63 protein-coding genes (1 of these 63 cut by a window edge) are annotated in these 56245 nt (G+C 39.6%); 27 read left to right on the top strand and 36 right to left on the bottom strand.

Annotated elements, in window-relative coordinates; all coding sequences use genetic code 11:
• Positions 1 to 253, top strand: the 3' end of a protein-coding gene (locus LS74_RS06495) for a thiamine phosphate synthase (protein ID WP_034586620.1). The gene continues 317 nt to the left of window position 1, outside the view; 253 of the gene's 570 nt are visible here — the last part of the coding sequence; its start codon lies off the left edge, out of view; it ends in the stop codon at positions 251 to 253.
• Positions 254 to 262: 9 nt separating this feature from the next.
• Here LS74_RS06495 and LS74_RS06490 read toward each other — a convergent pair whose 3' ends face one another.
• Positions 263 to 1732 carry an LTA synthase family protein gene (locus LS74_RS06490; RefSeq protein ID WP_236096845.1) on the bottom strand — a complete coding sequence of 490 codons (1470 nt, stop codon included), beginning with the start codon at positions 1730 to 1732 and terminating at the stop codon, positions 263 to 265.
• Between the two features lie 73 nt (positions 1733 to 1805).
• The gene (locus LS74_RS11350) at positions 1806 to 2408 is read right to left on the bottom strand and encodes a hypothetical protein (RefSeq protein ID WP_236096844.1); all 603 of its coding nucleotides are present in this window, start codon (positions 2406 to 2408) and stop codon (positions 1806 to 1808) included.
• A gap of 105 nt (positions 2409 to 2513) precedes the next feature.
• Here LS74_RS11350 and LS74_RS06480 point away from each other — a divergent pair, with 105 nt between their 5' ends.
• Both LS74_RS06480 and LS74_RS06475 read left to right on the top strand, forming a co-directional pair.
• Positions 2514 to 3659: a DMT family transporter gene (locus LS74_RS06480; RefSeq protein ID WP_034586618.1), complete on the top strand. Its 1146-nt coding sequence runs from the start codon at positions 2514 to 2516 to the stop codon at positions 3657 to 3659.
• 77 nt (positions 3660 to 3736) lie between these two features.
• Positions 3737 to 4051 (top strand): TRL-like family protein, encoded by a 315-nt coding sequence (locus tag LS74_RS06475; RefSeq protein WP_034589142.1) that lies wholly within the window; start codon positions 3737 to 3739, stop codon positions 4049 to 4051.
• A gap of 68 nt (positions 4052 to 4119) precedes the next feature.
• On the opposite strand, the gene LS74_RS06470 is transcribed toward LS74_RS06475, so the two are convergent.
• The 3 genes from LS74_RS06470 to LS74_RS06460 all read right to left on the bottom strand — a co-directional run bounded on the left by LS74_RS06470 (position 4120) and on the right by LS74_RS06460 (position 7708).
• Positions 4120 to 4923: a polysaccharide deacetylase family protein gene (locus tag LS74_RS06470; RefSeq protein WP_034589140.1), complete on the bottom strand. Its 804-nt coding sequence runs from the start codon at positions 4921 to 4923 to the stop codon at positions 4120 to 4122.
• 3 nt (positions 4924 to 4926) lie between these two features.
• Positions 4927 to 6720, bottom strand: coding sequence for a Na/Pi cotransporter family protein (locus LS74_RS06465; RefSeq protein ID WP_034589138.1), 1794 nt, complete (start codon positions 6718 to 6720; stop codon positions 4927 to 4929).
• 82 nt (positions 6721 to 6802) lie between these two features.
• Positions 6803 to 7708: an AEC family transporter gene (locus LS74_RS06460; protein WP_034589144.1), complete on the bottom strand. Its 906-nt coding sequence runs from the start codon at positions 7706 to 7708 to the stop codon at positions 6803 to 6805.
• A gap of 192 nt (positions 7709 to 7900) precedes the next feature.
• On the opposite strand from LS74_RS06460, the gene LS74_RS06455 reads away from it, so the two are divergent.
• Together LS74_RS06455 and LS74_RS06450 are read left to right on the top strand one after the other, a co-directional pair.
• Positions 7901 to 9001 carry an Mrp/NBP35 family ATP-binding protein gene (locus LS74_RS06455; protein WP_034589211.1) on the top strand — a complete coding sequence of 367 codons (1101 nt, stop codon included), beginning with the start codon at positions 7901 to 7903 and terminating at the stop codon, positions 8999 to 9001.
• Positions 9002 to 9173: 172 nt separating this feature from the next.
• The gene (locus tag LS74_RS06450) at positions 9174 to 9782 is read left to right on the top strand and encodes a tetratricopeptide repeat protein (protein WP_167480469.1); all 609 of its coding nucleotides are present in this window, start codon (positions 9174 to 9176) and stop codon (positions 9780 to 9782) included.
• 36 nt (positions 9783 to 9818) lie between these two features.
• On the opposite strand, the gene LS74_RS06445 is transcribed toward LS74_RS06450, so the two are convergent.
• Both LS74_RS06445 and LS74_RS06440 read right to left on the bottom strand, forming a co-directional pair.
• Entirely contained in the window at positions 9819 to 11150 is a 1332-nt protein-coding gene (locus LS74_RS06445) for a hypothetical protein (protein WP_034589210.1), read from the bottom strand.
• A gap of 29 nt (positions 11151 to 11179) precedes the next feature.
• The gene (locus LS74_RS06440; protein WP_104744034.1) at positions 11180 to 11590 is read right to left on the bottom strand and encodes a hypothetical protein; all 411 of its coding nucleotides are present in this window, start codon (positions 11588 to 11590) and stop codon (positions 11180 to 11182) included.
• 126 nt (positions 11591 to 11716) lie between these two features.
• Here LS74_RS06440 and lysA point away from each other — a divergent pair, with 126 nt between their 5' ends.
• From lysA to LS74_RS06400, 8 genes are all read left to right on the top strand, one after another.
• Positions 11717 to 13003, top strand: coding sequence for a diaminopimelate decarboxylase (gene lysA / locus LS74_RS06435; RefSeq protein ID WP_034586471.1), 1287 nt, complete (start codon positions 11717 to 11719; stop codon positions 13001 to 13003).
• 16 nt (positions 13004 to 13019) lie between these two features.
• Positions 13020 to 14099 carry a chorismate mutase gene (gene pheA, locus LS74_RS06430; RefSeq protein ID WP_034586474.1) on the top strand — a complete coding sequence of 360 codons (1080 nt, stop codon included), beginning with the start codon at positions 13020 to 13022 and terminating at the stop codon, positions 14097 to 14099.
• 12 nt (positions 14100 to 14111) lie between these two features.
• Entirely contained in the window at positions 14112 to 15032 is a 921-nt protein-coding gene (locus tag LS74_RS06425; RefSeq protein WP_034586477.1) for a DUF2156 domain-containing protein, read from the top strand.
• Position 15033: 1 nt separating this feature from the next.
• Positions 15034 to 15849 (top strand): glycoside hydrolase family 25 protein, encoded by an 816-nt coding sequence (locus LS74_RS06420; protein WP_034586480.1) that lies wholly within the window; start codon positions 15034 to 15036, stop codon positions 15847 to 15849.
• A gap of 21 nt (positions 15850 to 15870) precedes the next feature.
• On the top strand, positions 15871 to 16821 hold the full coding sequence (locus LS74_RS06415; protein WP_034586483.1) for an alpha/beta fold hydrolase: 951 nt from the start codon (positions 15871 to 15873) through the stop codon (positions 16819 to 16821).
• Between the two features lie 158 nt (positions 16822 to 16979).
• Positions 16980 to 18167 carry a ribonucleotide reductasen gene (locus tag LS74_RS06410; protein WP_034586486.1) on the top strand — a complete coding sequence of 396 codons (1188 nt, stop codon included), beginning with the start codon at positions 16980 to 16982 and terminating at the stop codon, positions 18165 to 18167.
• A 10-nt stretch (positions 18168 to 18177) separates the two neighbouring features.
• Positions 18178 to 19311, top strand: a complete 1134-nt coding sequence (locus tag LS74_RS06405) for an acyl-CoA dehydrogenase family protein (RefSeq protein ID WP_034586490.1) — start codon at positions 18178 to 18180, stop codon at positions 19309 to 19311.
• A 3-nt stretch (positions 19312 to 19314) separates the two neighbouring features.
• On the top strand, positions 19315 to 20172 hold the full coding sequence (locus LS74_RS06400; RefSeq protein WP_034586493.1) for a phosphate/phosphite/phosphonate ABC transporter substrate-binding protein: 858 nt from the start codon (positions 19315 to 19317) through the stop codon (positions 20170 to 20172).
• Positions 20173 to 20220: 48 nt separating this feature from the next.
• Here LS74_RS06400 and truD read toward each other — a convergent pair whose 3' ends face one another.
• From truD to recR, 4 genes are all read right to left on the bottom strand, one after another.
• Positions 20221 to 21348, bottom strand: a complete 1128-nt coding sequence (truD, locus tag LS74_RS06395; RefSeq protein WP_084584234.1) for a tRNA pseudouridine(13) synthase TruD — start codon at positions 21346 to 21348, stop codon at positions 20221 to 20223.
• Positions 21349 to 21351: 3 nt separating this feature from the next.
• On the bottom strand, positions 21352 to 22398 hold the full coding sequence (locus tag LS74_RS06390) for an alanine racemase (RefSeq protein ID WP_034586499.1): 1047 nt from the start codon (positions 22396 to 22398) through the stop codon (positions 21352 to 21354).
• Between the two features lie 42 nt (positions 22399 to 22440).
• Positions 22441 to 22746, bottom strand: a complete 306-nt coding sequence (locus LS74_RS06385; protein WP_034586502.1) for a c-type cytochrome — start codon at positions 22744 to 22746, stop codon at positions 22441 to 22443.
• Positions 22747 to 22828: 82 nt separating this feature from the next.
• Positions 22829 to 23428, bottom strand: a complete 600-nt coding sequence (gene recR, locus LS74_RS06380; protein ID WP_034586505.1) for a recombination mediator RecR — start codon at positions 23426 to 23428, stop codon at positions 22829 to 22831.
• Between the two features lie 139 nt (positions 23429 to 23567).
• On the opposite strand from recR, the gene dnaJ reads away from it, so the two are divergent.
• Positions 23568 to 24725: a molecular chaperone DnaJ gene (dnaJ, locus tag LS74_RS06375; RefSeq protein ID WP_034586509.1), complete on the top strand. Its 1158-nt coding sequence runs from the start codon at positions 23568 to 23570 to the stop codon at positions 24723 to 24725.
• A gap of 180 nt (positions 24726 to 24905) precedes the next feature.
• Here the strand turns inward: dnaJ and LS74_RS06370 are convergent, their stop codons facing one another.
• The 6 genes from LS74_RS06370 to LS74_RS06345 are packed head-to-tail and all read right to left on the bottom strand — an operon-like array spanning position 24906 to position 29630.
• Positions 24906 to 25337, bottom strand: coding sequence for a hypothetical protein (locus LS74_RS06370; protein ID WP_034586512.1), 432 nt, complete (start codon positions 25335 to 25337; stop codon positions 24906 to 24908).
• A 46-nt stretch (positions 25338 to 25383) separates the two neighbouring features.
• Positions 25384 to 26037, bottom strand: coding sequence for a hypothetical protein (locus tag LS74_RS06365; protein WP_034586515.1), 654 nt, complete (start codon positions 26035 to 26037; stop codon positions 25384 to 25386).
• A 10-nt stretch (positions 26038 to 26047) separates the two neighbouring features.
• On the bottom strand, positions 26048 to 26623 hold the full coding sequence (gmhA, locus tag LS74_RS06360) for a D-sedoheptulose 7-phosphate isomerase (protein WP_034586518.1): 576 nt from the start codon (positions 26621 to 26623) through the stop codon (positions 26048 to 26050).
• The gene (gene rfaE1 / locus LS74_RS06355; protein WP_138128930.1) at positions 26620 to 28053 is read right to left on the bottom strand and encodes a D-glycero-beta-D-manno-heptose-7-phosphate kinase; all 1434 of its coding nucleotides are present in this window, start codon (positions 28051 to 28053) and stop codon (positions 26620 to 26622) included. Before rfaE1 ends, gmhA begins: the two co-directional genes overlap by 4 nt.
• Before the next feature lie 9 nt (positions 28054 to 28062).
• Complete coding sequence (gene rfaD / locus LS74_RS06350) at positions 28063 to 29058, bottom strand: ADP-glyceromanno-heptose 6-epimerase (protein ID WP_034586304.1); 996 nt, start codon at positions 29056 to 29058, stop codon at positions 28063 to 28065.
• Between the two features lie 26 nt (positions 29059 to 29084).
• Positions 29085 to 29630, bottom strand: coding sequence for a D-glycero-alpha-D-manno-heptose-1,7-bisphosphate 7-phosphatase (locus LS74_RS06345; RefSeq protein WP_034586307.1), 546 nt, complete (start codon positions 29628 to 29630; stop codon positions 29085 to 29087).
• Between the two features lie 221 nt (positions 29631 to 29851).
• Here LS74_RS06345 and LS74_RS06340 point away from each other — a divergent pair, with 221 nt between their 5' ends.
• The 4 genes from LS74_RS06340 (at position 29852) to LS74_RS06325 (ending at position 35045) form a co-directional block, all read left to right on the top strand.
• Positions 29852 to 31921, top strand: coding sequence for a TonB-dependent receptor domain-containing protein (locus LS74_RS06340; RefSeq protein WP_236096843.1), 2070 nt, complete (start codon positions 29852 to 29854; stop codon positions 31919 to 31921).
• Between the two features lie 173 nt (positions 31922 to 32094).
• Positions 32095 to 32691 carry a peroxiredoxin gene (locus tag LS74_RS06335; RefSeq protein WP_034586309.1) on the top strand — a complete coding sequence of 199 codons (597 nt, stop codon included), beginning with the start codon at positions 32095 to 32097 and terminating at the stop codon, positions 32689 to 32691.
• A gap of 309 nt (positions 32692 to 33000) precedes the next feature.
• Positions 33001 to 33390 carry a DUF485 domain-containing protein gene (locus LS74_RS06330; RefSeq protein WP_034586311.1) on the top strand — a complete coding sequence of 130 codons (390 nt, stop codon included), beginning with the start codon at positions 33001 to 33003 and terminating at the stop codon, positions 33388 to 33390.
• Complete coding sequence (locus LS74_RS06325; protein ID WP_034586314.1) at positions 33387 to 35045, top strand: cation acetate symporter; 1659 nt, start codon at positions 33387 to 33389, stop codon at positions 35043 to 35045. The genes LS74_RS06330 and LS74_RS06325 overlap by 4 nt, the downstream gene beginning before the upstream one ends.
• Positions 35046 to 35112: 67 nt before the next feature.
• On the opposite strand, the gene LS74_RS06320 is transcribed toward LS74_RS06325, so the two are convergent.
• Both LS74_RS06320 and uvrB read right to left on the bottom strand, forming a co-directional pair.
• Positions 35113 to 35367, bottom strand: a complete 255-nt coding sequence (locus LS74_RS06320) for a hypothetical protein (RefSeq protein WP_034586318.1) — start codon at positions 35365 to 35367, stop codon at positions 35113 to 35115.
• A 177-nt stretch (positions 35368 to 35544) separates the two neighbouring features.
• Positions 35545 to 37530, bottom strand: a complete 1986-nt coding sequence (uvrB, locus tag LS74_RS06315) for an excinuclease ABC subunit UvrB (RefSeq protein WP_034586321.1) — start codon at positions 37528 to 37530, stop codon at positions 35545 to 35547.
• Between the two features lie 67 nt (positions 37531 to 37597).
• Here uvrB and LS74_RS06310 point away from each other — a divergent pair, with 67 nt between their 5' ends.
• Genes LS74_RS06310 through acpS form a run of 6 tightly spaced genes read left to right on the top strand, consistent with a single transcriptional unit; the run spans position 37598 to position 41758 of the window.
• Positions 37598 to 37900: a hypothetical protein gene (locus LS74_RS06310; RefSeq protein WP_034586324.1), complete on the top strand. Its 303-nt coding sequence runs from the start codon at positions 37598 to 37600 to the stop codon at positions 37898 to 37900.
• Positions 37900 to 38166, top strand: a complete 267-nt coding sequence (locus tag LS74_RS06305; protein ID WP_034586325.1) for a hypothetical protein — start codon at positions 37900 to 37902, stop codon at positions 38164 to 38166. The genes LS74_RS06310 and LS74_RS06305 overlap by 1 nt, the downstream gene beginning before the upstream one ends.
• Positions 38167 to 38195: 29 nt before the next feature.
• Positions 38196 to 40112 carry a primosomal protein N' gene (locus LS74_RS06300; protein ID WP_034586327.1) on the top strand — a complete coding sequence of 639 codons (1917 nt, stop codon included), beginning with the start codon at positions 38196 to 38198 and terminating at the stop codon, positions 40110 to 40112.
• Between the two features lie 10 nt (positions 40113 to 40122).
• Positions 40123 to 40782 (top strand): 16S rRNA (guanine(966)-N(2))-methyltransferase RsmD, encoded by a 660-nt coding sequence (gene rsmD, locus LS74_RS06295; protein ID WP_034586331.1) that lies wholly within the window; start codon positions 40123 to 40125, stop codon positions 40780 to 40782.
• A gap of 1 nt (position 40783) precedes the next feature.
• Positions 40784 to 41374, top strand: a complete 591-nt coding sequence (gene fliL, locus LS74_RS06290) for a flagellar basal body-associated protein FliL (RefSeq protein WP_034586332.1) — start codon at positions 40784 to 40786, stop codon at positions 41372 to 41374.
• A gap of 3 nt (positions 41375 to 41377) precedes the next feature.
• Entirely contained in the window at positions 41378 to 41758 is a 381-nt protein-coding gene (gene acpS, locus LS74_RS06285) for a holo-ACP synthase (protein WP_034586335.1), read from the top strand.
• A 36-nt stretch (positions 41759 to 41794) separates the two neighbouring features.
• On the opposite strand, the gene LS74_RS06280 is transcribed toward acpS, so the two are convergent.
• From LS74_RS06280 to nikR, 4 genes are read right to left on the bottom strand one after another with little or no spacing between them, the layout of a single operon-like run.
• On the bottom strand, positions 41795 to 42385 hold the full coding sequence (locus LS74_RS06280) for a hypothetical protein (RefSeq protein ID WP_034586338.1): 591 nt from the start codon (positions 42383 to 42385) through the stop codon (positions 41795 to 41797).
• Entirely contained in the window at positions 42382 to 42765 is a 384-nt protein-coding gene (gene rsfS, locus LS74_RS06275) for a ribosome silencing factor (protein WP_034586340.1), read from the bottom strand. Before rsfS ends, LS74_RS06280 begins: the two co-directional genes overlap by 4 nt.
• 34 nt (positions 42766 to 42799) lie before the next feature.
• Positions 42800 to 43468, bottom strand: coding sequence for a nicotinate (nicotinamide) nucleotide adenylyltransferase (gene nadD / locus LS74_RS06270; protein ID WP_034586343.1), 669 nt, complete (start codon positions 43466 to 43468; stop codon positions 42800 to 42802).
• Between the two features lie 32 nt (positions 43469 to 43500).
• The gene (gene nikR, locus LS74_RS06265) at positions 43501 to 43932 is read right to left on the bottom strand and encodes a nickel-responsive transcriptional regulator NikR (RefSeq protein WP_034586346.1); all 432 of its coding nucleotides are present in this window, start codon (positions 43930 to 43932) and stop codon (positions 43501 to 43503) included.
• 222 nt (positions 43933 to 44154) lie between these two features.
• On the opposite strand from nikR, the gene exbB reads away from it, so the two are divergent.
• The 3 genes from exbB to LS74_RS06250 are packed head-to-tail and all read left to right on the top strand — an operon-like array spanning position 44155 to position 45628.
• Positions 44155 to 44583: a TonB-system energizer ExbB gene (gene exbB / locus LS74_RS06260; protein ID WP_034586348.1), complete on the top strand. Its 429-nt coding sequence runs from the start codon at positions 44155 to 44157 to the stop codon at positions 44581 to 44583.
• A 3-nt stretch (positions 44584 to 44586) separates the two neighbouring features.
• Positions 44587 to 44967: a TonB system transport protein ExbD gene (gene exbD, locus LS74_RS06255; protein WP_014666457.1), complete on the top strand. Its 381-nt coding sequence runs from the start codon at positions 44587 to 44589 to the stop codon at positions 44965 to 44967.
• The gene (locus tag LS74_RS06250; protein WP_138128928.1) at positions 44933 to 45628 is read left to right on the top strand and encodes an energy transducer TonB; all 696 of its coding nucleotides are present in this window, start codon (positions 44933 to 44935) and stop codon (positions 45626 to 45628) included. The genes exbD and LS74_RS06250 overlap by 35 nt, the downstream gene beginning before the upstream one ends.
• 202 nt (positions 45629 to 45830) lie before the next feature.
• Here LS74_RS06250 and LS74_RS06245 read toward each other — a convergent pair whose 3' ends face one another.
• The 13 genes from LS74_RS06245 to panD all read right to left on the bottom strand — a co-directional run bounded on the left by LS74_RS06245 (position 45831) and on the right by panD (position 55873).
• Positions 45831 to 46571 carry an amino acid ABC transporter ATP-binding protein gene (locus tag LS74_RS06245; RefSeq protein ID WP_034587542.1) on the bottom strand — a complete coding sequence of 247 codons (741 nt, stop codon included), beginning with the start codon at positions 46569 to 46571 and terminating at the stop codon, positions 45831 to 45833.
• A complete protein-coding gene (locus LS74_RS06240; RefSeq protein WP_034587539.1) occupies positions 46568 to 47224 on the bottom strand; it encodes an amino acid ABC transporter permease in 657 nt (218 codons plus the stop codon). Before LS74_RS06240 ends, LS74_RS06245 begins: the two co-directional genes overlap by 4 nt.
• Positions 47224 to 47883 (bottom strand): amino acid ABC transporter permease, encoded by a 660-nt coding sequence (locus LS74_RS06235; RefSeq protein WP_034587536.1) that lies wholly within the window; start codon positions 47881 to 47883, stop codon positions 47224 to 47226. The genes LS74_RS06240 and LS74_RS06235 overlap by 1 nt, the downstream gene beginning before the upstream one ends.
• A gap of 89 nt (positions 47884 to 47972) precedes the next feature.
• Positions 47973 to 49979 (bottom strand): Lnb N-terminal periplasmic domain-containing protein, encoded by a 2007-nt coding sequence (locus LS74_RS06230; protein WP_052086431.1) that lies wholly within the window; start codon positions 49977 to 49979, stop codon positions 47973 to 47975.
• A 227-nt stretch (positions 49980 to 50206) separates the two neighbouring features.
• Positions 50207 to 50644: a DUF3015 family protein gene (locus LS74_RS06225; protein ID WP_034587534.1), complete on the bottom strand. Its 438-nt coding sequence runs from the start codon at positions 50642 to 50644 to the stop codon at positions 50207 to 50209.
• Between the two features lie 86 nt (positions 50645 to 50730).
• Positions 50731 to 51618 (bottom strand): carbon-nitrogen hydrolase, encoded by an 888-nt coding sequence (locus tag LS74_RS06220; RefSeq protein ID WP_034587532.1) that lies wholly within the window; start codon positions 51616 to 51618, stop codon positions 50731 to 50733.
• A 6-nt stretch (positions 51619 to 51624) separates the two neighbouring features.
• A complete protein-coding gene (locus LS74_RS06215) occupies positions 51625 to 51768 on the bottom strand; it encodes a hypothetical protein (protein WP_201274715.1) in 144 nt (47 codons plus the stop codon).
• On the bottom strand, positions 51761 to 52444 hold the full coding sequence (locus tag LS74_RS06210) for a ThiF family adenylyltransferase (protein ID WP_034587528.1): 684 nt from the start codon (positions 52442 to 52444) through the stop codon (positions 51761 to 51763). Before LS74_RS06210 ends, LS74_RS06215 begins: the two co-directional genes overlap by 8 nt.
• Entirely contained in the window at positions 52441 to 53229 is a 789-nt protein-coding gene (gene surE / locus LS74_RS06205; RefSeq protein WP_034587526.1) for a 5'/3'-nucleotidase SurE, read from the bottom strand. The genes LS74_RS06210 and surE overlap by 4 nt, the downstream gene beginning before the upstream one ends.
• Before the next feature lie 9 nt (positions 53230 to 53238).
• Positions 53239 to 54108, bottom strand: a complete 870-nt coding sequence (locus LS74_RS06200; RefSeq protein ID WP_034587524.1) for a polyprenyl synthetase family protein — start codon at positions 54106 to 54108, stop codon at positions 53239 to 53241.
• An 8-nt stretch (positions 54109 to 54116) separates the two neighbouring features.
• Complete coding sequence (locus LS74_RS06195; RefSeq protein ID WP_052086429.1) at positions 54117 to 55193, bottom strand: DUF7488 domain-containing protein; 1077 nt, start codon at positions 55191 to 55193, stop codon at positions 54117 to 54119.
• Positions 55186 to 55509, bottom strand: coding sequence for a YbaB/EbfC family nucleoid-associated protein (locus LS74_RS06190; RefSeq protein WP_115025896.1), 324 nt, complete (start codon positions 55507 to 55509; stop codon positions 55186 to 55188). Before LS74_RS06190 ends, LS74_RS06195 begins: the two co-directional genes overlap by 8 nt.
• A 1-nt stretch (position 55510) precedes the next feature.
• The gene (gene panD, locus LS74_RS06185) at positions 55511 to 55873 is read right to left on the bottom strand and encodes an aspartate 1-decarboxylase (protein WP_034589823.1); all 363 of its coding nucleotides are present in this window, start codon (positions 55871 to 55873) and stop codon (positions 55511 to 55513) included.
• Positions 55874 to 56245 lie beyond the last annotated feature (372 nt).

Below are 56245 nucleotides of genomic sequence, written 5' to 3'. Positions count from 1 at the left end.
AGGCTACAGCGCCCATAGCATTGAAGAGGTAAAATCCGCCCTTGCCCTTGGGGCGACTTACTGCACTCTTAGTCCCATATATCCTAGCCAAAACAAAGGCAAACCCCTTGGCATAGAATCTTTACGCAATCTCCCAAAGTCCTTGCGTTCTCGCATTGTGGCACTTGGTGGTATAAATAAATCTCATATCCAAACGCTTAAAAATCTAGGGCTATTTGGTTTTGCTGGGATTAGCTATTTTTTAGAATCTTAGCCAAAGATTCTATTGCTTTTCACTCTCTTTGGCATTGTGGATTTGCCACGAGATAGAATAGTTAAACAGCTCGTTATAAAGCGTGGCAAAGTCTTTTTTATCTCCTAGTTCAAAGCTTTCATCTAAGGAAAGTAGACCAAAGTATTTTTTAGAATCTTTAAATACTTGCGAATCTCTCCATAGATAGCCAATATCTGTGGGGATTGGGTAGATTCCCTTTTTATCAATCCATACCGATTGATTATAGCCAAAAGCATATTTTTCATTATCCGTCTTGGCAAGCATATTTCTTCCGCCAAGGCTCATATATGTCGTATTTGAAAGACTTAGCTCATAGAGTGTAGGGAAAATATCCTTATGTGAGCCTGTGCGTGAGGGTTCATAGGTGAGATTTGTTTTGTAGGATTGTGGCACATAGAGATACAAAGGCACACTATGATACAAGACTTTATCTGTGCTAGGATTGCTTCCAAAATCTCTTATGCGGTGATCGCCCGTGGCACTTACAATCGTATTTTTGGCAAGATGTGATTGCTTAATGTTATCCATAAACTCACCAAAAGCATTATTGGCGTATTGAAAGAGTTTTGTGGCAAGCTCAAGCCTTACTTGAGATTCTTTTGAAGGTCTTAAGAGAAGTTCATCTGGCAAAGAAATGGGTTTTAAAGTGTAGTTATGCGGGAGATGATAGGGTGGGTGATTGCTTGTGGTGAGTATGGCGATAAAGGTTGGCTTTGTGGCGTTATTTAGAATCTCAAACGCAAGTTTGTAGGCATACTCATCAGGCACACCATAGGCACTCACATCTTGTTTGCTTGTAGGGTATTTATCCATAAGTGTGATAGCATCATAGACTTTCTGCGCTCCTTGAATCTTAATATAATCCCCCAAACCACGCCAAGACGCATAGCCTGAAGTAATGTAGATGACTTCATAGCCAGAATCTGCATATATGGTAAATGGATTATATGGGAGTTTGATATTTTTTGCGTTGCCAAGCGAGATTTGAGCATCTGGACTGTTGAAGAAAAGTCCAACAAACGAACCAGCCGTGCCATTTGCCCCACTTAAAAAACGATAGAATACAAAATCAGATTCAAAATGTTTTCTCAAAGAGCCAAGCAAGTCATTTGTGTCTTTGTCATCATATACAAGCATATTTGTGCCAAAACTCTCCATAAGATTCATAACGATATGCGGTGGGTTATTTTGCAAAAAGCTAGAATCTGCTGTGGTATGTAAAAGCGGAAAGAGCTTTTCTTGCAACATTTCACCTTTTTGTATATCAGGCTCTATAAAATGTGTATCAAGTTTATAATTTGTCCTTGCCCAATCAAATGCGATAAGAGGATTTGTGGCGATATGATTAAAAAGGGGCAATGATGAGATATTATGATTGTTTTCTGAAATAGGATATGTCCCTAGTGAGCCACGAGCTGCGATAAAAACCAAAATAACAAAACAAATATAGATAAGCATATAAACAAAAAGTGTGGCTATATTGAGCGAAATCCGCAATTTTTGTTTTAAAAAATGAACCTTAAGTGGAATCTTATAAACAACAAGCGTAATAATTCCACAAAATTAAAGAAGCTAGAATCCCTAAAACAACAGGATAATCCTGCCACATAATAGACAAAACCGCCAAAGTATCATCATCTTTTAACCCAAAGATAAAAATATCAATCTTGCTCCCATAAGTGCGGAAATAGTAGAAATTCACAATGGCTGCGACCATAAACACAAAGCCAAGCAAAAACGCATAAAATGAAAAGAAAAAAGCAGAAAAGCGGGAGAAAAAAGAAGTTAAGGTTGCAAAGATTTTAGAAGTTGTGTTTGCCCCCCCCCCAGCTAAAAAGCTAAGTATTTTAAGAGCAGATTCTATAATGTAGGCAATAAGTTTTAACCCCACGAAAATAAGCATTGCGATGCCAATGCTTCGCATATCAAGTTTAAATCCCATAAACAGCATTGCATAAAAGTCCTGATGTTCCCAGAGCTCCTGTGGAATATAGTGTAGCACCATTATGCCCCTAGCACAAGTGCAAAGTATAAGCAAAATTAACATAAAACTAAGTGTTTGAAAAAGTGTCGTGTAGCTTAGCGTATTTATGGAGATTTTATTTGTATGTGAATGCGTTTGTGAAACTGACATAAAAGCCCTTTGTTACATAGTATTTGGCGGGATTATAGTGTATTTATGCTACAATTTCGCTAAAAGCTTTGGATAAGCTTTCAATAGCCTTAGTAGGAATATTAAATGAAAGCCACACAATTTCTTGTAAAATCTAAAATTTGCCATTTTTTTACCAAAAAAGATACTATGAAAAATAATGGGGCAGGAGATTCTACAATTTCCATTCTTAAAAATTTTACGCTCAATAAATGCTCTATTTCACACCAAACACATATAGAATCTAGCCCACTAGAAGCCAAAGCCCTAAAATCAAAATCACTAGAATCTAACTCTACAGATTCTAATCCCCTAGATTCTAGCCCTTTGGATTCTAGCTTGGTCAAGAAGCCCAGCAAAATCTCAAAACTCCCCCAAAGCCCTAGCTTTTATATTCTCTTAGCTTTGTTGGCGGAAAGCTTTATCATCTATGCGAGTGTGTTAGTAAAGCTTACAGATATGTCGCCTATCAACTTGGGATTCTACCGCATAGCCTTAGCGTTGCCCATTTTCTGGCTTATGGCAAATACGCGTAGAAATGTGTTTAAGATTCCATTAAAAGATATTGCATTTATGATGCTAGCAGGGATATTTTTTGCCTTTGATTTATTGTTTTTTAATCTCGCATTGCGGCATACAAGTGTGGCGAATGTGAATCTCTTTGCGTCTTTAGCGTGTTTTATCCTTATGCCTATTGGTATTTTTTTCTTTAAAGAAAGATTTAAAAAAAGTCTTTTAGTCGGGGCGATTGTCGCACTTTTTGGGATTTTTATCTTAGTTGGAGGCAAAGGGGAGTTAAGCGTGGCAACGCCATTTGGGGATTTTATGGCATTTTTAAGTGTGCTGTGTTATAGCTGTTTTTTGGCTGTGATTTATTCATTAAGAAAGCGATATGGGACTTTGGAGATAATGTTTTTTGCCTGTATTGGCTCAAGCCTTATGCTTTTAGCCCTTGCGTTAATCTTTGAAGGCTTTGAAGTGCCAAAGGATATGAAAGATTTTGGGATAATTGCTCTTATTGCGTTATGCGGACAGGTGATTGGACAGGGGTTTTTTAACTATATTTTAGGCAAGGTGAATACCCAAACCTCTTCACTTTTATTGCTTTTTTCCCCCATAATCGCTGCGTTAATGGGCTTTTTTATCCTTGGTGAGAAACTTGGAATATTTGAGATTCTGGGTATTTTGGTAATTATCTTTGGTGTTTTTGTGGCAAAAAGAGAGAATTATTAGGGGGCGTTTTTTTTTTTTTATAATGGGGCTACCCACTAGTTTCAGTGTAGTGTGGAATTTTCCTTAAGGAGTTTTATATGAAAAAGCTTATTTTGGCTTTAGGTTTAGGTAGCTCTATGGCATTCTTTGCAGGTTGCTCTGTAGCTGGGACAGCACCGGGTATGCTTTACACAGGCAATAGCACACCGGGAACTGCTACTTCAGCAAGTGGAGCTTCAAAAGAAGGAAGTGCGACTTGCAGCAATATCCTTGGTCTTGTGGCTATCGGTGATTGCTCTGTTGATACTGCGGCAAAAGCTGGTGGTATTTCTCAAATCAAAAGTGTAGATTCTAAGAATTTTGGTATCCTTGGACTTTACTCTACTTCAACAACAATTGTTAAAGGAAACTAATTTCTTTTAGCACCCACTCCCTTGCTTGGGGGCGGGATTTTCTCTTATGCTAGAATCTAGCCTAGATATTACTCTAGCTTCTTAAAACTAAACCCCTTTTTTTGCAGTAATGGCACGATTTCTTTAATCCCGGCAAATGTATCACTTTTTGGCTTGTTGAAGTGGTAGATGAGAATTGAGCCATTTTTGACTTTATTGACTTGCTTTATAATTTTCTCTTTTGAAAAGGTCGCCCCACCATCGCCTAGCACATCAAATCCGCCGATTTCATAGCCTAAATCTTTAGCAATACTTACCGCCACTTCATCATAATACGCCGTGCCAGAGCGGAAGTAGGTAGGGTGTTTGCCGGTGAGCTCAAAAATGCGTCTATCATTCCCCATTATTTCATTATAGACACCTTGGATAGAATCTGTGCCTTTGATATTGTAGATTGACTTGCCATTTACGCTAAGTGGGCGGTGAAGTGTGCCGTGATTTTGGATTGAAAAAAGTGGATTATGAGCCAAAGCTAAAAAATCCTGCTCGTGCTTGTCAATCCAGCGTGAGTTGATAAACAATGTCGCTTCAATCTTATTTTCACTCAAATAATCAATCAAAGCCTTATCATACGCCCCACTACACGCATCAAAAGTAAGATAAACCACAGGTGAAGCTTCACTAGGGAGAAGTGAAGTGATGCCCTCCATTTTTTCTCCCCAAAGCTTTGGCGTGATACTAGCATATTTAACTTGCAAAGATTCTAGGCTTGGAGGTTCTTTGGAGGTTTGTTTATCTCGCGTATTTTGTGTGATGAAAAGCAATGCCCCCACACAAAGCAAGATTGCAAAGGAGATTCCAACAATACTAAAAAAAATAAGTTTCTTATTCATTTTTTACTCGCTCACACTCCCATCATTTATGCTTTCTTCTAGCTCATTTTGATTTTCATCAAGCTCAAGACGCGTTTTTTGAATCTGTATCATCGCATTGGCAAGTTCTTTAGCAATATTATGGCTAAAGCCCACAGCATTAAGCAGTGAAGTCCCACTTGGCACGCTAATATCCTTTTTGCTTAGCATAGATTCTATATGCACGATTGAATCTTTATCAATCTTTTTAAAAGCTTTTTTTTGAGCTTTAAGCTTGACAATGGCGACTTGTGGGTGCAACTCTTCATCGGTATTAATCTCTGCAATACTCCGCAAAAGCAAGGCAAGGTGTGTTCTTAGGGCGTTGTATTCATTAGATAGGATTTTGTTTTGAGAAAGGCTATTTTTTTTGAGATTTGGCTGTAAAAGCTCCATATTTTTAATGGCTTCAACAATGTGGCGTGAAGCAGAAGTCAGCATAGCAAACTTATAGATATAGGCTTTATCCTGTGTGTGGGCTTGCACTTCTGTGGAAAAATCAAGTATGGCATTAAAAAGCACTTTGATTTTTTTGATATAAAAAATTTCAATATCCACATCTTCTTTCGCCCATATACGAGCCTTTAGCACATCATCTATTTTATCTTGACTTCTTATATCTTGGCGTGAGAATCCAAGCGCGTGAGAGATAAGCTCAAAGGCATTTTCATACAGATGATACACTTCGCGTGTCAGGGCGATGAAAGCGGTGTCTTGATACTGCACAATCGTATCATTGACATATAAAGGCTTATCAACTTGTGAATCTTTGTCTTTCATTACAGATTCTAAAAATATAGCGATTTTAGGGATAAGCGGTAGAAGAAGCACTACGCCTACGAGATTAAAAAGTGTGTGAAACACAGCAATACGCAAAACACTATTTTCTTCCAAGCCCAAAAGCATAGAGATGGTGCTATTTGCCAACACAAAATAATCAAATGTCGCAATCACAAGCAAGGCAATGCTAAAGTTAAAAATACAATTTGCCACGGCTAGTCGTTTGCCATCAATATTTGTGCTAAGCGAGGCAATAACAGCCGTCATCACACCGCCCACACTTGTCCCAAGTGTCGCTGCAAGGGCATTTTCATAGCTCATACTCCCAGCAGCAAAGGCAGAGATGATGATTGTAAGTGTGGCGTGAGAGCTTTGCACGATGGCTGTCATTAATGCTCCTAGCCCCACAAAAAGTAAAACCCCGCCCAAGCCCTCCATAGCATATTGTGAAAAATCTACAACTTCCTTGTATTCTTCAAACCCATCTTTAATATACCCAACGCCTAAAAAGAAAAAGCCAATACCGATAAAAATCTGCCCTATACCCTTACTTGCCTTTGAACTTTGAAAATTAAAGAGCACTCCACCAACGATAAGTGGCAAGGCAAGGGCGGAGATTTTCATACCGCTAACCCCTGCAATAAGCCACGATCCCGCACTATTACCAAGATTTGCTCCAAAAATCACGCCTATACCTTGAGCGAGACTTAAAAGTGCTGCGGAGACAAAAGAGATTGAAAGCACGGAGACTAAAGAAGAGCTTTGCATAACCGCAGTAGCGATAGTCCCAAAGGTAATGCTTTTTACAGCGGTGCTTGTGGAGCTTGTTAGGAGATTTTCTAAAAATCCACCATTAAACGCACGAAAACCACTTCCAAGGCTTAACATACCAAAGAGTAAAATCGCAAGTCCGGCACTGACATTTGTTAAAGCATCACTTGTGGATACAAGATAGATAATCGCCACAATACACAAAGGAATAAGATATTTTTGAAACATAGCTCCCCCTAATCTGCTATCAAAATTTTCTATACATTGTAGCTTGAAACACTAAATGCTTAAGCATTGAATCTTTATAAGATTACGCAAAAAATAGCCATAAAGGCACACTGATAAAGCTAAGCAAGATTCCAAACGCAATGGCACTCACTGCAAGTTTAGCATTTAGCCCAGCCTTAATGACAATCGCCCCAGCACTCACCACAGGGGGCATTGCCACTTCAATCAGTGCCATACGCCATAAGTCATTAAACCCACCAAAACCTACAATTACCACGATAAAAAGCAAAAGCGGAGCGATACACATTTTGCCAAAAAGCAAAAGGGCAGTGAGCTTCCACTCCTGCTTGATAGCTTGAAAGCTCATTTGCACTCCAATGGCAAAAAGTGCCACAGGCGTGGCTGTTTGAGCTAGACTTTTAAGGGGCAAAAACAGCTCATCAGGAATCTGCAAAGGCAAGGCTTTAAGAGCTAATCCAAACAGCAGGGCAAGAAAAAGCGGACTTTGAAAGAGCCTTGAAGCCACCGCCTTAAACCCAAAGCCACCTTTTCCATTAAGACTTAAGATAAAAGGGGCAAAAAATGCAATGGGAATACCCGTAACAATTTGATCATAAATAATGACTTTGTTTGCATAAGATTCGCCTAACGCCCCATTGACAATAGGCAGCCCCAAAAAGAGCGTATTACCAAATGCCCCCATAAAGCTTAATGCAATAAGAGAGTTTCTATCTAGTTTAAGAATTTTGCCAATGCTAAAAAGTGCCAACCCACCGCTTATGGAGCAAATAAAGCTCACAATACATACAACAAAAAAGTCCATATCCAAGGTGGCGTGATATGTGCCATTAAAAATCTGTGCGGGAAGTGCGAAGTTGAGCAAGAATCCAAGCAAGATTCCACTCTGCTTATTCCCTACAAGTCGCAAAAGCTTTGCTATGTAGCCGATAAAAATAAAGACACATACACTATAAATCGCAAGAAGCATTGTGGAAAATCCTTGAGAATCCTTAAAGGTAAGTTGGGCTAGATTCTAGCGTAGATTCAATAATTTTTTATCTGTTTTTTTAAGAAAAATTGTTTAATGAGAAGTTAAATTTTATTTGTATAATCCACCGCCTATGATGTAGGGGATTTAACGCTCTTGTATCGTAGGATAGACAACTATAAAGGATTGAATATGCTAACACAAGAACAAATCACGCAGAATCTAAAAAATGTGATTTATCCAAATTTTTCAAAAGACATTGTGAGTTTTGGATTTCTTAAAGAAGTGAGAGTGAGTGATGGGGGTGTATATATCCGCATAGATATTCCCTCAAGCGCACAAGAAGTCATTGACACGCTTAAAGTAGAGGTGCAAAAGCAGCTAGATTCTGTGCTACAAGGGCAGAATCTAAGCCTAGAGATTAACCCCCCAAAACCCGCTCCAAAGCCCCAGCCAAAGACAAAAAACCTAGCCCCACATATCAAGCATTTTGTAATGGTAAGCTCAGGCAAAGGCGGTGTGGGTAAATCCACAAGCAGCGTGAATCTTGCTATCGCTCTAGCACAGCAGGGTAAAAGAGTAGGGCTACTTGATGCGGATATTTATGGTCCAAATATCCCGCGAATGTTAGGACTTAATGCCACAAAAGCAGAAGTCAATGAAGCACAAAAAAAACTTATCCCTTTAAAAGCCTTTGGCGTGGAAATGATGAGTATGGGTGTGCTGTATGATGAGGGGCAGAGCCTTATTTGGCGTGGTCCTATGATTATGCGAGCGATTGAGCAAATGCTCACAGATGTGTTATGGAGTGAGCTTGATGTGCTTGTGATTGATATGCCACCGGGCACGGGCGATGCACAGCTTACACTCGCACAAAGTGTGCCGGTGAGTGCGGGGGTTATCGTAACTACTCCGCAAAAAGTCAGCCTTGATGATAGTGCGAGAAGCCTTGATATGTTTGATAAGCTCAAAATCCCTATTGCTGGGCTTATTGAGAATATGAGTGGATTTATCTGCCCTGATTGTGGGAAAGAGTATGATATTTTTGGCAAAGGCACAAGTGAGGATCTAGCTCATCAATATGGCACAAGCACACTCGCCCAAGTCCCGCTAGAGCCTAAAGTGCGTGAGGGCGGAGATAGTGGGAAGCCCATTGCGTTTTTTGAGCCAGATTCAAAAAGTGCTAAGGCGTATATGCAAGCCGCAGTAAAACTTCTAAGCTTTTTAGATAAAGTCTCATCGCAGAATCTTGCGGATAATAAGGACATTCAGCCTACGCAACATAAGCATTAAGCCATATTAATGGTGGATTGAATCTAGCACAGAATCTATGCTAGATTCTGTATTTTTGTGAATCCTGTATAAATTTTGCGTGAATCTTAGAATAAACTTGTCAAAATTTAAAATGCGTTTTTTATTTTTTTGTATTGTGTGGGCTTTAGATTCTAAACTTGAAAGGGCAAAAATGAAAAAGACAATGCAAAAAATGGCAGTTGGACTCGTGGTAGTTTTGGCACTTAGTGGTTATGCAAATGAAAAGCAAAAGTTTCAGCCAGATTCTTACTATGAGAATAAAAGCGTGCAAGAGCTAGAATCTTTATGTGAAAATAATGACTTCAAAGCGTGTCATAGAGCAGGGGTAGATCATACAGACAGGACACAATCAGTTAAGCTATTTGAAAAATCGTGTAATGGTGGCTATGGAAAGGGCTGTGCGAATTTAGGACTTAACTATGAATATGGCAGTAATGTAGGGCAGAATACACAAAAAGCCATAGAGTTATATAACAAAGCCATAGAACTTGGTGAAAATATGGGATACTATTGGCTTGGATACTTATATATAAAGGGCAGATTAATACAGCAAGATTATGTCAAAGCATTTGAGTATTTTCAAAAAGGCTGTGAGCAAGAAGATGATAATTCGTGTTTTGAGATGGGCTATGCTTATTATGAGGGCAATGGTGTAAAACAGGACTTCACAAAAGCAAAAAAGTTTTATGGTAAAGCCTGTGATTTGGGACACCAAACTAGCTGTAATGAATACAAAAAACTGCAACAAAAGGGCTATTAGAATCTAGCTTTGCGTGAGCGTGAGTGGGCGTAGATTCTAAGGAACACAGCAGCATTGTCTTTTCTGGCATTCTTGCTGTCGCCTTGCTTCTAGCTCTTTTTGCTCTTTATCATATTCTGCTTTATGGCGTAAGAGTATGCCGCCTTGACAAGCTCCATCTGCGGAAAGGTATGTGCGTAATGTGGCGTAATGCACGGATTCTAGATTTTGGCACGGATAGGCAAAAGATGGGTTAAGCTCATCTTGTTTCTTACAAAGCTTAGAAAAGATAGCCATTGTTTCTTGCTTTTGTTGGGTGAAATTTGCATTGAGCTTTTCAATATCATACAAAGCCTCTAGGGTTATAAAATGTCCTTTTATTTGTGTGGATTCACGCATTTTTTGACATACTTGCTTTGCTTGCTCTTCACTCCATTTATCATCATTTGCAAACGGGAGAATTCTATCATATATCGTCCCATTATCCTTGTAAGCTATGCAAAGAAAGGGGAGATTATAAGGTGAAGTGATAGGCTCACTTAACGGATAGAGCTTGTGTATAAGCGATATTTGCGTTTGTTTTTCTAATGTATCACATAACTTTCTATATTGCCCTTCTTTGTAGAGTCTTTGCCTATACGCATTTTCAAGCTTGGAACGAGAAAAAATAGCTTGGAACAATAGGCTTGTATCAAGCGTGGAGTTAGCAAAAGTAGAATCTGCTAAGTTTTTATCGTGCTTTGCTAGAAACGCACCATACAATGAGCCTAAAGGGTGATGTGTCTGTATGCAGGAGATGAGATTATCATACTTAAGGCAGGAAGCAAGCAGGGCATTATCAACAGATGTGGGGCGAAAATATTCTTTTCTGCGAAAATTGTAAGATTCCACTTCATAAATGCTATGTGAAAGGCTAACGCATTGCTCTTTGGTGCTTTGCTCTGCTTGGGATAGTGGGCTATGGTAATACACAAGACTTTTTATAGATGAGAAAAGTTGGCGGCTTGATTTGAGGAGCAATGTTAAAGGGTGCTTAGTGGGATTTTTAAAATTATCTAAGCCAAAAATATCAGTATTATCACAAAGCTTCGCATATTGTGTGTAAAGCTCCCTTTCTCGTTTTGCCCGCTGCCCTTGCTGAATCTTTAGCTTCTCTATGTCTTTACCCCAAATATAGTACAATGGTGCATAATGCCAATTTGCCCTATCGCACGCTTCTTGGATACTATTTTTGCAAAGACTTTGGGGAGTTGTGTCTTGTGTCTTAAGATAAGAATCTTGAACAAAAAGTATCTCATAAGAGCTAAAATCTTTCACAAAAAATTCCAATGCCTTAGCATAGCCACACAATAGCACAAATAAAAATGAGATTCTAAGCAGATGTCGCATACAAGCCCCTTAATGATAACTAAGTCAATCTAAATATCTCTCGCATCAAGGGCACGATTAAGCGTTTTATTGAGCTCTCGCTCTAAGTCGGGGTTTAGCTCCCTTAGACGCTCTTCTGTATGGATAATCAGCTCTGTTGAGGTGTTTTTATGAACGGTAATAGCAAAAAGGAAGCTTTTTTTACGATAATCACTCAAATCAAGCTCATCATAATGCTCAAAAAACATATCCACTGCTTTGGTGAGCTTGAGTATATTGCTTTTTGGACTATCTAGAATCTTCATAATTTCTTCTATGGTTACTTTGTACTCTTCTTCATTAGATTGATATTCGGGCTTTTTGGGTGCAGGACCAAAGAGCCACAACGCCACAAGCAGCACAAATAAAGCCACACAAAATACACTCACAAGTATAAAAACACTATCAGGGGACAATGACATATATATCCTTGAATATAAAGAAGTTGAGCGTGATTTTAACATAATATTATGCTAATGTGGTTAAAATTCTTGCCTTGGAAGCTAAAAACATAATATTTTAATTTTGAAGAAAATAATGGAGCATAAATGAAAGATATAGATTACCACACTCTTGCAGAGACTTATAAAACCCCGCTCTATGTGTATGATTTACAAAAAATTTCTTCAGCCTTTTTGAGTTTAAAAGAAGCCTTTAGGGCTAGAAAATCACTCATCTGCTATGCCCTAAAGGCAAATTCTAACCTTTCTATCATTCATCATCTAAGCACACTAGGCAGTGGGGCGGACTGCGTGTCTATCGGCGAGGTAAGGAGGGCGTTAAGGGCTGGGATTCCAAAGTATAAGATTATTTTTAGCGGTGTGGGGAAGCAAGATAATGAGATACAAGAAGCACTGCAAAGTGATATTTTATTTTTAAATGTGGAGAGTGAAGAGGAGCTAGGACGCATAGAATCTATTGCAAAGTCCCTAAATAAAGTGGCTAGGATCTCAATCCGCGTCAATCCAAACATTGATGCCAAAACACACCCTTATATCTCCACAGGTTTGAGTGAGAATAAATTTGGTGTGGATATACAACAAGCTAAGGCAATGTATATTTTTGCTAAAAACTCACCGCATATTGAGCCGGTTGGGATTCACTTCCACATCGGCTCACAGCTTACGGATATTGAGCCTATCAAAGAAGCTGCCCATAAAGTCGCGCAACTTGCTCATAGTTTGATTGCCTTGAAAATTGACTTAAAGTTTTTTGATGTGGGTGGGGGCATTGGCATACGCTATGAAGAAGAAAATCTTATTAATCCCTACGACTACGCCCAAGCGATTTTAGAGGCGTTATATGGGCTTGATTTGACAATTATTTGTGAGCCGGGCAGATTCTTAGTAGGGGAGAGTGGCGTGCTGCTTACACGCGTTTTATATGAAAAGCATAATGGCGAAAAACGCTTTGTCATCACTGATGCGGCGATGAATGATCTTATGCGTCCTACACTCTATCACGCCACGCATAAGATTGAGTATGTAGCAAAGATTCAAAATGTGGAGCATATAGGGGAGCGAAGTGTAGAATCTAGCCTTTGTGATATGTGCGATGTGGTGGGTCCCATTTGCGAGAGTGGGGATTATCTGGCTAAAAATATTGCCTTGCCCAAACTCACGCACGGCGATTTGCTAAAGATTGAAAATGTGGGGGCGTATGGATATAGTATGGCAAGTAACTATAATACGCGTTTGCGTCCGGCTGAAGTGGCGATAGAAAATGGCAAAGCAAGGCTTATTAAAAATCGTGAGTGTTTTGAAGATATTATCAGCGATGAGGCAAAACTCCTGCAAGATTCGCAAATGGCAGATTCACAAAGTGTGGATTCATAAATAAGGGGGGAATAAAATGGCAAAGTCTTTACTTGAGCTAAGAGGGCAGATTGATGCCATTGATGATGGGATTTTTGAGCTTTTACAAAAGCGTATGGCACTTGTAGCTGAAGTGGGAGCATTAAAACATAAGCAAGGTGGGGCAATCTACCGCCCAGAGCGAGAGCGAGAGATTATAGAGCGACTAGGAAGGGCAAAAAGCAAATACCTTGATATTCGTGCGATTGAGGCGATTTACCAAGAGATTTTTGCCATTTCGCGTAATCTTGAGTTGCCTGAAAAGGTGGGCTTTTTGGGTCCCATTGGGAGTTATACACATCAAGCGGCTGAAGAGCGATTTGGTGCGATGAGTGAGTATATACCGCTAAACACCATCAGTGCGGTGTTTGAAGCCCTTTCACATAAACGCGTGAAATATGGCGTCATACCACTTGAAAATAATACAAATGGTATGGTTGGCGAGAGCATTGACTTGCTTGCAAAGTATGAGTTTAAGATTATTGCTGAAGTGATTTTGCCTATTCATCATAGTTTTTTAAGTAGTTGCGAGCATTTGGGTGAGATTCAAAAGATATTTTCAAAAGATATTGCTTTTGGGCAGTGTCAAAAATTCCTTAACGCACATAATTTACACCATATTGAGCAAATCCCCACAGATTCCACAGCAAGGGCAGTGCAGTTAGCTTCTACCACGCCTTATACCGCCGCCATTGGCTCAAAAATCGCTGGTAAGCTCTACAATCTACCTTTAATGTTTGAGCATATTGAGGATACGCAGCACAATAAAACGCGTTTTGTGATTGTGAGTGATTTTAGCAACGCGCCAAGTGGGAATGATAAGACTTCATTGTTTGTGAATCTTAGGCGTAAAGATGAAGTGGGGGATTTATTTAGGCTGCTTGGGGATTTTAAGAAAGAGGGCATTAATCTTACAAAGATAGATTCTCGCCCTGTGCGTGATAATGGGGATTTCAAAATGGGCTTTTTTATTGATTGTCAAGGGCATTATGAAGATGAAGCATTGCAAAGGCTCTTTGCTAAAAGGGGTGAAGAGATAAAATGGCTTGGAAGTTATATTTTTGCTGATATACGATAAGGGGCAGATTCTATGGAATATACAAGGCTTGATTTAAGCCATAAAGCATTGCTAGAGCCTTTCACAAAGCAAAGTGGGCGGTGGCTATCTGACACAAATTTTACAAATATGTTTATGTGGCGACATTCACGCGAGATTTCATTTTGTATTTTTAACAATCAGCTTATTATCCAAACGCAATATCCCACACAAACGCCATTTGTATTTTATCCACTAGGGCAAGGGGATAAAAAACCTATAATCACCGCACTGATAGAGCATTATGCGAGTTTGGGACTGAATCTAGAATTTCACTCCTTGCAAAAAGATGAGGTGGAATCCTTACAGAGAGATTTTCCTGAACGCTTTGAATTTACCCAAAGACGCGATAGGTTTGAGTATATTTACAATACACAAGAGCTTATAGAGCTAAGTGGCAGGAAGTTTCATAAGAAAAAAAATCATCTTAATCGCTTTTATTTGCAATATCCTAATGTGTGTTTTGAATCCTTGGGGGCAGAAAATATAGAAGAAGTGCTAAGGATAAATAATCAATGGTTTAAAGCGAGTATGGAAGCAAAACAAGGAGATTCAAAGCAGGGCGAAAATGACAAGGGGTTATATTATGAGAATCTAGGCATTAATGATGCCCTGAAAAACTTTGAGACTTTGGGCTTAAGTGGGGGGCTTTTACGAAATGAAGGGGAGATTATCGCTTTTAGCTTTGGAGAAATGCTAGATTCTAAAATGGCACTTATACATATTGAAAAGGCAAATATTGCTTTTAGTGGGGCGTATCAAGCCATTAATCAAGCACTTTTAAAACATAAATTTGCCAACTCTTTATACGCTAATAGAGAGGAGGATTTAGGTATTGAAGGCTTAAGAAAAGCCAAACTCTCCTATCAGCCGAGCTTTTTGCTTGAAAAATATGATGCGAGATTGCGGGATTAGTATGAGATTAAAAGGCGTATTTGCTAGGATTTTTCACATTGGCAAATACGCTACGCGTTTGCTTGTGGTGGTTGCTCTAGCCCTTGTGTTTTTTATCCTGCAACATAATGGGCTTGTGTGGTTTAATATGCCAAGTGACAAGAGTTATCCTATGAAGGGCGTTGATGTATCCGCACATCAGGGCAAGATTGATTGGCAGATTCTAAAATCTCAAAATATTTCATTTGCTTTTATCAAAGCCACAGAGGGTAGCACTTGGGTGGATAAACGCTTTGCGTATAATTTTGCAGAATCTAGAAAGCAGGGGCTATATGTGGGGGCGTATCATTTTTTTAGCTTTGATAGCTCTGGGCTTACACAGGCACAAAATTTTATTAACAATGTCCCAAATATAAGAGATTCTAAGGCGTTGCCGCCGGTTGTTGATATAGAGTTTTATGGCTCAAAGGCAAAAAACCCTCCGCCTCCACAAAAAGTCTATGCCGAGCTTGATAGGCTACTTATGACACTAGAGAAGCATTATAAGATAAAGCCCATCATCTACACAACGCCAAGCTTTTATGATATGTATTTGCGTGAGCGATATGCTAAGGCATATATGGAGAATCCGCTGTGGATTCGCTCTGTGTTTTTTGCACCAGATTCCATTTGGGCAAAGCTTTTTAATGTGTATTTTGAAAGCTGGAGTTTTTGGCAGTATGACCCACAAGGCGTATTGAAGGGTTATTCTGGTGGGGAGAAGCGGATTGATTTAAATGCATTTAATGGCGATGAGAAGCAGCTACAATTATGGCTTAAAAAACAAAGAATACATTAAAGGGATTGAAAGGAGATTGCAATGCAGGTGTATAAAAATAAGAGTTTTATCTCAAAGCAGGATAGATTAGAGATTTTCTATGATGTGTATATGCCAGAAGTGCCAAATGCTACGCTTATCCAAATCGCACACGGAATGGTAGAGCATAAGGATCGCTATGAGTGGGTTGGCTCATATTTAGCCGAGCGTGGGTTTATTGTTGTAATCAATGATCATCGCGGACACGGCAAAAGCATTGATGCGCTTCACCCTTGGGGCGAGATGAACGGGCTAGTTTCAAAACATACAGAATCTAGCGGGTTTGTCAAAGCTGTTATGGATATGCACCAGCTCACACTTTTAGCTAAAGAGCATTTTAAGCCGCAAAAATATGTGCTTTTGGGGCATTCTATGGGCTCACTTCTTGCAAGGGGCTATGTGAAAATGCACCGCCACGAGCTAAATGCTCTTATCCTTTCTGGCTCTCCTGCGTATAATCCCTTTGCGTCTTTGGGGGCGGGTTTGGCTAGAATCTTGCAGATGTGTGGATTAGAGATTCAAGGCAAAAAATGGATAAATGCCCTGTCTTTTGGCGGATTTAATAAGCCATTTTTGCATAATGTGGGAGAGGATAATACAAAGGGTGGCTTTGCGTGGCTGTGTCGTGATAGGGCTGTCGTGGAAGCGTATAAGGCTGATGGTGCGTGTCAGTTTGTCTTTAGCCTAAATAGCTTTATCGGGCTATTTAAGGGTATGGCGTGGGTGAATGAAGCGAGTAAGGGGGAGAATCTAGCGTTGCTTATCATCAGTGGGGATAGGGATAGTTGCGGGAATTTTGGCATTGGGGTAGAAAAAATAGCAAATCAATATAGGCTTTGGGGCTTTGATGTAAGGCTAAAACTCTATGAGGGTGCAAGACACGAGATTCTAAATGAGATAAACAAGCAGGAAGTGATAGAGGATATTGTGGAGTTTGTAAATAGGCTTGTTTGAGAATATTGTTATCAAGTGGGTGGCAAACAGGCTATAAAATTATAAAATGAAGCAGTTTAAAAATCTTTAAGCAAAAATTAAATAGTATTCCCCCTTAGCTTTCCGTGAGAAAGAAAACAAGTCTTCAGTCTTGTAGAGCCTAATCCAAAAGTTTGTATATGCAAAAATCCTGTGTGTTTATGGGTGCGTTGCCACTTGGTGCATTCTTTTTTATGCGTCTTGAAAATGCCTTTTTGCTTTCACTAAAGGGAGCGGAGATTGAGCTTATAAGTGATTTTGATAACCTTGAAAATGACATAATAATGTGGTGTCGCTTTAAGGGTGAAGAGTTCATTTGTAAGCAAAAAATCAGTAAAGATTCAGAATCTAAGGGCAATTTTTTGTATCTTATGCGTAAAAAATCGCCCACAAGATTCCAAAAGTTTGATGCCACTTCGTCTGCCCCAGCAATGCACGGATTAGCCCCAAATGGTGTGCAAGTAGAAGTAGCAAGCCCGGAATATCACTTCACATATTTGCACGATAATGAGATTTGGAGCAATAATGTAGCCCAAATCTATGAAGATTCTAAAAACGCACAATGGAATGCTTCAAGGGATATTTTGTGGCAGGAAATGCCTAGATTTAGCCCGGAGCTTGAGTTTGCTATCGCACAGATTATGACTTATCTTACAGAAAATGAGTTTTCAGCCCTTTATATTCCTAGCCGTTTTTTAGGGCAGATTTCACCATTTTTTACTGCTGTGCCTTTGCTGCTTTCTAGCATTATAGGCGATGAAAGTCGGCATATTGAATCTTTTATAAAACGAGCAAATGTTACAGGGCTTGGGGTGCAATACTCCACACTCACCACCCAGCAGAGTTTATTTAGCTTGTGGAATGAAAAGGATTATTTCAAATCAAGCTTTTTACTGCATATTATGGGGGAAGGGACTTTTATTGATTTACTAAAATTTTTAGAAGATGGCTTTAGGGATTTGGGCGATGAGCCAAGTGCGAAACTGCTCTCTCTAGCTAGAAAAGATGAGGCAAGGCACGTAAGCTATGGTATGGGGAATGTGAAACATACTTTAGCTATCAATCCTGCTAAAATCGCCGCACTCAAAGATGTTGTGTTTCAGCGAAAGAATTATCTAGATTCACAAAGTGCTGAATCTTCGCTTTTGCTTGAATCTATGGCGGTTTTGAAAGGTGGAGGGCAAGAGCGTATAGCTCAAGGCTTTGATGAGGTGATGGAGCTGAAGTCAAAAATGGAGAGAAACCGCACGAGAAGGCTTGTTGAATGTGGGATTGATGAGGATTTGGCTGTTGATTTAAGCAAGGCTCACACGCCTAATTTTATGTAAAGGAAGTGTAATGTTGGATTTAGCAAACATTGAAAGTGTAAGCTTGGAGTTTGGGCGAAAATATGTAGCCCCCTATACAGAAGCTATTGATAAGGAGGCAAGATTCCCAGATGAAGCCTATAGTGAGCTAAAAAAGCAGGGATTCACGGGATTACTTGTGCCAAAAGAGTTTGGCGGAAGTGGTGGTAACTGCCAGAATCACGCTTTGGTTTGCTATAACATTGCTCGTTTTGATGCTTCAAGTGCGTTGTGTTATATGATGCATAATGTCGCAACTGCTGCACTTAATGCGTTTGGCACGAAGGGGCAAAAAGATGAGTTTTTACCCCAAATTGCTAAAGGGGAGATTACTTTTGCCCTTGCGTATAGCGAAAGTGGCTCTGGCACACATTTTGGCTCACCTGATATTACTGAAAAAACTGATGGGGAGCATAGGATTCTAAATGGGCGAAAAAGCTTTGTAACTTCTGCTGAAAAGGCAGATTACTATCTCACTTATACAAATTCCTGCGAAGTGAGTGGTGGGAAAAATAACTGGATTACGCCAAATAGTTTGCAAGGGCTTATTCACGAAGAGGGCGTGTGGAATGGGCTTGGTATGCGTGGGAATGTCTCAAAGCCCGTGCGTTATGAGAATGTAAGGCTAGAGACAAAGCGTTATTTACTAGGTAGAGATGGCGAGGGGGAGGCTCACGCTGGGCTAGTGGCGATGTATTTTGTCGTAGGGCTTGGAGCTGTGTATAGTGGTGTGGGGCAAAGTGCGTATGAATGTGCGTTAAATCATTGTAAGAGTAGAAAATACACTGATGGCAGCTCACTAGCGGATAAGGAATTAGTGCGGATTCACATTGCAAATCTTTATACCAAGACACAAAGTCAAATCGCCCTTGTGAAAGAAGCAGCAAGAGCATTTGATTGTGGGGATTCTAACGCGGTGTGCAAGATTTTTGCAAGTAGGATTAATGCTACTGAACTTGTTATGCAGATTTGTGAGTTGGCTATGCGACTTGGCGGTGGGAAAGCGTATAGTAAGTTATTGCCACTGGAGCGGTATTTGCGTGATGCGATGGCAAGTCAAGTTATGGCGCCTAGCCTTGATGTGTTGCAAGTGTGGCTAAGTGATGCACTTTTAGCAAAGGAGTAAAAAATGAGACACATTATTGTAGGAGCGGTGGCGTATGCACCGCAAATTGTGCCGATATGGGATATTATTAGGGAATATGCAAATGCGTATTTTAAGGATATTCGGTTAGATTATGTGCTTTTTAGCAATTATGAGCGGCAAGTGCAATGGCTTATGGAAAAAAAGATTGACATTGCGTGGAATACAAATGTCGCTTATATCCGCTCTCAAGTGGCAAGTGATAATGCAATGGAAGCGATTTTAATGCGTGATACGGATATAGGCTTTCAAAGTGTGTTTGTTACAAGGGAAAATGGTGTGAAAGATTTGCAGGATTTGCAAGGTAAGAAGTTTGGGCTTGGGAGCTTAGATTCAGCTCAAGCGGCGATTATGCCTTTGCACTTTTTGCAAGATAGTGCTTTGACATTGCAAGAAATGTCAAGTTTAAGTGAATCTGCTCCAAGTAATGCGGTAGGCATTTATCGCTTTAATAGTGATGTGGGGAAGCACGGCGATACGGGCAGGAGTGAATTTGATGTGCTAGATAAAATACGCAGTGGGGAGCTTGACGCGGGGGCTATTGGCTCTAGCACTTGGGCTAGAATCTTGCAGGAGGGGAGCTATGCAGGGATAAAGAGTTTTTATGTGGGGGCGGAGTATTGTCATTGTAATTTCACGCTTTCAAAAGACTTTGATAAGGGCTTAAGGGACGCATTTGTGGAGATGATGCTTTCTCAAAATGCACGAAAATCAGATTCTAAAATCGCACATATGATGAGTTTGGAAGGCTTAAATGAGTGGATTTTGTGTGATGAGAAGGCATTAAAGGGCTATGAGATTATTTTTGAAGCGATGAAAAAACAGAATCTGCTTTTTGTGTAAAGCTTGTGTTGTGGCAATAGAATTTGCTAGGCGGTTAAGGATTTTTGCCTAAAGATTCTGTTGCCCTAGCAAACTTTCTAAAAAAATAGTCGCATAGCTCCCCTTTGGCAAGTAGAATTGCAGCTCATATTGGGCTTTTTCCGCGATATATTTGCCTTTAATCTGCTCTGCCCATACCCACGCATAGCGTCTTGTGCCATTTGCTTTGATGGCAGAATCTAAAAAGTGAGATTCTATGTCTTTGGCTAGATGTTGTGCGTGAGTGAGCTTTAAGCCAGATAATGCCCCTGTTGGAGCGGTATTTTTAAGCATAAAACGCTGGGATTCTGCTATTTCATCTTCGCAAATAAAATTTTTGCCATAGGGATAGTGGCACATCACATCGCCAGATAAAAGCACAAAATGTTGTTTTTGTTTTTGCAGGGTTTTTATAAGGCTAGGCGTGTAGTGTGGGCTATGCAGGGCTTTAAAATCATCTTGGGCTAGGGCGTTTAGGACTTCGTTTGGGCTAAAGCTATGCAAAATCTGTGAAAATTGCAAACGCGTTTTTAACCAAGCGTTAAAAAGGTGGCTTTGATAGCTAGAGATGAGAAAATTACTCATCTTTTTATTTTTGATTTTAAGGCTATTTTGGATAATTGCCTTGCCACTTTGAAAGTTATCTCCCTCCTTGCCAAAGCGTTGGTCGCCAAAATAGTTTGGAAAGCCACTTTGAGCGATGAGTTCAAGTGTGGATTCTAGCTTTGTAGCATTATGCGGTAGAAGCTTTTTAAGACGCATAAAAAATTCATTGCCTTTTAAATGCCCGATTTTGAGCTTGTTGTTATGGGCGTGGAGATTTAGAATCTTAATGTTATGCTCTTGCAAAATAGGTGAGATGAGATTTAGGCGAGATTCTAAAGAGCGGGGAATGCTGATATATTGATAGGTGGTAGCGGCTTTGTCTTTTAGCCCAGCATAGCCTATATCACGCACTTTTATACCTAGAATCTGCGAGAAAAGCTCTAACATTTCAAAGGTGCTTAAGCCTTTTTTTCGCACATAAATTAGCAAATGCTCTCCATTGCCACTTGGCTCATAAAGCGGGATTTCTTTGACGACAAAATCCCTTGAAGATGCGTTAAAGTGGCATTGCAAGGGGCTGTGGGTAAAGGGATAGAATCTTGCAGAGTGCATAGGCTAAATAATGGTGCGTTTTATGCTGGGGGATAGGTGAGTTAAAATCTCATAGCTAATCGTGCCAAAGGCTTTAGCAAGGTGGGTTACATCACTAAACACACAGATTCTAGGTTCATCACAAAAGCACGAAAAGCAGTCCATAGATGAACGCGGCAGAATCTGCAAGCCATTTGCGATATAGACTTTGTGATTTTCACTCACACGGAAAAAGCCATCGCCATAGCCGATGTCATAGGTGCTTACAACCTGCGGAGATTCTAAAGTCGTGCAGCCGCTATATCCTATCCGCTCTCCTTTATCTAAAAAGCGTGTAGAAACTCTATCGGCATAGAGCGAGGCGACTTTTTGTAATTTATCACTTATGGGGTTTTCAAAGCTCACATCAAGGTAGCCATACGCACCTATACCTATGCGGACTAAATCATCTGTAATGCCCCCTTCACTTGCGACACGAATCGCCCCAGATGTGCTAAGGGAATGGAATCTTGGCGGTGCAAAGCCATATTTTTGACTTAAATGAAGCACTTCTTGTTTGAGTTTAGCAAAATTGCTTTGTGTGTGGAAAAATGCCGAATCCAAGTCATCGCCATAGCCATTATGTGAAAACACACCGATAAGCTCTAGCTTTTTTTGTAAAATTGCCTGAATAAAGCTTTCTAACTCGCTAGGCTCTATGCCATTGCGATTCATACCGACATTGACTTTGAGTTCTACTTTTGTGCCTTGTGGCAGGGCGGAGATATGCTCTTTATCGTGGATAACAAAGGCGATATTTGTTGCAAAATCCCCTTGTGGCATACCATATAAAGCCGTTACTTGTGGGAAAAACTCATAGATTTGCATCGCTTCATTATAATTTTTAACAAACACACTCTTAATGCCATAATCCGCTGCTATTGTAGCTATTTCTTTTAGTCCGTGTCCATAGGCATTGTCTTTTAAAACAGCGGCGATTTCTACATTTGACTTGTTGTGTGAATTGATATGTGAATGTATGAGATTGAGATTGTGTTTGTAAGCTTTAGAATCTAAAATAATTTCAGCCATAATGAAGTGGAAAAAGCCCTGCGGATTACTCCGCAAAGGTATTTATTTAGGAAGTTTAGAGATATAATCTGCCAAAGCTTCAATATCAGCATCGCTTAAATTCGCCGCTTGACCATACATAATAGCCTTAGCACCGCCATTATCAGCAGTCTTTGCCTTATAGCCTTTAAGCTCTGTGATAAGTTTATCTTTAGCCATACCAGCGATTGTGATACCGCCCTTGCTTCCCGGAGCTACTTTTTTAGCATCAGGTCCGTGGCAAGCGATACATTTTTTAAATACCGCAGGAGCTTCTGCAAACGCAAAACTAGCAAAACTTAAAAGTGTAAGAAAAAGCAACTTTTTCATTTTCAATCCTTTCGTTGTTGGAATAAATCAACGCGACAATTCTACAAATCAAAAATTAATAAAATCCTTAAAAACTGCTTTTTTAGAGTTTTACGCGTGAGTTTAAGGCTGCTAAAAGCGAAAGCTGATCAATAGAATCTAGCCCAATGCCTGTGGGAACACCTTGAGCGATTTTGCTAAATTGCAAGGGTGTATCTAATGGAGGCTTAATCTTATCTTCAATATAGAGCATAATAGCTTCATTGGCAAGACTGGGCGTTAGGGCAAAGATGATTTCGTGGATAGATTCTGCTTGGATTCTGTGATTGAGTAATGAAAAGTCAATCTGTTCTAAATCCTGTTGTGAATCTAGCACAAAATACCGCCCTTGAAATTCCCCTATCTCTTCAATAGTAAAAATATCGCGTGAGTTTGCCACGATACAAAGCTCCCCATTTTGCCGCGTATCATCAAGACAGATTTCACAAATCTCACTTTCACTTAGTCCAAGGCATTTATGACATTTTTTTACAACAAGAGCAGCATTTTCAATGGCGTGAGCGATATTTAAGCCTAGGAATTTATTTTCCACGCACAAAGAATATGCCATTTTTTGAGCAGATTTTTTGCCGATGGTGGGGAGCTTTTCAAGTGCGGCGATAAGGTCTGCAAAAGCCCTAAGGCTTGATTTGTAAGCGTTCATCTTATACCTTTTGTTGGATGGGTGTGAGCGTGTGAAATAAAGGGTGCAATCTTAACGCTAAAGAATTTAACTTTGCCTTATAAATTTTTGCTACAATCCCGTTTTTTATTTTTATCTTTTTACAATTTAGGAGCGGGTTTTGGAGACATTTGATTATTATGAAATCCTTGAAATCACACGCACAAGCGACAAAGAGACAATCAAAAAAGCATATCGCAAAATGGCATTAAAATATCACCCTGATAGGAATCCTGATGATAAGAATGCTGAAGAGCAATTTAAGCGTATCAATGAGGCTTATGAGGTTTTGAGCGATGATTCTAAGCGACAAATTTATGATAAATACGGCAAAGAAGGCTTGCAAAACTCTGGATTTAGTGGCTTTAGCGGGAGAGATTTTAGCGATATTTTTGGCGATTTGGGTTCAATTTTTGAATCTGCGTTTGGCGGGAGCTTTGGCTTTTCAAGTCAAAAAAGCAAAGGGGCATATAATCTTGATGAGATTATCGGGCTTGAGCTAAGCTTTAAAGAGGCGGTGTTTGGCTGTAAAAAAGAGATACATAATAGCTTTAAAGTTGCTTGTGGTGATTGTAAAGGCACAGGTGCCAAAGATGGCAAACTTGAAACTTGTAAAGATTGTGGTGGCAAGGGGCAGGTATATATGCGACAGGGCTTTATGACATTTGCTCAAACTTGCCCTACTTGTAAGGGGGCTGGGCAAAAAAGTGCTGAAAAATGCCCAAAATGTAAAGGCTCTGCATTTGAGATGAGTAGTGAAAGCTTTGAAGTGAGTATCCCAGAAGGCATTGATGATGGCAATAGAATCCGCATTGGTGGCAGGGGAAATGCGGATAAGAATGGAAAAAGAGGGGATTTATACATTGCGGTGAGTGTGGCAGAAGATGAAGTGTTTGTGCGTGATGGAGAAAATATTTATATGGAAGTGCCGGTGTTTTTCACTTCAATCGTGCTTGGCACAACGCTTAAGATCCCTTCACTGCGTGGGGAGTTAGAGCTTAAAATCCCACCAAATACGCGTGATAAAGAGCAGTTTGTCTTTGATAATGAGGGGGTAAAAGATGTTAATAGTGTGTATAGAGGGAAGTTTGTCGCCCAGATTAAAATCACTTATCCACCAAAACTAAATAGTGAGCAAAAAGCCCTAGTAGAGAAGCTCCAAGAGAGCTTTGGGGTAGAGAGCGAGCCATATAAGAATCTGTTTGAAGAATGTTTTGCTAAGATTAAGCAGTGGATTCACAAGCACGACACTAAAGCGGAGAAAAAGGATAAGAAATAACTCTTTTTTTGTCTCCTTTGCGACAAGTGGGGAGTGGGAACAAGGTTAAAAAATTTTTCGGTGTTTTTGAGATTGTAAAAATAATGTGCTTTTTGAAAATACACACTTAAAAGAGCAAGAAGTTTAATGGATTTTGTGTAATTTTCACATACTTGATTAATGTCTTATGGTTATGCTTGACTATCTCTTTGGATTAGCAATATCAAAATATTTGTTGATTTCATCTTCTGGAGCTGAAATATTTATAAGTTTATGAGGTTTTTTACCCTTTTGGTATAAATAATACTCATAGAGCCACTTAAGCTTTGTAATATCAATATTTGCATTTGGAAATATAAGCCTTGTGTAATGTGTATCAAGACGCGAAATATGCTTAATTTTTAAACTATTTGATTTAAGGTATTCTCCCAATGCGTAGGCATAGTAATTTGCATCATCGGCTAGGGTATAAAAATTTTCCTCTCCCATTTCTTTTTTAAAATGCTCTACTTCCTCATCAGTAAAAATTACTTCAATCACGCATTTATCACAATCCACCACAAAATCTTTTGCTTGTGCAAAACTACAAAAAAACAATACAGAGATAGATAGAATTGTTATAAAATTATACAAAATTCTTCCTTTTAAGATTGAGTAATTCTAATATGGTAACATTGATTTAGCAACAAGACACTTTGAGTATGTTATTTGGCATAACTTGCAGCCACATATCTTTATCTATATCAATAAGGTTTTTGCACTTATAGCAATTAAGACTAGCTAATTGCAGGGCGGTTATTTCTTTTTGCCTTAACTCCGCATTTTTTTCTAAAAGCTCTAAAAAATTTTGATTAAACAAATATACGCTAAGTGTGCTGTCAATAACTTGCCCCTCTCGCATAGATTCTAAAATATCACTACACATAGGGCAAAGCTCTAGCGGATAGTCATTATACAGCCCCACATCGCTTAAGCCCTGCTTGATAGTGAAGCTAAAAGCGTTGCGTTTTGTGATTTTAGCAAGATAATGGTGGTGGGATAGCGTGTGGGCTTTATTTTCTAAGCTAAAGTCATTTTGTATCTCACTGCATTGGCAGAAGTGGAGCTTTGGTAGCCCTTTGGCAAGGGAGTGCTTATAGCTTATCTGCCCTTCATAAACAAACACAGGCTGCAAGATTCCATTGCCTAAGAGCGTATAGACAAAATAATGCCCAAAGATTAAATCTGCCAAAGCGACATTTAGTCCATCAGTATGGAGCATATCACTCAGTGTGTCTTTGAAGCTTTCTTTTTCTATACTATGGATAGAATCTAGCGTTTTTGGTAGAAGCATTATTTGCCTTTTATACGCCCTTTTCTAGGGAGTTTCGCTCAATAATATCACATAAAATATGTATCACAAGTATGTGTAGCTCTTGGATTCTAGGCGTGTCATTATCTGGCATAACAAGATTTATATCACTCACTTGGTTTAATGCCCCACCATCTCTCCCGCTTAAGCCCACTACCATTGCTCCTAAACTTTTAGCGACTTTAGCTGCATTTAGCACATTAGCAGAGTTTCCACTTGTGGAGATTCCAAACAGCACATCGCCACTTTTGGCTAAAGCCTCCACCTGCCGAGAGAAAACAAACTCAAAGCCATAGTCATTGCCAATGGCAGTAAGGGCGGAGGTATCTACACTTAGGGCAATGGCACTTAAGCCCTTGCGTTCTTTTTTGTATCTGCCGGTGAGTTCAGCGGCGAAATGCTGTGAGTCTGCGGCACTTCCGCCATTGCCACAGATGAGAATCTTATTGCCTTTATCAAGGGCATTTGTTAAGATTTTAGCGACTTTTTCTATTTCCTCTGTGAGATGGAAAATCTTATTTGCACTTTGGATGTGGGCGTGAAATTCAGATTCTATAAATGCTTTCATACTTTGCTCCTTTGGATAGATTCTATAATATTTGTTGTGGAATACCCCTTTACAAAGTCTATCAGCACGACTTCTTTGGCATACTCCCTGCCTACAACTTCTTTATTGTGATAATCCCCACCTTTGACAAGCACATCAGGTTTCAAGGCTTTAATCAGCTCTAGGGGTGTATCTTGGGAAAAGCTCACCACATAATCCACACATTCTAACGCACAGAGCATAAACGCACGATTTTCTAGGTTGTTAATGGGGCGAGTTTTGCCCTTAAGACGGCGGATAGAATCATCGCTATTTAGCCCCACAATCAGTATATCGCCCTGCATTCTAGCTTTGTTAAGATAAGTGATATGCCCTTTATGGAGAATGTCAAAACAGCCATTTGTGAAAACAACCCTGCTTTGCTTAAGCCCTTTAAGCAAGGACACAAGGGCTTCTTGCGTGATGAATTTAGATTTTATATTATGCAAATGAGAAGGCTCAGCGTTAAGGTATTGCAAAATCTCGCTATGTGTAGCCACAGCACTACCGACTTTGCCTACAACCACAGCTGCAGCGATATTAGCAAACTCACAAGCCTTTACAATATCACAACCACTGCTTAAAGCAAAACCAAGTGCGGCAATAACGGTATCTCCAGCTCCGGTAACATCATAGACTTCTTTAGCTTTTGTGGGGATTTGATGTAATGTGTTGTTTTCAAAGATTCCAATGCCATCTTCGCTTAAGGTGATAAGTGAAATATCAAGGTTGCATTCATTTTTGAGCTTCATACCCGCTTGAATAAGAGAATCTTTATCCGTGATATTAATGCCCGTGGCGAGTTGGGCTTCTTTTTTATTTGGTGTTAAAAGCGTCGCACCGCTATATTTGCTATAATCTACTCCTTTTGGATCGCATAGCACAAGCTTACCTTGATTCTTAGCGTAAGTAATGATAAGTTGCGTGAGTTCATCACTTAAAAGCCCTTTGTTGTAATCGCTCACAATTATGCAATCCACTATATCAAGCACCGCGTGGATTCTCTGCATAATGTTTTCTTGTATTGTAGAATCTATGGGTTTTTTACTCTCCCTATCCACACGCAACACCTGCTGATTGCCAATGACAATGCGGGTTTTTTTAGTCGTGGGGCGAGAAGTATCCACGAAAAGATGAGAAATATCAACGCCCATAGATTCTAGTTTATCCCCAAGCCAAGTGCCAGAATCATCACTGCCAATCACACCACACACAAACACTTCAGCATTCAACGCCACAAGATTATGCACGACATTGCACGCCCCGCCTAAACGATTGCTCTCATTTTTGACTTCCACAACTTGCACGGGGGCTTCAGGCGATATACGCTCACAATCCCCCCATACATAGTGATCTATCATCAAATCCCCAACAACGAGAATCTTTGGACTTTTTGTCTCAAGGTTAAACATTTTCCACACCTACTTGTTAGCAAAAATGTTTTTAATCTCTTGTAAGTATCGCTCTATGCCAGATTCAAGATTAAAATGTGGCGTGTAGGATAAATCCTGCTGTGTTTGCGTGATGTCCGCTTCTGTATGTGTTTGAAAAAAGCTATAAGGATTGTCAAAATATTCTACTTCAAAGTCCCCAAGCCCAGCTTTAAGAGCAGCAACAATGTCATTAAAGCTTCGTGCTTTTCCACTGCCGACATTGTAGATTCCACCATTTTGGGCTTCTATGGCTTTGACATTAGCTTGAATCACATCTTCTATATATACAAAATCCCTTTTTTGCTCCCCGTGTTTAAACAATCGCACTTTTTTATGCTCTAGGGCTTGTAGTCCAAGCTGAAGTATCATAGAAGCGGTTTTACCTTTGTAAAACTCCCTTTCCCCATAGACATTAAAATACCGCAAACCGATGATGTGGCGGTGTGACTCATTTTGAAGGATTTTTCTTACACTCTCGTCCATACAAAGCTTAGAATATCCATATACATTTTCAGGCAATTCGCCAATTCCTACGATATTTGGTGCGGGGGAGTTGCCATAAGTCCCCGCTGAAGAGGCATAAATCATAATAGCTTCACAATCTTTAGCAATCTCAAGGAGGTTTAAAAATGCTTCGTGGTTTGTTTTCATCACAAGCTCTTGATTAAGCACTGTTGTGTCAGAAATAGCCGCTTGATGATAGATAATATCAAAATCATACGCCCTTAGCTTTTCTAAATCCTTAGTGTTGTTAATATCGCCTACAATCACATTGCCCTTAAAGCCGATGAGATTTTTAAAATGTCCTAGAGAAGTTGGATTCCCACTTGGGAAAAGCTCATCATTGCGGAATTTATCAAAGACAAAAATTTGGGCTTGTGGGTGGTGCTTTTGAAAATAAAATGCAAGATTGCTGCCGATAAATCCCGCACCACCGGTAATAAGAATCTTTTTATCCGCTAAATCATCATAAATATATTTCATTGCCTGCTCCTTGAAATGTTTTTGCCTTAGCTTTCATTGGCTTGTATTATACTATGGAGTTGGTGCAAAGTGCTAATTTTTTGTAGATTTTTGATGCTATGTTGGCTAGATTCAGTATTTTTTTCATCTTTTTGTAGCAAAAATTTACCCCAAATACCCGCATTCTCCGCACATTGCATATCTGTGATGTTATCGCCTACAAAAAACGACTGCCTTAAATCAATCTCAAAATCTTTTAACGCAGCCTTTACCATACCGATATTTGGCTTTCTACACTCGCAGTTTTGGCTTGGCAGATGTAGGCAGTGGTAGATTCTATCAAAACAGAATCCTAGCTTATGTGTGAGTGTGTCCTGCATATATTGGTGTAAAATAAAAAGATCTTCTTGCGTATAGTAGCCCCGTGCAATGCCGGATTGATTTGTCATTACTAGCAAAAGATAATCTTGCTTTTTAAGTGTGGCTAAAAGCTCAAAAAGCCCATCGCAAAAGATAAAATCTTTTTGTTTATACACATAACCCAAATCTTCGTTAATCACACCATCTCTATCAAAAAACGCACATTTTTGCATAAGATTCCTTTTGATATTATCTGTAAAGGGTAAAACCATTTCTCATATGTCTTATAACAAAGAAAAATTAATTGTCATAAAGGTGTGATAGATTAAAGGCAGCAGAATGTTGTTTGCTTTGCAAAATCTTTTAGTTTATCTTGTTTTATTAGAATCTCATCTTTATTGAGAATGTGGAGTGAGATGTTGGGTGGCTTGAAATGGCAGATAAGGGGTGGAGAATGAGTGTGAAAAGGCATTTTTGGCAAGTCTGCATTTGTGTAAATATGCTAAGTGTGGGCTATGCAGACACTCTAATCAGCGAGAATCCCTTGCCTGCTACTCAAGCTCACGCGGATTCATCTCATACTTTGCAAGATTCTAAAGCTTATTCTGCTAGAGAGAGAAAACTGCCTCCTTCGGTTGTGGTTGCTTTGCAAAGAGATGTATTGCAAAATCCCACTCATCTTTCTTGGCAAGGCAGGGATACGCCTTTACATAGTGGTGATGTGGCAAAGTCTATGTTGCAAATTCCAGCTTTTTCAATGACACGCAAGGGTGGTGGTGGCAGTGAAATCGCTTTTCGCGCTCAAAGTGCTTCAAGACTGCCTATTTTTCTTAATGGTGGGAATCTAAGCGGTGCGTGTGGTGGGAGAATGGATACGACTATTACCTATATTTTTCCTGAAAATTACAATCGTATTAGCATTTTAAAGGGTCCTCAAGATGTGCGGTATGGGGCATTGATTGGCGGTGGGGTGCTATTTGATCGTGATATTTTGCGGCTTAGTAAATCGCAATTTGCTTTTGATGGCAGTGCGTTGTATGGGAGCTTTGGAAGATTTGATGCAAATGCAAATGTGTTGGCTGGGGGCAAATATGGCTCGATTCAAGCAATCTACTCGCATTATGAATCTAGGGACTATCGCTCTGGGGATAATAAGGTGGTGCATTCTGCCTACAATAGAGAATCTGTAAGCCTTATAGGCACACTCACACCTACACAAAATACAGCCTTGGAGTTAGATATTGATTTGGGGCGTGGAAATGCTTCGTATGCTGATAGGGCAATGGATGCTAGGACATTTGATAGAATCTCATATAATCTTACGTATAAACAACACATTAGCGATACTTTTGATAGTCTTGAAGTGCGGCTGTGGCGGAATGAGATTGATCATATTATGGATAATTTTTCATATCGGCAAGTTATGGATAATAAATATAATGTCAGCAACCCTAAACGCACAAATACCGGTGGGAGAGTGGAGGGAAAATTTTACTTTGGAAATGCGTGGGAACTCTATGTAGGTGGGAACTATAACCACGACTTCCACGCTTCGCGTATGTTAAAAGACAGCCCAAGCAAGAATGAGGCAAATGCGGTTTTAAATCAAGCTTACAAGCCAAACTTTACCTTTCAAACGCTGGGTATTTTCGCACAAGGGCAGTATATGCCTGAATCTAGCCATAGCATAGCCTTTGGAGCGAGATATGATACGCTCTCCACCTTGCAACACAGCACAGATAAAGAGATGCAAAATCACCTTGGTAGCGGTTTTTTGCGGTATGAGAAGTATTTTGATACGCTGACATTATATAGTGGCGTGGGTGTAGCCCAAAGGGGTGCGGACTTTTGGGAGCGGAGCAAGGGTGGGGGTATGGAGCTAAAGCCAGAGACAAATTCGCAGCTTGATATGGGGCTTGTGTATCAAGTGGATAGCTTTAATGCTAAGGCTTCGGCATTTATGTCGCATATTGCGGATTATATTATGTTGCATTATGGAAAAGATGAGAATAAAAAAGATAAGACTAGTGCGTTTAATACAAATGCGTTTTTGGGTGGTGGGGAGCTTGAGGCGGAATATATCGCGTGGAAAAGTTTGCATTTTTATGGATCGCTTGCTTATACTTACGCAGAGAATCTAAAAAATGTAGCAGGATTCAAGGCTAACTCACCACTGCCACAAATCCCACCATTGCAAGGGCAACTTTCAGCTTTTTATGATAATGGTGGGTGGCTCTTGCGTTTGGATATGATTGCTAATGCGGCACAGCACCGCTATATGCTTGAATATGGCAATGTAGTTGGTAAAGATTTGGGTAAGACACAAGGCTTTGTAACGCTTAATCTTTATGGTGGCTATAAACGCAAATATTTTATGTTACTTGCTGGTGTGGATAATCTCACAAATACGCTTTATGCCTATCATCTCTCTAAAAATGGCGTAGGCATAGGCGACATAGCCCCAACAAATAGAATCTACGAGCCGGGCAGGAGCTACTGGGCGAAGGTTAGGATTTATTTTTAGAAGTATAAAAGAGTTTTTATGGGCTAGATTCTCTTTGTAGGGTGCTTATTTCTATGAAAAATAAAAGAATCTAAAAGAAATAAATTATCATTTAGGATTGAGTTACCTGCATAAAATACAATTATGCCTATGATAATAGATTTATTATCAATATTTTTCTTAAGGAGTTTGATATGTTAGTTACAAAACCAGCACCGGATTTTACGGCTGAGGCAATTAAGGCAGATGGGACATTTGAAGATAACTTCAATTTGTATAGCAATATTGGCAAAAATGGTGCAGTAGTGTTTTTCTGGCCAAAGGATTTTACATTTGTATGTCCAAGCGAGATTATTGCATTTGATAAACGCGTGAAAGACTTTGCGGAGCGTGGTGTAAGCGTGATTGGTGTTTCTATTGATTCTAAAGAAGTGCATTTTGCGTGGAGAAATGTGCCTGTCAATGAAGGTGGGATTGGTGCAGTGAGCTTCCCTATGGTATCAGATTTGACAAAGCAAATCTCACGCGATTATGATGTGTTGTTTAATGGTGCGGTTGCACTTCGTGGAAGCTTTTTGATTGATAAAAATAAAGTTGTTCGCCACGCTGTGATTAATGATTTGCCACTTGGACGCAATGTTGATGAAATGATTCGTATGGTTGATGCTATGCTATTTGTTGAAGAACACGGCGAAGTATGCCCAGCAGGCTGGAATAAAGGCGATGAAGGTATGAAAGCTAACGCTCAAGGTGTGGCAGACTACCTAAGCAAACACGCTAACAAGCTTTAATCCTTTTTTTGCTTATTTCTCTAAGCCCTTTTTGTGTGGGCTTAGAGACTTTCTCTTTCTTCAAAGATTCTTTTTAAATTCGTTTGAGATTCCGCATATGTATGGTACTTTTTGTTTCAAGTTAATTTTATAATTCTAGCTTAAAAATATATTAAAATATAGCGTCGTGTTACTTTTTTACCATTTAAAAATGAGTTGGTATAAATTACTTTTAGTTACATATATTTTATTGTAGCATAGGAGTATGTTACTTTTATTATCTATGTAAGTGGCATAAATATACAAAAATACACAAAAAGGAGGAGAGTTATGAAACTATCTCAAAATCAGCTAAAAGCCCTTATTGGATTCAAGAATTTTGTTTCTAAACGAAACAAAATTTCTCTAGTGCTTTCATTGGTAATACTCGTTTGTTATTATATTTTTATTCTGGGTGTAGGGCTTGCTCCTGAAGTGCTTGGTTATCGTTTGGGACCTAGCTCAATTACGCTTGGAATTATTGTAGGAGTCTTTTTGATTGTTTTGTCTGTTGTAGCGACAGGGCTTTACACTTTTTTGGCAAATTCATATTTTGATAAAGATCAAGATGAGATTTTGCGTGAGTTAGAAGAAAGTGATGTGATAAAGCCTCTTCAAAATGGCGAGATTGATTATAAAAATTTTACAGAATCTAGCATAGCAAATGGAGGTGGAGAATGAAAAACACAAAACTTTTGGTCGCAGGGTTAGGCTTATTAGCAGGTGGCTCTGCATTTGGTGCGGCTTTTGATACAGGTGGTGCAAAGGCAGATGTGAATCCGGTTGCTATCGGTATGTTTCTAGCTTTTGTGTTAGCGACATTATTTATCACTTATCTTTCAAACAAAAAAAGTCAGTCCGCGAGTGGATTCTACACTGCTGGTGGCAATATCACAGGGGCGCAAAATGGTATTGCGATCGCTGGGGATTATATGAGTGCGGCGAGTTTTTTAGGTATTACAGCGTTAGTTTTTACAAATGGATTTGATGGGCTAATCTACTCCATTGGATTCTTGGTTGGGTGGCCTATTATATTGTTTCTAATCGCTGAAAAGTTCCGCAATCTTGGGAAATTTACCTTCGCTGATATTACCGCATATCGCCTTGATGCAAAGCCTATTCGCGTTATCTCTGCCATTTCAGCATTAAGTGTGATTGTGTTTTATCTTATCGCACAAATGGTTGGAGCTGGGCAGTTGATACAAGTGCTTTTTGGACTTCCTTATGGCGTTGCGGTGATTCTAGTTGGGATTTTGATGATTTGTTATGTTGTCTTTGGTGGAATGCACGCGACAACTTGGGTGCAAATCATCAAGGCTGTGCTGCTTTTGGCAGGGGCTAGTTTTATGGCGATTATGGTGCTGTATTTGACAAAGTTTGATCTTACTTATTATTTTTCACAAGCTATTTCTCATCATCCAAAAGGTGAAGCGATTATGTCGCCGGGTGCATTTCTACCAGATACGATTTCCGCCCTTTCACTTGGACTTGCTTTGATGTTTGGGACAGCAGGATTGCCACATATTTTAATGCGATTTTTCACAGTGAAAGATGCGAAAGAAGCTAGAAAGTCAGTATTCTACGCCACAGGGCTTATTGGGTATTTTTATATCCTTACCTTTATCATAGGCTTTGGTGCGATTGCTTTGCTTTATGGGAATCCTGAATTTACAAAGCCTGATGGCTCATATAGCGGTGTGGCAAATATGGTGGCAATTAGCCTAGCAGAAGTGCTTGGTGGCAATGTCTTTTTAGGCTTTATTTCAGCGGTGGCATTTGCTACGATTTTAGCGGTAGTCTCGGGTCTTGCGATTTCTGGGGCTGGGGCTATAAGCCACGACTTGTTTGTGAATGTCTGCAAAGATGGCAAATGCGACCCTAAATTAGAGATGAGAGTAACAAAAGGTGCGACTATATTCTTAGGGGTTTTAGCTATCGCACTAGGATTCTTGTTTGAAAAGCAAAATATCGCCTTTATGGTGGGACTTGCATTTGCGATTGCAGCGAGTGTGAATTTCCCTATTTTGTTGCTTTCAATCTATTGGAAGAATCTTACAACTAAAGGTGCGTTTTGGGGTGGGCTTATAGGGCTTGTTGTAGTGCTGACACTTGTTGTTTTAAGTCCTAGCATTTGGGTAAAAAGCTTTGGCTTTGAAGTGGCTATTTTCCCTTATGATCATCCGGCAATTTTTACAATGCCTTTGACTTTTATAGCAATTTTTATTATCTCTAAGCTTGATGGCTCTAAACGAGCGGAGATTGATAGAAGTGGCTTTGAATCTCAAGACTTCCGCGCTCAAAGCGGTGTGGGTGCAAGTGAAGCGGTAGCTCATTAACTTTACAATACAATCCACTTTAAAGGTGGATTGCAGATTCTAAAAGCTCTTTTAAAAAATGGGAGCTTTAGAGATTTTCCTTGTTTTCCTTCTTATCAAGTTTGGCGTTAAGATTGACAAGCTGTTGGCGAATGTCAATAATGATGAAAAGCAGATAAAAAGCTAAGATAACTAGTAGTATTCCGGCGACAATACCTATCAAGCCTACTAGAATATCACCGATAGACATTAAACCTATACCATAAATTACAGCACCAACAAGACTTAGCACATAACATAGTTTGACGATAAAATTTCCCACGGATATTGTAAAATGAAACATTGTTTCTCCTTAAAATGTAATTTGTCCTTGTTATACAAGACATCGCATTATAGACAAATGCAGATATAAGCCCATAAAAACAAAGGGCGTTTTTTTTTTCAATTTGTATCATTTTGCTACAAAATTGCAGTATTTTGTAGGGTGAAGGGTAGAAAAGCTTCTTTAAAATTCAAGCTTTTACATCTTGCGGATTTTAGCTATCTCATCGCGGATTCTGGCGGCTTCTTCAAACTCCAATACCTTAGCGGCTTGCTGCATTTTAAGCGTTAAGTCTTTAATGATTGAATCTCGCTCTGATTTTGGGATCTTTTTACTTCCTTTGCTCCCATTCTCATAGAGCCGTGATAAGCCACTAGATTCTATTTTTAGCTCACTTTCAAGCCCCCTTTGCACGGACTTTGGCGTAATATTATGCTCCTTGTTAAACGCCTCTTGCTTAGCTCGGCGATAGTCTGTAATATCAAACGCCCTTTGCATAGAGCCTGTAACTTTTTTAGCATATAAAATCACCTTGCCATTGACATTCCTAGCCGCCCTTCCCATTGTTTGGATAAGGCTTGTCTCACTGCGTAAGAATCCTTCCTTATCCGCATCCATTATCGCTATAAGGCTAACTTCGGGCAAGTCTAGCCCCTCACGCAAAAGGTTAATGCCAATCAGCACATCAAATTCCCCTAATCGCAGTGAGCGGATAAGGTGATTTCGCTCAATGGCGTCAATATCACTATGCATATATCGCACCTTGATTCCAAGCTCCCCATAATATTTGCTTAACTCTTCTGCCATTTTTTTAGTCAGCGTTGTGATAAGCACTCGTTCATTATTTTCCACCCTTAGTTTTATCTCATCATACAAATCAAGCACCTGATTATCAGAATCTCGCACTTCATACAGCGGGTCTAAAAGCCCTGTTGGGCGGATAATCTGTTCAGCTATATGGTTTTGACTAAGCTCTAGCTCTAGTTTTGCAGGCGTAGCAGAGACAAAGAGAAAATGCGGGGCTTTATTGATAAACTCATCAAAACGCAAAGGGCGATTGTCTAACGCACTAGGCAGCCTAAAGCCATATTCCACAAGCACTTCCTTGCGGCTTCTATCCCCTGCATACATTCCACCAAATTGTGGCAGGCTCACGTGAGATTCATCAACGATAATCAAATATGGCTTCCCCTTTTGCTCAAAATAATCTAGCAAGGAATAAGGCGTCTCGCCCGGGGCTTTGCCTGTGAGATGTCTAGCGTAGTTTTCAATCCCCTTGCAGATTCCAGATTCTCTAATCATCTCTAAATCAAATTCCGTGCGTCCTTTTAAACGCTGATATTCTATTTGCTTATTTTCTAGCTCAAATTCTTGCAAACGCATTTCAAGTTCAGATTCTATATTTTGCAGGGCAAGTTGCAATCGCTTTTCACTTACGATAAATTGATTTGCCGCATACAGCACAAAGCTCTCTAGCCACGCTAGATTCTGCCTTTCCAACGCATCAAAAGCCCCAATGCGTTCAATCTCATCGCCAAAAAACTCAATACGGATAAACTCATTTTCATTATACGCAGGGAATATATCCACCACTTCGCCATTTACACGGAAATTCCCTCGTTCAAAAATGCTGTCATTTCGCGTATAGCCCATATTGACGAGCTTTAAAAGCAAGGCTTTTTGTGTGTAGCTCTGCCCCACTTCTAGCTTTTCTATCATTGTGAGATATTCTTGCGGATTGCCTAGTCCATAGTTTGCCGACACTGAAGCCACAACAATCACATCATCATAGGCTAGAAGTGAAGTCGTGGCTGAAAGCCGCAATCGTTCTAAGTCTTCATTAATGCTTGAATCCTTTTCGATAAACAAATCTCGGCGCGGGATATATGCTTCAGGCTGGTAATAATCAAAGTGGCTGATGAAATACTCTACCTTGTTTTTTGGAAAAAATCCCTTAAACTCGCTATAAAGCTGGGCGGCTAGGGTTTTATTATGTGTCATAATGAGAGTTGGGAGATTGAGCTTGGCAATGATATTTGCCATAGTGTAGGTTTTCCCACTGCCTGTAACGCCAACAAGTGTGGAATACTTCGCTCCATTAAGAATAGAATCTGTGATTTTTGTAATGGCTTGGGGCTGATCTCCTGCTGGAGTATATTGGGATTCTAGGATAAATTTTGCCATTTTTTCCGCACTCCTTGAAATTTTTGTGTTAGAATTATACTTCATTTTCACAATTAAAGGATTGGCAATGAGTAGCGTTATGGAAAAACTCTCCCAAAAGATAGAAGAAATGCTCTCCAAAATCACATCACAACGACAAGAAATAGAATCTTTACAGCTTGAGATTGCCTCACTCAAGGCACAAAATGAAGCAAAAGATACGCAAATTTCAAATCTTTACGAAGAGATTGCAAATAAAGATAGGGGTTTTGAAGATCTTTTTGCAAAGATTGATGAGGGGTTGCACGGCGAAAGCAGTAGCCCTGCAAATCAGCAAACAAGCTTTTTTAGCGATGAATCTTTAGATTCAAACAATAACCAAGGGCTATAATGGCGCAAGAAAGCCTAGAGATAGCCCTAAATGGCAAACGCTACACAATCTCGCTTGACCCATTATGCGATGAGGTAAGAGCGGAGCTTAAGACACTTTTTATGCAAGAGGTTGAGCCACTCACCCTTTTAAAACTCTACATTACAAAAGCCCAAGAATACGCTCTCATTTGCAAATCTCTTGAAAGTTTGTATAAATCCCTTGAAAGTGCGGATAATCTTCCGCAACAAAGTGTGCAAATTGAAGCATTGGGAAATATGCTTTAATGATATGTCCCTAAGCTTAAAGGTGAAGTTTGTATTATTACCTTATCGCCCCACTTGGCTTAAAATCCCCCATTTTGACTTATGGCAGCGAAACGCAATGTGTGAAAGATGAGCTATGCTCTATCAATGTGCGAAATAAAGAGTGTTTGGGCGTTGTATTAGAATCTACACCCGCTCCCACATTTGAATGCAAGATTCTAGAAAAAACGCATTTAAGATTCCTGCCTCATCAAAAAATGTTAGCTGAATTTATTATGCAGTATTATTGCGTGAGTTTAAGTCTCTCTTACTCGCTTTTCACGCCTTTTGACGAATCTTTGTGTGTTACAAAAGATAAGGGGAATGAAGATTCTAAAGTGGATATTGTCCCACAAGTGAAGCTCAATCTCGCACAAAATGACGCTTTGCATTTTTTACAAACACACACAAATCCCCTGCTTTTTGGCGATACAGGCAGTGGGAAAACAGAAATTTACATTCATCTTATCGCTCAAACGCTAAATCAGCATAAAAACGCCCTTTTTCTTATGCCAGAGATTGCCCTAACTCCACAGATAGAATCTCGCTTGAAGGCAGTCTTTGGTGATATGGTGGGGATTTGGCATAGCAAAATTACAAAAGCACAAAAGAAAAAGTTTTTAGATAAGCTTCATAATGGCGATATACGCGTGATTGCTGGGGCTAGAAGTGCGTTTTTTTTGCCCGTTATGAATCTTGGGCTAGTGATTGTAGATGAAGAACACGATGATGCGTATAAATCCCAAAGTGTGCCACATTATAATACGCGGGATTTAGCGTTGTATCTTGGAAAACAAAGTGAGATGAAAGTTGTTTTAGGCTCGGCTACACCGAGTGTGTCAAGCTACTTTTATGCTACAAAGCAAAAGAGTTTATATCGTTTGAAAGGGCAGTATTTTGGCTCTAAAAAGCATATTAAGATTCTAACAAGTAATCAAAATACTGAATCTACAAATGGTGAAGAATCTGCCTTGCTCCCCCTAGAGATGATAGAAAAAATCCGCCAAAAGCTTGAGAAAAAAGAGCAAGTGATTGTATTTTTACCCACTCGCGCACATTACAAAATGCTTGTGTGTCAAACTTGTGGCAGTGGCGTGGAATGTGCATTTTGCTCGGTCAATATGTCTTTGCACCTTGATAAAAACGCACTGATGTGTCATTACTGCCATTGGAGCAAGGCTATCCCTAGGGCTTGTCCGCAATGTGGGAGTGAAAATCTTAACTCTTTTCGCATAGGCACGGCACAAGTGGCTAATTTTTTACAAAGAGTTTTTGCGGATTCTAAAATCGCCCTTTTTGATAGGGATAATATCACAACGCATAAAAAGCTCAAAGATACGCTAAAAGCCTTTAATGCCGGGGAGATTGACATTCTTGTTGGCACACAAATGCTAAGCAAGGGGCACGATTACCATAATGTGAATTTGGCAGTGGTGCTAGGCATTGACTATGTGCTAAAAAGTGCGGATTATCGCTGTAATGAGCGGGCATTAAGTTTGCTATATCAAATCGCTGGGAGAGCCGGGCGGAAGTATGATGGGGAAGTGTGGATTGAGAGTGCAAATGGGGCGTTTTTGGAGCGGTTTTTGGGGGATTATGAAGATTTTTTACATTTTGAGCTTAGCTCTCGTCCTAAGATTTATCCGCCATTTATGCGGTTAGCGACTTTGACTTTTATGGATAAAAGTGAAAAAAAGGCGTTAGAAAATCTAGCAAAAGTGCGAAATTTATTGCAGGAGTATCCATTGGGGCAGGTGGAGATTGTGGGGGATTCTAAGGCGTTGCTTGAGCGATTGTATGATAAATATCGCTTTGTGTTGCTTGTGCGAAGTGCTTCTACGCGTGAATTGCTGGGGCTTTTGCATTATGTGCGTTTGCAAGCGGAAAATCTCTGCGAGATTGAGATTGATCCTTTGAATATCATATAAGGCGGCGGATATGGCAAAAGCACCAAGTGTAAAGGCACAAATGATAAAAACAAAGGGGGCAAATGATAAGCAGCCAAGATTCCATATACAATCGGGAGTCTTAAAGCATTTAAAGCTGATATGGAATGCTAAATCTTCTACACGCCCAACAAAATCCATTGTAAAAGAATCTTTTTTTAATACAATGAAAAGTGAAATTGTAGATTGTGTGTTTATTGAGGGATTTGGGGGCTGTGGGTCTATGGGGATTGAGGCACTTTCACTTGGGGCGAGTGAAGCGGTATTTTATGAAATAGACACAGAGGCATATAAAATTTTATGCCAAAATCTTGCTAATGCTAAAAATGTAGCACAAAAGCTAGGAAAGATATTAAAATTTTCTACCTTTAATGCCGATTTTTTCAGCACCGATATTTTTACACAAGGCTTTATTCATACGCAAAAAGCCATTTTGTATTTGGACCCGCCTTTTTGCATACGGCAGGGAATGCAGGGCATATATGAGCGACTTTTTGCGTTGGTTAGGAATCTTAGGCCTTGTGGAGTGCGGTTTATTGTTTTTGAGCATTTGAGTGGGTATAATATGCCGGAGATGTTGGGCGTGTATATGCGGTATAAAATGCGAAGTTTTGGCAAAAGCACTCTAACTTATTATATTGCAAAGGATTAAAATGGCAGAAGAAGAAAAAGCAGCCCCACAGAGCGGGGGAGAGAAAAAAAGCAAAGCAATTTTGTTTGTGGTGATTGGCATTGTTGTGGTGCTACTCATTTTGGTTGGCATTGTGGTCTTTATGCTTATGGGTGGAGATGATGAGGGAGAGAAAAAGCAAGAGAACACCCCACAGGTGGGAGCTCAAGCTGCTCAGCCTTCACAAAAGGCAGCACAAATTATTGTAGGCAATACGATTTCTGTGCGGAGTGTAGATAAGCTTCAGCCCGGTCTTATTTACCCAGCGGAAGGTCCTATTCCTTTTACTGTGAATCTTATGACACAAACAGGTAAAAGATACCTTAAAACAAGTATGCAATTTGAGCTTGATAAAGATGAGGCAAAGGCTATGGCGACAAAAGCCGAGCTTGATAATAAGATGCCGATGATTAAAGATGTTGTGAATGAGATTCTCTCATCTAAGTCTATTGAAGATGTGGCAACGACAAAAGGTAAAAGTCGCGTAAAAGATGAGATTGTCAAACGCATTAACGAATTTTTGATGGACGGCAAGGTGTTTGATGTATTTTTTGTTGAATTTGTGGTGAGCTAGGGATTGCTAGGGATTGATATTGTTAGCATAGAGCGTATGCAAAGGCTAGTAGAGCGTTTTGGCATAAAGGGGCTTAGGCGGTTTTTGTCTGCCGATGAGATAAATCTTTGCTACAAAGATTCTAGCAAGGCTTTTAATATTTCTCGCATAGCGGGGTTTTGGGCGGCAAAGGAGGCTTGTGCTAAAGCACTGGGCGTTGGAATCTGCAAAGAGCTTAGTTTTTTAGATATGACTATAAGTAAGGATTCTAAAAATGCACCGCTTATGAATCTTACTCAAAGTAAAATGCGTGAATTTGGCATAGATGAGATAGCCCTAAGTATCAGCCACGATGGAGGATTTGCCATCGCTGCAGTGCTATGTAAAAGATGTGAAAAAGCATAGGATCTTAAAAAAAAAGATTCTAATAAATTTGTGCTGTTAGTCAAAGCAGCCTATGCCATTGCCCCTAAAACATATCAGCACACTTATGGCACTTATCACGAGTAGCCAAATCAAAATAAAGCAGTTTGTACGGGTGAGAATCTTAGAATAAAATCCATAGCCTAAAATTAAGATTTGCATAAAAAATGAAGGTAGGATAAAGAATAGGTAGGCTGTGTCAATTTCTGGCGGGAAAGCATTTAAGCAGGGCGTGTGTTCTGGGTCATTGCGACAATCAAATGCCCAATAATATGTGCAATGAAATGCGATAATAAAAGCAAAATTTATAAGCCATAAAAAGAAAAAAGCAAGATTTGCTAGTAGTGTGGAAATAAATGTGTAAATGCGGGTAGTGAATGTGGCATCAAGCTTTTTTTTCACAAAAAACACAGCAAAGCAAAGAATGGAAAATCCCCAAATGAATAAATACTTTTTACTCCAACGAGCGATGGTGAAGTCGTCCTTATAGCATTGGATTAAATCTAGCACATTAGAATCTAGGGCAAAAGGTATATGGAAGAATCCAACCCCAAAAAGTGTCAAAAATGTGGCAAGTAAGCAAAACTCATTAGATAAGATTCTTTTCACGACTGCGGACTTAAACTCTCTTTTTCGTTATGAATCATTGTGTTTAAAAACTCTTCAAGGTTAAATCTCTTGCGATGATTTGGCGTGAAAATATGAATCATAATATCCCCCAAATCCGCAATAAGCCAATCTTCACTCTCTTCTTCTGTGGCATAAAATATCTCACCCTGTGGCTTTAGCTCCGTTTTCAAATGATCTAGCAAAGCAAAGGAATGTCGCCCTATCATCGCACTCACAATCACAATCTTATCTACAATATAATCCCTTCCGCTTAAATCAAAAATCTCAATATCCTCCCCCTTTTTATCCTCTAAAAGCGTTTGGATACGTTGCAATCTTTGGTTCATCGTTGGCTGTGTTTTTGTTGAATCTGCCTGCAAGTTTGCTCCTTTAAAATGACTTAAAAAGGCGACATTATAGCTGAAAATGTGCGTGGATAAAAGGAAAAATTTCTGCTGGTAGCATTTTTAGCGCTTTGTTAATCTCGCCCTTGTGTAGAAGCTCTCGCACTTTGCTTGATGAAATAGCGTTAAAATGCGAGAGATTGATACTTGCTCTCACTTTTGGCGTAAGATTCTGCGGGTGGGTTATAGTGTTAGATTCTCGCTTTACAACAATAAACTCCACAAGTTCGCATAAAGATTGTGAATCTTTCCATAAATGCAGGGTTTCAAAACTATCGCTGCCTAGAACAAAACAAAGTTTTGCTTGTGGGCTAGAATCTAGCTGATTAGAATCTAAAAAGCTAGAAATCTGCTTTTGTAAAGAGCGAATGCTTGTAATCGTGTGTGTTGGGCGATTTTGCCTTATCTCATAATCACTGATTGTAGTCTTATCTCCACTTATTTGAGCTAGAATCTCACACATTTTAAGGCGTTCATTTGGGCTAAAAAGGGATTTTGATTTGAGCGGATTTTGGTAGTTTGGCAAAAGAATAGTTTGAAGGCAAAAGGGATTGTTAGTTAGGATTTTTAGAATCTCCAAATGTGCCAAATGCGGCGGGTCAAAGCTCCCACCATAAATAGCGATAAAATATGCAGAATCTTGACTTTGATTATTTGCCCCTATTTTGATACTTGACATCGTAGCTTGGCTTACATTACAAGATTGAATCTTTACTCAAAGCGACTTGCGCGCGTGAGTTTAGAGAATTTCACACCTTTTAATCCGCCAATTTCAATGCTAAGATTTTCAATTTTCTTGCCCTCCCCACGCAGAATGATTGTCTCAAGGCAGTTGTGATGGTCTAAATGAATGTGGGTATTGCAGAGAATCTCAACATTTCCATTATGCGTGTTTATGTGCTGAATATCAATCATACGCTGATTAAGTTCGCGTTGATGATGATCATAGATAATGGTTAAAACAGCCACGCCCTGTGTGCTTTCGTCTCCATTGCTCCATACTTCTTCGTTGAGCTTTTCTCGTATCATATCTCTAACAAGCTCTGAACGCGATGAATAGCCCTTGTGCGTGAGCTTTTCATCAAGAGTGTCTAAGAGATTCTGCGGTAGAGATACGCTAAAGCGGATAATGTTTTGCTTCATTTTTACTCCCTTGTGTCTGTGCGTTCTTGTGTAAAAAAGCATAAATGCCGATATTGTAGCATAGATTGCCAAAAACTATAAAGCATAGAAGTGTGAAATTTAAGTGGATTTAAAAGGAAGTGTAAAGTTATTTTAAGAATGATTTTTATAATATGCTAAGGCTAAAAAATGATGAAGATTCATATTTTTTGACTGATTAAGGTATATTGTGGGAGCAGGATAATGGACATTTTGAAAGATTACATAGATCATATTATTTTTGCTATTTTGGGTTTTATGAGTTTTGTGGCGGTGTGGCTAAGCTGTGAGCGAGTGATATTTTATGCAAAAATCAATGTGGGTGAATACACTGATGAAAATGTGCTAGAAGAGGTATTGAGTAAGAATCTCACCGCATTGTATATCATTTACTCTAATGCACCTTATGTGGGGCTTTTGGGAACAGTTGTTGGGATAATGATAACTTTTTATGATATGGGAATGAGTGGGGGAATGGACGCTCAAAGCATTATGGTAGGGCTATCTACGGCGTTAAAGGCGACAGCTCTAGGGCTTGTGGTAGCCATTCCCACTTTGATTGTGTATAACTGCTTTGTGCGTAAAATGGATATTTTGCTTAATCGCTATAAGTTTTTGAAAAAACAAGGCTAGAAAATGAGAATCCCAAAAAAAGATGGCTTAAATATCGTCCCCTTCATTGATGTGATGCTCGTGCTTTTAGCTATTGTGCTAAGTGTTTCTACTTTCATCGCTCAAGGGCAGATTAAAGTAGAGCTACCTTATGCTAGTCAAAATGAGCAAAAACAAGATGAAAAGCCTGTCATCATCGCTATTGATGATAAGAATGTGATTTATTTTGATGATAAGCAAATAGAGATAGAATCTTTAAAAGAGCAGATTGCAAAGATTGATAATAAGACGCTCATTCAGCTCAAGAGTGATAAGGATTCTAAATTTGAGACTTTTATACAAATTGTGGATATTTTAAAGGAGAAAGGGCATGAAAACTTCGGCATTTCAACAAAATCCAAATAAAAATGCTATAAAATCAAGTCTTTTTACACCTGCTTTTTTAGGCTTTGCCATAAGCTTTGTGCTTCATATCGGGCTTGTTGTGTGGCTTTTTGGTGTGTTTCACAATGTGGAGTTGCAGCAAAATGGCGATAATATCACAACAATTGCCCTAGCGACATTTCAAACCCCTTCAAATCAAGAGAATGTAGAAAAGCCAAAGCCCTTACCTACGCGACAACATAAAAAGCAGATTCAAAAAGAGCAAGTCAAAGAGCAGGGCAAACTTGCCAAACAAGAAGAGCTAAGCCCCCCGCCAACCCCAGCTCCAAAGGCAAAGCCTGATGAAAAGGCAGAAGAGGGCGAGATTATCCAAACGCTTTCGTATAGAAATGGTGATGAAGATGAGATTTTTTCTCAAATCAAACGCGCCATTGATCGCAAAAATAAATATCCAAATATGGCAAGAAAGCGAGGCTTGGAAGGGGAGGTGATAGTGGAGTTTGTCATCTATAAAGATGGTAAGGTGGCTAATATCCGCATTATCAAGCCCTGTCCGCACGATCCTTTCAATGTCGCTGCGATGAATGCTATCAAAAAAGCACAGGGGGATTTTCCTACACTTAGCGTAACGACAAAAATAGAGTTGCCTATTGTGTATGAGCTAAAAACTGATAGGATTTAATGCGAGATTTGTTTAAGAGAAATGATTATAAAATCGTTGCAAATAGACTTGTGAGTGTGGGTAAGAAGTTGTTTTAAGAATCTAAACTTTGTGAGCGTGGGCTTGTGAGTGTAGCAAAATAGAATCTTATTGCCTAGATTCTTGTTTTGCTATTTATTGATGTTTTTAAATCCACTTCTTTGCATAAAAGTTAAAAAAGCCTTTAAAGTTCAAAGACATTTAAAAATCGTTTTGCCCTTTGGGTTGTGGGATTTGTGAAAAAGACTTCTGGGCTACTCTCTTCTGCGAGTTTGCCCTCATCAAAAAAGCAGATTCTATCCGCCACCTTTTTAGCAAATCGCATTTCGTGCGTTACAATAAGCATAGTCATTCCCTCTTTGGCAAGTTCCAAAATCACTTCAAGCACCTCTTTTACCATTTCTGGATCAAGTGATGCGGTTACTTCATCAAAAAGCATAATTTCAGGATTCATACACAATGCACGCACGATGGCTACGCGTTGCTTCTGTCCTCCGCTTAGCTCTTTTGGTGAAGCATACATTTTTTGGGCTAATCCCACGCGTTCTAAAAGCTTTTGAGCTTGGGCTACAACCTCCTTTTTCTCACGCTTTTGCACCTTGAGCGGTCCTAGTAAAATATTATCCATTACGCTCATATGTGGAAAAAGATCGTAACTTTGAAACACCATACCTATGCGTTGGCGGATAGCACTCCACTTTGATTTTTTGTGATTGAGTAGTGTGCCATTTAATAGAATCTCTCCGCTTTGGATAGATTCTAGTCCGTTAATGCAACGCAAAAAGGTGCTTTTGCCACAGCCACTAGCTCCTAAAATTACCACCACTTCGCCCTTTTTGACTTGCATAGAGATGTCGTTTAGCACAAAATGGCTGCCATCATAAGTCTTTTTTAAATGTCGTATGTCAAGTAAGATTTCACTCATTGATATTTTTTCTCCAAGATTCTACTAAGATAAGAAAGCGGATAGCACAAAAGAAAATATGTCGCAAAGATTCCGCCATATACCCAAAAACTCGCATTTGTTTGGGATTTATTCAGCTCAATTATCTGCTGTCCCACTTGCAATAAATCTGCCGCTCCAATCAGGGCTACAAGTGAAGTTGTCTTAATCATACGGGTTGAGAGAGAAACAATTGAGGGGAGTAATCTTTGCAGGGCTTGAGGGAAAATGATATAGAGCATAATCTGCCACTGCTGCAGTCCTAATGCCTTGCCACTTTCCACTTGGTGCTTTGGCAATGAGGTGATAGCTCCCCTTACCAAGTCGCCAACTTCCGCCACACCCCATAAACTAAAAACAATAATGGCACTTTGAAAGGCACTTAGGCTTATATCAAAATATTGCGAGATTCCAAAAAAGACAATAAAAAGCCACGCCAAAATGGGAATAATGCGAATGCACTCAAGGTAGAATCTACATAAACTCACAACAATAAGATTCTTCCAAGTCATCATAAAGCCAAGCACAAGCCCGCCAAGTGTTGAAAAGATAATGGATATAAGGGCGATTTCCAAAGTAAGTGTCGCCCCTTGTAATAAACGCATAAAATTTGAACCTATGAAAAAAATCTCCATTACAGCACCCTTTTTTTATAGGACTTTTCAAGTAATGAAAACACAAATGACAAAGGCAAAAGCACCACAAGATAGCTTAAGATAAGCATTAAAAGGGCTTCATTTGTTTTGTAGTAGTTTGTGATAATATCTTTGGTTACAAACATCATATCAGCAAGGGCAATGACGCCTACAACTGAAGTCTCTTTGAGTAGAAAAATGACATTTGCACCAATTGAGGGCAGGGCAACGCCAAGGGATTGAGGCAAGATTACATATCGCATCATTTGAAATGAGCTTAACCCTATGCTTTGGGCAGATTCAATTTGGGATTTGCTCATAGATTCTAAGCCGGTGCGAAAACTCTCACACATATAGCCCCCACCTAAAAACGCCAAGCCCGTAATCGCACAGACATATTCACTAAGCGAAATGCCCATAACCCCGTGCAATCCATAGTAGAGAAAAAAGAGCTGGATAAGCAAGGGCGTGTTTCTTGCCACTTCCACATAGGCATTAACAAGATACCGCACAAAAGGGACTTTTAAAAATAGAATCCACGCACAAACAAAGCCAATAAGAAGTGAAAGCAAAATACCAAAAAATGAAATATAAAGTGTCAAAGAGAGAGCTTTAGCAAATATCGGCACACATTGTTGCATAAACTGAAAATCAAGCATTTATTTTATCCCTTGTGTCAAAACGCGTTCATTATAAAAGTGCTAATTATATAAGGAATTATTAAATTTACACGACACATTATGCTAAACTAAAAATACATTCTTAGCCCTAGCATAGAAGTGGGCTGGGGCTTTGTATATAACTCATTTTGCACGAGAGACATTCGCCCAAACAAGCCAAGATTCTGGATAATATTGACACTGAGCGTGCTGTCAAGATGATGACTAAAGTCTTTGAGTGTATAGGCTTTGAATGTATATTCAAGTGTGGCTTTTAGGCGGTTATTATCGCTTATATTAAGCCCAAACACTTGAGCTAGGGCAAAGTCTGCTTGGTTATTGTGGCTAAGAAAAAATGTAGGCTCAAGCAAGTAATATGCATAAGCGATATTGCTAAAATCATAGCTCATTCCCCCGCCAAAGTTTATAAAATAATGCAAATGCTCATCGTTAAATGTTCTATTAAATCCCGTCTCTGCACGATATGAAAAAGGCTTAAAAAACTTCCCCATAGGTGCGATAGAGGCGATAGATAAAATATTCATCTCATAAATCTTAGCGTTATTTATCGCTTGTGTCCCCTGCATACTTGTATCATAATACCCAAGCACTCGCATAAGCTCAATTTGTGCGCCTTTGAGATAACCTACATCATTATCCGTTATATCGTGGTAGGTGATTCTAAAATCAAGGGCTGGGTGGAATCCTTGTGCGTTGTGTAAAAGCAGGGGCGTTATCCTTAGGCTTTGGTTGCCTTCAAGGGGATTTGTCTTTGGTGTGTGTATTTGCGGTGGGGTATTAGAGCCAAGTGTAGAGCGTGTGGAGGCTAGAGTGTGGGCGATTTGTGTGTATTGCTCTTTGGGTAATTTGCCTTTGATAAAGTGATATTCGCTAAGCTCCAAGGCAGATTCTAAAATGTATTGCTTATCTTGCAGTGAAAGTTTAGAATCTTGTGTAATCTCACTTGGCTGCTTGTCTCCAAGGGCTAGTTTTTTAGCAAGTTTGACGGATTTGTTATTCATAAGTTTGCCATAAGCGTTGAGTTTGGCGCGTTTGCTTGGGCGGTAAGTTTGGGTGGTGATAAGTTGTGCCTTTTGCAGGGCAAAAAGCGTTTCTGGGGGATTGACCTGATAGATAAATTGATGTCGCAGTTTGAGGCTAGGGCGTGCTACTTCAAGCAGCCAAAGCACATTATACGAGCAGTTTCTGTGGAAAAAATAATATGAGCTAAAAGCATCGCTTAGCTCCCAAATGTGATTATAAAGTTGCGTAATCTCCTGTGGTGTGAGATTTAGCTCATATTCCCATATATCGCGGGATTCAGTGTTTGAATATTCTTTGATTTTATCATAATAGGGTAGGATTGAATAGCTCCCGGTGTAAAGCCCAAAAAGCCCTTTAAATCCAAACACTATGCCATTTTCTTTGGTTTGGTCTGCATCGGCTTGGTAGTTTATAGCAAAGCTTAAAAGGCGAGATTGAAACTTAGAATCTAAAAGCAAAAAGGTGTGTCCAAACATAGAAGCAGGGGAATTAATATGAGCTGAAGGAAAAATAATACTTGCCTTTGTAGGTGCTACATAATCACGCATAGCGATAAATTCTTCGCACTCCATTTGTGGCAAATCCTGCAAATCAAGGTGCTGTTTTAAAAAATGCAGTCTTGCTGGGAAGCGACATAATGCGTGATAGTCTTGTTTTTGTATGGAGCGGACAGGGAGCTTAATCTCGTTTTTCTCAAAAAATTGGATTTGCTCTTGGCGTCTTTTGACAATCGCTTCTGGAATCTCCACAGATTCTACAGATTGATAAAATGCTTTGATAGTCGCTTCAAGCTCGCTTGTAGCAAGGCTTTTGTGTTTGTCTTTATGTGGCAGTGGGGTAAGAAAAAAGTAAGGCGAGATAATTTCACTCGTAGAAGAATCAATATGTAAAAGGTCTTTCCATTCTTTGCTTTCAGCAAGTTTTAGAGCTTTGGCAGATTCTAGAATCTGCTGCGGTGTTGCGGTGTTTGCTATCTCATTTGGTTGAGTTGAAGCGTAGCTTTGAGTGAGATAAATAAGCAGGGTAAAAAGGAGATATTGAAATTTTTTCATAATATTTGAGCTTTTAGAATCTTAGGCTCATAGCTTGTAGGGAATGCAAGTGAGTGTTTTTAATCATATTTTAAATATCCTTTTAGATTTGAGTATATAAAAGTTTAAGCATTTATAAAAAGCGTGGATTCTAGCAGAGTTTGACTTATCATTGGCTTGAGAAGAGATTAAAGGCTAAGATAGGCAGATTTGAATCCCCACGCCATAGCGTGGAGAATACAAGAAAATTATAAACTTGCAGCACCATCAAGCACATCGGCACTTTGTGTGTTTGCGTTTGCATAAAGTTTGTGGTAGTTTTCTTGTAAAGCAACTTTGAATGCTTCTTTATCATCTACATTAAGAAGTTCTACAAGTGTATCAAGGTGTTCGCCATTGCCACGAGCGATTTCTTGTGAGAGTGCGTCCATATTTGCCGCTACAAACTCTTGAGTTCTGCTATCCATAGCTACCTTGCCACTTTTACAGCCGGAAGTTCCTGAAGTAATACCAAAAGTTTGGATACCAAAAGTGTGGTTTGTTGTTACTTGGAAAAGATTCCACAAAATGCCTTGTTTGTCAATGATGAGTGAGCCAAGACCACAACCTGTATTTGTATTTGCCGCAGCAAATGTCCCACTTACCAAACTCGCACTAAGTGCTACGCTAACGAGAAGTTTTTTCATCGCTTGTCCTTTAAAAAGAAATTATCCCTTGATTTAAGGAGACTTGGCATTGTATCTTAAGTAGCTAAAATAGGGCTGAAAAGTCCCTAATCGCAGAATCTTTTTAGCATTGGCTTATAAGATTCTATCCGCCTATCGCGTAAAAAGGGCCACATACGCCGCACTTCTTCGCTCTTGCTTAAGTCAATCTCAACACGGATAATCTCTTCTTTATCTTCGCTCCCTTGTGCGAGTAATGCCCCTTGTGCATCAAAGGCAAAGCTAGAACCCCAAAAGCGTATGCCTTGTGCGTTGCCGCTGCTGTCTTTTTCAAATCCTACGCGGTTTATCGCAAGAGTTGGTAGTCCATTAGCCACACTATGCCCCCTTTGCACGGCTATCCACGCTTCTTTTTGACGCATTCTCTCTTCCATAGAATCTTCATCAAACCAGCCAATCGCCGTAGGATAGATAAGAATCTCCGCTCCCTTTAACGCCATTATCCTAGCCGCTTCAGGATACCACTGATCCCAGCAGATTAAGACACCAAGTTTGCCAAGGCTTGTTTGTATCGGCTCAAAGCCTAAATCACCGGGTGTGAAGTAGAATTTTTCATAAAACTGCGGATCATCAGGAATGTGCATTTTGCGGTATTTTCCTGCAATGCTCCCATTTGTGTCAAAGACAACGGCGGTGTTGTGGTAGATTCCAGCGGTGCGTCTTTCAAAAAGTGAAGTCAGCAGGACAATCTTATGCTTTTTGGCAATGTCACTAAAATAAGCCACATCAGCTTCAAAGTCATTAGTATAGTCAAAAAACTTAGGATCTTCACTTTGGCAGAAGTATTCTCGCGTATGAAGTTCTTGTAATGCCACAAGCTTGGCTCCAGATTCTGCGGCTTGCTCAATAAGTGAAGTCGTAGAATCTAGCATCGCCTTTTTCTCGCCCTTGTAGTTTTGTTGCAAAAGTGCCACTTGTAGTTTTGTGTTTTTCATTGTATTTTACTCATCTTCATCGCTATATTCATCATCGGGGTTTGCATAGTCATCATCATCATACCCACTATGGCGGAAGTCATCTTCTTCATCATCATAAAAATTTCCATCAAAATCAGAATCTTGCTCTAAGTCATCATATTCACGCATTTTGCTCTCCTTGTGTGTGTTTGAGTATATCTTGGATAATTTCACTTGCGATGGTTAGCCCAAAGCTCGCCGTTACCGCACTAAAGCTCCCTAACGCCTTGCATTTTGGCACTTCAGGGCTAAAGACAACCTTAAAATTCTTTTTTATTCCTGCTTTTTTGAGATTATCGCGGAATTTTCTCGCAAATTTATCGCCATAGCTTTTCCATATACTTGCCACGCGTATATGCAGGGGACTTAGCTTTTTAGCACTGCCTGTGGATACGATATATTTGCCTAATGGTTTGTTTGAGGCGATTTTAGCGATTTTGACTTTCGCATCAATATCATCAATGGCATCAACAATATAATCAAAGCCCATAATGTCAAATTCGCTTAAAAATGCTTCATCTACGCATTTTTGTAATGGCGTAATGCCCGGATAGAGTTTAGCTAACACAAGCACCTTTGGCTCGTTGATATGCTCTGCGCCGATTTGGCGATTTTGATTTGTAACATCAAAGCTATCTTTATCCACGATTGTAATATTCACTAGCCCACTTCTGTATAAACAATCCACCACAAAGCTCCCCACACCGCCTACGCCAAAGATAATGACGCTTTTTTGCTGTATGGATTTAAAGCTTTCTCCAAACAAGATTCTAGAACGCGTGTATCTATCAATAATCTCACTCATTTTTGTATCCAAGATTCAAGATTTTTGCTATCTTCATAGCTTGTCATATCAAGCTTAATGGGCGTTATGGAGACGTATTTGTTATGTGTCGCGTTAAAATCAGAGCCATTAGCAAAGGGTGTATCGGCGCGTTCCTCCCACTGCAGTGGGTGCAGCCCTAGCCAATAGTATTCCTGCCCGCGTGGGTTTCTATGCACCTGTGCGTCATCAGCGTAGATTCTATATCCCATTTGCGTGATTTTATAGCCCTTGCAGTCTTTTGGCGGAATATGTGGGATATTGATGTTTAAAAACTTCCGCTCTCCCAATGGATAGCCACGCGAAAAAATCATCTCTACAACTTCAGCAATACACTGCTTGGCAAGTGAAAAATCAAAATGTTTAGAGCGATTTTTATCAGGCATAAGCTGTGAAATCGCAATGGAAGGCACACCTTGGATACACGCCTCCATAGCCCCAGCAGCCGTGCCAGAATAGGTAATATCTTCTCCCATATTTGAGCCTAGATTAATCCCAGAAATGACTAAATCCGGCTTTTGCTGATAGAGTGAATTAAGGGCTAGATACACACAATCGCTTGGTGTGCCATCTTCAAGCTTGTAAAAATCATCATCAATCCGCACAAAGCTTAAGGGACGCGTGAGGGTTAGCCCGTGTCCGCAGGCGGATTTTTCACTTGCTGGAGCTACAATGGTAATGTGAGCTAGATTCTGCAAGGCATCTTTAAGTGCAAGTAGTCCGCTAGAATCAAAGCCATCATCATTTGTGAGTAAGATTTTTTTCATTTGCTTCCTTTATACAATGTCTTTAAAATAGTTTTCTAAAAGCGAGTTTAGGCTTTGAGCTATGCTAGATTCAAAGTCTTTTAGCTCTTGTTGCAAGTTTTGCCTTTGTCTATGAAACTCCGCTCTTGCCCCATCTAAGCCTAGCAAATTGACATAGCTATTTTTATGGCTATCATTTTGCGTTGTTTTTCCCGCTTGGCTTGAATCTTGACACACATCAATGATGTCATCGCGGAGCTGAAAATATATGCCAAGCTTCAAACCAAAGTCATACAAAGCCTTGCGGAGTTTAGAATCCACATTTGCAATAATAGCGCCAAACTCTAATGAAGTGGCAATGAGTTTAGCGGTTTTATTAGTGTGGATTGTTTGGATTTGCTCTAGGGCTAGAGTTTGATTTTCAAACTCACAATCAAGCATTTGCCCTAGCACCATTCCGCCAATTCCGGCATTTATGGCTAAAGATTCTATGAGAGCGAGTTTGAGCTGTGAGTCAAGCCTAGCTTGAGTAAGTAAGGCAAAGGCATAGGTGTTTAGTCCATCACCCACAAGCAGGGCTAGAGTTTCTCCATACTTCGTATGCAATGTAGGGTGTCCCCGCCGCAAAGAAGCATTATCCATACAAGGCAAATCATCGTGGATAAGCGAATAAGTGTGAATACACTCAATGCTTAGAGCTGGAAGAAAGGCATTTTTTATAAGCTGTGGGGCAAGGGCATTAAGAACGCTAAAGACAAGAGCCGGGCGGAATCTTTTGCCGCCATTTTGCACCATTTCCCACGCGGCTTTTTCATAATGCTGATGAAAGCTTGGAATCTGCGGGGCTTGGGCTAAAAGAAAAGATTCAAAATCGTGTAAAATTTCTGTGATGTGCTGCATTTTTCCCCCTATATTTTGATAAAAATCTCAAGCCCATCACGCAGGATAAGCAGCTGAATCTTACCATCAAACTCTTCATTAAATGCTGCTTGTGAAAGAAGCATTTTCAAGCGTTCAAAGCGTTTATGCGTAGTATCTGTGGATTGTGTGATAATGGGATTTTTATTAATAAATAGAATCTTATCATTCACTCTTAATTGGCTAAAGCGTCCAGCAATGGCGGGGTTTGTGCTTTGGATAATCATCTCATCATTTAGGGTGATACCAAAGCGTTCTAAAAAAGTCTCTCTTAATAAGAATCCGCCGTAGCGTTGATTGACTTTCACAAGCAGTGTCATCGTTTTGCCATTGCGTTTTATAAGCACTTTGGCTTGAGAATCTTTTTTGAGATTGCTCATAATCCACTCTATCTGCCCGCTATTTGAAACTTTTGTGCCATTAATGCTTACGATCTCATCTTGGGGCTGAAAGGGATTGTTTGGAAAAAATGGATCAATAAAACTCACAATAGGCTTTTGAGAATAAAATCGTATGCCTAAATCGCCGTAGTAGGCTGATTTTTGATTTAAGAATCTATCAATATATTTTTTTTCTATAAAGCCATTGTTGCCTACACCCAAGCCATAGATTTGGTAGCAGATATTGCCTAGGACGCCGTTTTGTGAGGTTTTGTTTGAAAATCCTGCGTAGTCTATAAAGCCATTTTGTCGCTTTGTAATATGCCCGATGCTTGGGGCGTGATTGAGCGAAATGATGGCGAGTTTTTTATCATTTAGGGTGCGTTTGTCAAGGGGGAGAAGCTCATAGCTTTGCTTGGTTTTTGGGAGAGCTAGGAGATAAAGCCCCACAAATGGGTCGGCTTTTAGAATCTTTACATTTTTAGGGGGTGTTTTGGCATATAAAATATGATGTTGTGTTGTGCCGACTTTAAGACTTATGGCATAGCCTGAATCCACAGGTGTGCTAGCAGCTTTGAAGTATTTGACACAATGTGAGTAGTCATAGGCAAATGCGTGGCTACACAGGCTAAGGATAAGTGCTGTAACTATCGTTATGAGCAGTAATGGCTTTGTGTGTTTAAGCATTAGGTTTGCCACCAAAAATATTTAATCCTCCAAGGTTGCCAAGGAGATTCATAGCACTTGATTGACGATTTTCTTCCACACTCTTGCGAAGGTCGTTAAACGCACTCATTAGTAGAATCTGAAGCGATTCTTTATCCTCAAGCAAACTATCATCAATACTAATATCAATAATCTCTCCATTACCATTAGCACTTACACTCACTAGCCCACCGCCACTTTTTGCTGTGAGGGTGGTCTGCTGATTGCGTTCTTCTAGCTCTTTTATGGAATCTTGCATAGAGCCTAGCATTGCTCCAAATTGACTTGGATCAAACATTTCACACCTCGCTTGTTATGGATAGAATCTCATTATTTGCCCCAACTTGCACGATTGTAGGCTGATAGTCTTGTAACTCTTCTTGGCTGTAAGTCGCATAGGCTACGATGATGATAATATCCCCCACTTGTGCCTTTCTAGCTGCAGCACCATTGAGACAAATCTCGCCCTTTTTGTCGCCATAAATGACATAAGTGCTAAATCGTTCGCCATTATTGATATTTAGAATCTCTACTTTCATACCCGCTAGGAGTTTTGCACTTTTGGCAAGATTTTTTTCCATGGTAATTGAACCCACATAATTGAGATTAGCATCACTCACTTGTGCGCGGTGAATCTTGGAATAGAGCATTTCAAATTGCATAATGTGCCTTTGTTTTTGATGTTAAGATGTGTTGTGTCATTACACATAATTTGTAAGCGGGGATTCTATCATAAGATTCTTATTATATTGTTAGGGTGGGGTGAAACTTATTATGCTTTAAAGGTAATAAGTTTCTAAAGTGATTAAGCAAAAATATGTGTTGGGGTGGGGAATTATCAAAATACAAAAAAATATTAATTTTGTGGCAGTGTGTAGGTTTTTTGGGCTTATGTAAAGGGTTTTTTGAAAAGAAGCATTGGATTCTATTTCTATTTAAGCCCCCCTTAAGCTTTAAATCTGTATTATTTCACTCCCATTTGATTGAGCTTCTAGTCTCTTCTCTTAGGTTTTTATTTCTATATGATGTTTTTA

It is taken from the genome of Helicobacter magdeburgensis (assembly GCF_000765825.2).
Lineage (GTDB): Bacteria > Campylobacterota > Campylobacteria > Campylobacterales > Helicobacteraceae > Helicobacter_C > Helicobacter_C magdeburgensis.
The sequence above is the reverse complement of the archived record's forward strand: the minus strand, read 5'-3'. Positions and strand labels throughout refer to the sequence as shown.

Coding starts and splice junctions, on each gene's coding strand:
- LS74_RS06490 (WP_236096845.1), bottom strand. CDS start 1,732: ATGCTTATCTATATTTGTTTTGTTATTTTGGTTTTTATCGCAGCTCGT.
- LS74_RS11350 (WP_236096844.1), bottom strand. CDS start 2,408: ATGTCAGTTTCACAAACGCATTCACATACAAATAAAATCTCCATAAAT.
- LS74_RS06480 (WP_034586618.1), top strand. CDS start 2,514: ATGAAAGCCACACAATTTCTTGTAAAATCTAAAATTTGCCATTTTTTT.
- LS74_RS06475 (WP_034589142.1), top strand. CDS start 3,737: ATGAAAAAGCTTATTTTGGCTTTAGGTTTAGGTAGCTCTATGGCATTC.
- LS74_RS06470 (WP_034589140.1), bottom strand. CDS start 4,923: ATGAATAAGAAACTTATTTTTTTTAGTATTGTTGGAATCTCCTTTGCA.
- LS74_RS06465 (WP_034589138.1), bottom strand. CDS start 6,720: ATGTTTCAAAAATATCTTATTCCTTTGTGTATTGTGGCGATTATCTAT.
- LS74_RS06460 (WP_034589144.1), bottom strand. CDS start 7,708: ATGCTTCTTGCGATTTATAGTGTATGTGTCTTTATTTTTATCGGCTAC.
- LS74_RS06455 (WP_034589211.1), top strand. CDS start 7,901: ATGCTAACACAAGAACAAATCACGCAGAATCTAAAAAATGTGATTTAT.
- LS74_RS06450 (WP_167480469.1), top strand. CDS start 9,174: ATGAAAAAGACAATGCAAAAAATGGCAGTTGGACTCGTGGTAGTTTTG.
- LS74_RS06445 (WP_034589210.1), bottom strand. CDS start 11,150: ATGCGACATCTGCTTAGAATCTCATTTTTATTTGTGCTATTGTGTGGC.
- LS74_RS06440 (WP_104744034.1), bottom strand. CDS start 11,590: ATGTCATTGTCCCCTGATAGTGTTTTTATACTTGTGAGTGTATTTTGT.
- lysA (WP_034586471.1), top strand. CDS start 11,717: ATGAAAGATATAGATTACCACACTCTTGCAGAGACTTATAAAACCCCG.
- pheA (WP_034586474.1), top strand. CDS start 13,020: ATGGCAAAGTCTTTACTTGAGCTAAGAGGGCAGATTGATGCCATTGAT.
- LS74_RS06425 (WP_034586477.1), top strand. CDS start 14,112: ATGGAATATACAAGGCTTGATTTAAGCCATAAAGCATTGCTAGAGCCT.
- LS74_RS06420 (WP_034586480.1), top strand. CDS start 15,034: ATGAGATTAAAAGGCGTATTTGCTAGGATTTTTCACATTGGCAAATAC.
- LS74_RS06415 (WP_034586483.1), top strand. CDS start 15,871: ATGCAGGTGTATAAAAATAAGAGTTTTATCTCAAAGCAGGATAGATTA.
- LS74_RS06410 (WP_034586486.1), top strand. CDS start 16,980: ATGCAAAAATCCTGTGTGTTTATGGGTGCGTTGCCACTTGGTGCATTC.
- LS74_RS06405 (WP_034586490.1), top strand. CDS start 18,178: ATGTTGGATTTAGCAAACATTGAAAGTGTAAGCTTGGAGTTTGGGCGA.
- LS74_RS06400 (WP_034586493.1), top strand. CDS start 19,315: ATGAGACACATTATTGTAGGAGCGGTGGCGTATGCACCGCAAATTGTG.
- truD (WP_084584234.1), bottom strand. CDS start 21,348: ATGCACTCTGCAAGATTCTATCCCTTTACCCACAGCCCCTTGCAATGC.
- LS74_RS06390 (WP_034586499.1), bottom strand. CDS start 22,398: ATGGCTGAAATTATTTTAGATTCTAAAGCTTACAAACACAATCTCAAT.
- LS74_RS06385 (WP_034586502.1), bottom strand. CDS start 22,746: ATGAAAAAGTTGCTTTTTCTTACACTTTTAAGTTTTGCTAGTTTTGCG.
- recR (WP_034586505.1), bottom strand. CDS start 23,428: ATGAACGCTTACAAATCAAGCCTTAGGGCTTTTGCAGACCTTATCGCC.
- LS74_RS06365 (WP_034586515.1), bottom strand. CDS start 26,037: ATGCTTCTACCAAAAACGCTAGATTCTATCCATAGTATAGAAAAAGAA.
- gmhA (WP_034586518.1), bottom strand. CDS start 26,623: ATGAAAGCATTTATAGAATCTGAATTTCACGCCCACATCCAAAGTGCA.
- rfaE1 (WP_138128930.1), bottom strand. CDS start 28,053: ATGTTTAACCTTGAGACAAAAAGTCCAAAGATTCTCGTTGTTGGGGAT.
- rfaD (WP_034586304.1), bottom strand. CDS start 29,058: ATGAAATATATTTATGATGATTTAGCGGATAAAAAGATTCTTATTACC.
- LS74_RS06345 (WP_034586307.1), bottom strand. CDS start 29,630: ATGCAAAAATGTGCGTTTTTTGATAGAGATGGTGTGATTAACGAAGAT.
- LS74_RS06340 (WP_236096843.1), top strand. CDS start 29,852: ATGAGTGTGAAAAGGCATTTTTGGCAAGTCTGCATTTGTGTAAATATG.
- LS74_RS06335 (WP_034586309.1), top strand. CDS start 32,095: ATGTTAGTTACAAAACCAGCACCGGATTTTACGGCTGAGGCAATTAAG.
- LS74_RS06330 (WP_034586311.1), top strand. CDS start 33,001: ATGAAACTATCTCAAAATCAGCTAAAAGCCCTTATTGGATTCAAGAAT.
- LS74_RS06325 (WP_034586314.1), top strand. CDS start 33,387: ATGAAAAACACAAAACTTTTGGTCGCAGGGTTAGGCTTATTAGCAGGT.
- LS74_RS06320 (WP_034586318.1), bottom strand. CDS start 35,367: ATGTTTCATTTTACAATATCCGTGGGAAATTTTATCGTCAAACTATGT.
- uvrB (WP_034586321.1), bottom strand. CDS start 37,530: ATGGCAAAATTTATCCTAGAATCCCAATATACTCCAGCAGGAGATCAG.
- LS74_RS06310 (WP_034586324.1), top strand. CDS start 37,598: ATGAGTAGCGTTATGGAAAAACTCTCCCAAAAGATAGAAGAAATGCTC.
- LS74_RS06305 (WP_034586325.1), top strand. CDS start 37,900: ATGGCGCAAGAAAGCCTAGAGATAGCCCTAAATGGCAAACGCTACACA.
- rsmD (WP_034586331.1), top strand. CDS start 40,123: ATGGCAAAAGCACCAAGTGTAAAGGCACAAATGATAAAAACAAAGGGG.
- fliL (WP_034586332.1), top strand. CDS start 40,784: ATGGCAGAAGAAGAAAAAGCAGCCCCACAGAGCGGGGGAGAGAAAAAA.
- nadD (WP_034586343.1), bottom strand. CDS start 43,468: ATGTCAAGTATCAAAATAGGGGCAAATAATCAAAGTCAAGATTCTGCA.
- nikR (WP_034586346.1), bottom strand. CDS start 43,932: ATGAAGCAAAACATTATCCGCTTTAGCGTATCTCTACCGCAGAATCTC.
- exbB (WP_034586348.1), top strand. CDS start 44,155: ATGGACATTTTGAAAGATTACATAGATCATATTATTTTTGCTATTTTG.
- exbD (WP_014666457.1), top strand. CDS start 44,587: ATGAGAATCCCAAAAAAAGATGGCTTAAATATCGTCCCCTTCATTGAT.
- LS74_RS06250 (WP_138128928.1), top strand. CDS start 44,933: ATGAAAACTTCGGCATTTCAACAAAATCCAAATAAAAATGCTATAAAA.
- LS74_RS06245 (WP_034587542.1), bottom strand. CDS start 46,571: ATGAGTGAAATCTTACTTGACATACGACATTTAAAAAAGACTTATGAT.
- LS74_RS06240 (WP_034587539.1), bottom strand. CDS start 47,224: ATGGAGATTTTTTTCATAGGTTCAAATTTTATGCGTTTATTACAAGGG.
- LS74_RS06235 (WP_034587536.1), bottom strand. CDS start 47,883: ATGCTTGATTTTCAGTTTATGCAACAATGTGTGCCGATATTTGCTAAA.
- LS74_RS06230 (WP_052086431.1), bottom strand. CDS start 49,979: ATGAAAAAATTTCAATATCTCCTTTTTACCCTGCTTATTTATCTCACT.
- LS74_RS06225 (WP_034587534.1), bottom strand. CDS start 50,644: ATGAAAAAACTTCTCGTTAGCGTAGCACTTAGTGCGAGTTTGGTAAGT.
- LS74_RS06220 (WP_034587532.1), bottom strand. CDS start 51,618: ATGAAAAACACAAAACTACAAGTGGCACTTTTGCAACAAAACTACAAG.
- LS74_RS06215 (WP_201274715.1), bottom strand. CDS start 51,768: ATGCGTGAATATGATGACTTAGAGCAAGATTCTGATTTTGATGGAAAT.
- LS74_RS06210 (WP_034587528.1), bottom strand. CDS start 52,444: ATGAGTGAGATTATTGATAGATACACGCGTTCTAGAATCTTGTTTGGA.
- surE (WP_034587526.1), bottom strand. CDS start 53,229: ATGAAAAAAATCTTACTCACAAATGATGATGGCTTTGATTCTAGCGGA.
- LS74_RS06200 (WP_034587524.1), bottom strand. CDS start 54,108: ATGCAGCACATCACAGAAATTTTACACGATTTTGAATCTTTTCTTTTA.
- LS74_RS06195 (WP_052086429.1), bottom strand. CDS start 55,193: ATGCTTAAACACACAAAGCCATTACTGCTCATAACGATAGTTACAGCA.
- LS74_RS06190 (WP_115025896.1), bottom strand. CDS start 55,509: ATGTTTGATCCAAGTCAATTTGGAGCAATGCTAGGCTCTATGCAAGAT.
- panD (WP_034589823.1), bottom strand. CDS start 55,873: ATGCAATTTGAAATGCTCTATTCCAAGATTCACCGCGCACAAGTGAGT.